This is a genomic window from Eubacterium sp. LMAG:50 (assembly GCF_008680265.1).
Lineage (GTDB): Bacteria > Bacillota > Clostridia > Lachnospirales > Lachnospiraceae > Eubacterium_U > Eubacterium_U album.
Genome location: NZ_NALP01000006.1, coordinates 403,701 through 461,371, shown reverse-complemented (window position 1 = coordinate 461,371; position 57,671 = coordinate 403,701). Strand labels below are relative to the sequence as shown.

Below are 57,671 nucleotides of genomic sequence, written 5' to 3'. Positions count from 1 at the left end.
AGCAGGTAAAGCGTTGAAAAATGTAATCGATGAAGACAATTTTATTATAATTGGAAGATGTGGCAATTATGTATATAGAGATGATGTTAAATGCATTTCAATTTTCCTGTCAGGTAGCAAAAAAGTAAGAGAAGAAAACATTGCTAAGAAACATAACATTTCAGTAAGAAAAGCTCATAATACCGTGCTGCAGACAGATGAAAGAAGAAGCAAATATCATGGATATTATACCGGTGAAGAATGGGGAATGGCCGGAAATTATGATTTGTGCATAAATGTTGATAATTTAGAAGTAAATGAATTAGTTGAAGTCATAGATAGTTATATTAATAGAACCATAGGTGAAAAATAAATAATATAAGTGGTTTATGAAAAATAAAGAAATATAACGACGCCAGTTTAAAAAGATTATAGTGATATAGCTAAAAAACTAGTATTGACACAGAAACGAAAGCCGTCTATAGTTGAAGAAAAGAATGAAATTGATAATTAGTTTAGTTACTGATTAAAGTAATAACAATTAAAAAGATTGTTATTTGTGAAAATAAAAGGGGAGCTTGCATAAGCTTGCTGAGAGTAGGTTGTATACCTTGACCCATAACCTGATTTGGATAATGCCAACGTAGGAACATAATTATAGCAGATTTTGTGAGACAACAATATTTGTGCGGATGTGTTTATAGGCATATCCGCATTATTTTTGTAAAAGGAGGGAATTGTGCATGTTAGGAAAATACATAGAAGAGGTCAGAAATAATACACCTTTGGTTCATAATATTACAAATTATGTAACAGTTAATGATGTGGCAAATGTTTTATTGGCATGTGGAGGAAGCCCGATTATGTCTGATGAACCGGAAGATGTTGAGGATATTACAAGTATTTGCCAGGGCTTAAATATTAATATTGGTACATTGAATAAGAGAACTATAGAAAGTATGTTTATTGCAGGAAAGAGAGCAAATAAATTAGGGCATATGGTATTACTTGACCCTGTTGGAGCAGGAGCTTCAACACTTAGAACAAATACTGCAGTGGAGTTAATGAAAAAAATTAAATTTAATGCAATTCGTGGAAATATATCAGAGATTAAGACCTTAGCTTATGGTAGCGGAACAACAAAAGGTGTAGATGCTGATGTAGCAGATGCAGTGACCGAAGAAAATTTGGAAAATTCAATTAAATTTATAAAAGAATTTGCAAAAAAGAGTGAAACAATAATAGCAATTACAGGAGCAATTGATTTAGTAAGCGATGGAAAAAGATGTTTTGTTATAAGAAATGGTCGTCCTGAAATGGGAAAAATAACAGGAACAGGATGTCAGCTTTCAGGAATGATGACAGCATTTTTAGTAGCAAATCCTAACGAACAGTTAGAGGCAGCTGCAGCAGCAGTTTGTACAATGGGTCTTGCAGGTGAAATCGGATGGAGTTATATGAAAGAGGGAGACGGTAATTCTACATATAGAAATAGAATTATTGATGCAATCTATAATATGGATAAGGAAACTCTCGATAAAGGAGCAAAATATGAAATTAGATAAAAAAGATTTGTTATTGTATGCAGTAACAGACAGATATTGGTTAAACGGAAGAACTTTATACGAAGTAGTAAAAGAAAGTCTTGACGGAGGAGTTACTTTTCTTCAGTTAAGAGAGAAAAAATTAGATGAGGAGCATTTCCTTGAAGAGGCAAAAGAATTACAGAAGTTATGCAAAGAATATAAAGTACCTTTCATTATAAATGATAATGTGGATATTGCTGTAGAAATAGGAGCAGACGGAGTCCATGTAGGACAAAGTGATATGGAAGCAGGTATGGTAAGAGAAAAATTAGGACCTGATAAAATCATAGGTGTATCCGCACAGACAGTAGAACAGGCACTTTTGGCAGAAAAAAGAGGTGCAGATTACCTTGGAGTAGGAGCAGTATTTCCGACAAATTCAAAAGATGATGCAAAAGAAGTAACGTATGAAACTTTGAAAGAAATATGTGAAGCAGTGTCAATTCCTGTTGTAGCAATAGGAGGAATAACTCATGACAACATTAAAGAATTGGCAGGAAGTAAAATAGACGGAATTGCAGTAATTAGTGCAATTTATGGAGCAAATAATATAAAAAATGCAGCTAGTGGCTTAAAAGAAGAAATAAGCAAAATTGTAGAATAATATTATCAGGTAAAGTAAGACTAGAGAACATATATAGAATTACTATATATGTGACAAAAAAGAAAATTAAATAATAAATAGTAGGAGAATTATATGAAGACAGCCCTTACAATTGCAGGAAGTGATTCAAGTGGTGGAGCAGGTATTCAGGCAGATATAAAGACGATGATGGCAAATGGAGTGTATGCTATGAGTGCCATTACAGCCTTAACTGCTCAAAATACTACAGGTGTGGCGGCAATACAGAATGCAACACCTGAATTTCTGGCACAGGAAATTGACAGTATATTTACGGATATTGAACCGGATGCAGTTAAAGTAGGAATGGTTTCAGAGAAAAAACTTATAAAAGTTATTTCTGATAAATTAAAACAATATAAAGCGAAAAATATTGTTATTGATCCGGTAATGGTGGCAACAAGTGGCGCAAGGCTTATTAATGAAGATGCTGTAGATACATTAAAAAAAGAATTGTTTCATTTGGCAACGATTCTTACTCCAAATATTCCGGAGGCAGAAGAACTGGCCCAAATAAAAATAAACAACTCAAAAGATATGATAAAGGCAGCAGAAAAAATTGCAAAAACATATAACTGTGCAGTCCTTTGCAAAGGAGGACATAACCAAAATGATGCCAGCGATTTATTATATAAAGATAATGAATTCAAATGGTTTCATGGGAAAAGAATAGATAATCCAAATACCCATGGAACAGGGTGTACATTATCATCAGCAATAGCATCAAATCTGGCAAAAGGATATGATTTGGAAGAATCAGTTTTTAGAGCCAAAGAGTATATTTCAGGAGCATTAGCAGCTATGCTTGATTTAGGAAAGGGAAGTGGACCTATGAATCATGGATTTGCTATTACAAATGAATATACTAAAGTAAAATAATAAAGGAGAATTACGATGGAAGAAAGATTATATGCAACACAGATGGAAGCTGCAAGAAAAGGAATTGTAACAAAGGAATTAGAAATTGTAGCAAAAAAAGAAAAAATGGAAGTAAAGGAGCTTTTACCTCTTGTAGCAAGTGGTAAAGTTGTAATTCCTGCTAATAAGAATCATAAGTGTCTCGATCCTGAAGGAATAGGTTCTATGTTAAAAACAAAGATTAACGTAAATCTTGGAATTTCTAAGGATTGCAAAGATTATGATGTTGAAATGGAAAAAGTTATGTCAGCCGTAAAGATGGGTGGCGAAGCAATCATGGATTTATCAAGTCATGGAAACACACAGCCATTTCGTAAAAAACTTACAAGTGAATGTCCTGCAATGATAGGAACAGTACCTGTATATGATAGTGTAATTCATTATCAGAGAGACTTGGATACTTTAACAGCAAAAGATTTTATAGATGTAGTACGTTTACATGCACAGGATGGTGTTGATTTTGTTACACTTCATTGTGGAATTACAAGAAAAACAATAGAGCAGATTCGCAAACATAAAAGAAAAATGAATATTGTATCAAGAGGAGGTTCACTTGTTTTTGCATGGATGTGCATGACAGGAGAAGAAAATCCGTTCTACGAATACTATGATGAAATTCTTGATATATGTAGAGAATATGATGTTACTGTTTCATTAGGAGATGCCTGCAGACCGGGTTGTCTTGCAGATGCAACAGATGTATGTCAGATTGAAGAACTTGTTCGTCTTGGAGAATTAACTAAGAGAGCATGGGAAAAAGATGTTCAGGTTATGGTTGAAGGACCGGGACATGTACCAATGGATCAGATAGCAGCTAACATGAAAGTTCAGCAGACAATTTGTATGGGAGCACCATTTTATGTTTTAGGACCTTTAGTTACAGATATAGCACCCGGATATGATCATATAACAGCAGCTATTGGTGGTGCAATTGCAGCAATGAGTGGAGCAGCTTTCCTTTGCTATGTTACACCTGCAGAACATTTGGCACTTCCAAATTTAGATGATGTAAAGCAGGGAATAATTGCAAGTAAAATCGCAGCTCATGCAGCTGATATCGCAAAAGGCGTAAGAGGCGCAAGAGATATAGATGATAAAATGGGAGATGCAAGACGAGTTTTAGATTGGGATGCTCAGTGGGAATGCGCACTTGATCCTGAAACTGCAAAAGCAATTAGAGCAGACAGAGCACCTGAACATGAAGATACATGTTCAATGTGCGGCAAATTCTGTGCAGTCCGTAGTATGAACAAAGCTTTAAATGGAGAACATATAGATATACTCTAAACTTTAATGAAATTAAGGCGGATAATAATACGTAAATACATAGTATATAAGATGTCAGGGTAAGCAAACCTATGATTTAATGACTACGGCTTGCTCTGTGCTACATAAAAGGAACTGTTGCGTTATTGATATGCAACAGTTCTTTTTATGAAAACAAAAGAAAAACTAAAAAAAAAAAAATAATTAGCACTCGCTCTTGACGAGTGCTAACAAAAGTGCTATAACGTATTTGTAGGAAAGGAAAATCCTAAGAAAGAGAGTGAAGAACTAATATTTAAAACAGAAGTTAAGGAGGTATAGAAGATGAACATTAGTAAATTTACACAGAAGTCAATTGAAGCAGTTCAGAACTGTGAAAAGGTTGCTGAGGAATTTGGTAATCAGGAAATTGATCAGGAACATTTAATATACAGCCTTGTTAATTTAGAAGACAGTCTGATTTTAAAATTAGTTGAAAAGATGGAAATCCAGACAACACATTTTAAAAACAGAATTGAAGATTATGTTAGTAAGAAACCTAAAGTACAAGGCGGACAGAGGTATATTAGTCAGAGTCTTAATTCAGCATTGCTAGCAGCAGAAGATGAAGCAAAGAGAATGGGAGATGAATATGTTTCAGTTGAACATTTATTCCTTGCTATGATTGCTAAGCCAAATAAAGAAGTTAAAGAATTTTTCAAAGAATATGGTATTACAAGGGAAAGATTCTTAAAGGTATTAGCTGAGATAAGAGGAAATCAGAGAGTAACAAATGATAATCCTGAGGCTACTTATGATGCACTTGGAAAATATGGACAGGATTTGGTTGAGAGAGCAAGAAATCAAAAGTTAGACCCTGTTATTGGAAGAGACAGTGAAATTAGAAATGTAATTCGTATATTGTCAAGAAAGACAAAAAATAACCCTGTTTTAATCGGTGAACCCGGTGTAGGTAAAACAGCAGCAGTAGAAGGTCTGGCTCAAAGAATTGTAAGTGGAGATGTTCCGGATGGATTGAAGGATAAAAAGATATTTTCACTTGATTTAGGAGCATTGGTAGCAGGTGCTAAATACAGAGGTGAATTTGAAGAGCGTTTAAAAGCTGTACTTGAAGATGTAAAGAACAGTAACGGAGAGATAATTTTATTTATTGATGAGTTACACACAATTGTCGGCGCAGGAAAAACAGATGGTGCAATGGATGCAGGTAATATGTTAAAACCTATGCTTGCAAGAGGTGAACTTCATTGTATAGGTGCAACGACGCTTGATGAATATAGACAATATATTGAAAAGGATAAGGCTTTGGAAAGACGTTTCCAACCTGTTATGGTCAATGAACCAACAGTGGAGGATACAATTTCAATTTTAAGAGGATTGAAAGAAAGATATGAAGTCTTCCACGGAGTTAAAATTACAGATAGTGCATTAGTTTCAGCAGCAACATTATCTGACCGTTATATAACTGACAGATTTTTGCCTGATAAGGCAATTGACCTTGTTGATGAAGCTTGCGCGATGATAAAAACAGAACTTGATTCAATGCCTACAGAACTTGATGAACTTAGAAGAAAAGTTATGCAGATGGAAATTGAAGAGGCAGCCTTAAAGAAGGAAACCGATAATTTGAGCAAAGAAAGATTAGAGGAACTTCAAAAAGAATTAGCTGAACTTAGAGATGCATTTAACAATAAGAAAGCTCAGTGGGAAAACGAAAAGAATTCTGTAAACAAATTACAGGAACTTCGTGAACAGGTTGAACAGGTCAAGAAAGAAATACAGATTGCCCAGAGCAAGTATGATCTTGAAAAGATGGCTGAGTTACAATATGGTAGATTACCTCAGTTACAGAAACAGTTAGAAAGTGAAGAGGCAAATGTAAAAAATAAAGATTTGTCTTTGGTACGTGAAAGTGTTACAGATGAAGAAATTGCAAAAATCATTTCACGTTGGACAGGAATACCTGTTGCTAAACTGACAGAAACAGAAAGAAATAAAACTCTTCATTTGGATGAACAGTTACACAAACGTGTAATTGGACAGGATGAAGCAGTTACAAAGATTACTGAATCAATAATCAGATCAAAGGCGGGAATAAAAGATCCTGGTAAACCAATAGGTTCGTTCCTGTTTTTAGGACCTACAGGTGTAGGTAAAACAGAACTTGCTAAAGCACTTGCGCAGAATTTATTTGACGATGAGACAAATATGGTTCGTATTGATATGAGTGAATATATGGAAAAATATTCAGTGTCAAGATTAATCGGAGCGCCTCCGGGATATGTTGGATATGATGAAGGCGGTCAGCTTACTGAAGCAGTTCGTAGAAAACCATATTCGGTAGTACTTTTTGATGAAATTGAAAAGGCTCATCCGGATGTATTTAATGTATTATTACAGGTATTAGACGATGGTAGAATTACAGATTCTCAGGGCAGAACAGTGGACTTTAAAAACACAATATTAATTATGACGTCAAATATTGGTTCTTCATATTTGCTTGAAGGAATCAATGACAATGGTGATATAAAGCCTGAGGCAGAAGAGATGGTTATGAATGATTTGAGAAATCATTTCAGACCTGAATTCTTAAACAGATTAGACGAAATTATTATGTTTAAACCACTTACCCGTGATAATATTGGCGGAATTGTAGATTTAATAGTTGCAAATTTGAATGAAAGACTTGCAGACAAAGATTTACATTTAGTGCTTACAGACGAGGCAAAGAAATTTGTCGCAGATAATGGATATGATCCGGTTTATGGTGCAAGACCGCTTAAGAGATATTTACAGAAGAATGTAGAAACCTTAGTAGCAAAGATTATTTTACAAGGAGATGTAAATATGGGAGATACTATTACGGTTGATGCAAAAGATGGAAAACTGATTATAAGATAAAGATATCAGACAAAGATATCAGACAAAGGTCTTTCGACCACTTATAAGCAAACTTATGTGGGCTTAGGTCTTTTTGACTCTGGTATTATATAAAAGCTGAATTATTAGCATAAAATATGGACTTGTGTAATAACAGGAATCGTATTAACATGTTGGTAATTCAGCTTTTTATTTTGTTTAAAACGTCCTATTAAACATATTCCACTTTACAAATATATATAATTTAAAGAAGATAAAAAAACATAAAAATAAGATTTAGAGGATTTAAATGAAGTTAAAAAAATGGTGGGTTATTGCATTAATTATGATATTGCCGCTTTTATTTATAATGGGAAATTTGAAGAAAAAAACTATAGAAACAGCAGAAAATAATTTGAAAACAATAAATAAATATAAAAACATAAAGAGGGTTGCGTTAACTTTTGATGACGGACCAAGCAGTGAATGTACCCCAAGACTGTTAGATATTTTGAAAAAAGAAAATGTAAAGGCGACGTTTTTTTTAGTTGGGAAAAATATAAAAGAAAACGAAGATATTGTTATAAGAATGAAAAATGAAGGACATCTGATTGGAAATCATACATTTAATCATAGTCAGTTAACGAAATTAGGATTTGATGAGGCGGTAGAGGAGATTAATACTACAAATGCATGGATTACAAATATTTCAGGATATACCCCGGAATACATACGTCCACCGTTTGGCAGTTTTACTGATGAACTTTTAAGCGAAACATCAATGTCTGTAGTTATGTGGAATGTTGACCCGTTAGATTGGAAATATAAAAATAAGGACATTGTAACTGATAAAATTTTAAAAAACGTAAAAAATGGAGATATTATTTTAATGCATGACATATTTGAAAGCTCTGTTGATGCAGCACAAACGGTTATAAAAGAATTAAAGAAACAGGATTATGTATTTGTTACAGTTGATAAAATGAATTCAAATAAGCAAATTATAAGAAGAGATAAATAGTAAATAAAAAAATAAGATTGCTTAATTTGGGGTCATTATTAACGTAGAGAAGCAACAAAGCAATCCACAAAAGGACTTGTGAAAAACAATAGGTAATGTTATACTTCAAAATGCTGGTATAGTATTAGAAAAATTATTTAAGGAGAGTTTTATGTTAAATTACATCATAATATTTTTGATTTCAATGGTTCCTCTTGTTGAACTTAGAGGAGCGTTAATTTATTCACAGGCAATTGGAATGCCTTTATTAGCTTCTTATATTATTTGTGTTATAGGAAATATGCTTCCGGTTCCAATCATTTATCTTTTTGCGAGAAAAGTATTGATTTGGGGAAAAGATAAAAAACATATTGGAAAATTCTTTACTTTTTGTATAGAAAAGGGCGAAAAAGGCGGAAAGAAACTACAGGAAACAGCAGGAAAAGGACTATTTGTAGCATTGTTTTTATTTGTGGGAATTCCACTTCCGGGAACAGGTGCATGGACAGGAACTTTAGCAGCAAGTTTTCTTGATATGGATTTTAAATCAAGTGTAATTGCTGTAATGGGTGGAGTTCTTTTGGCAGGAATTATAATGGGACTTGGAAGTGCAGGCGTATTTGGAGCGTTAACTGCATTATTTTAAGAGAATAGAGGCACTAAATGGATAAAAAATATGATTATTTAAAATATACACCAACATTGCCGGGAAAAATTGCTATAGGTATTGCAACACCATCAGCCATTATTGGAATTATTGCAGTATTTTTTGCTTTTAAATTTCCGGAGGCGTTTATTATAACTTTGATAGCAGAAGCGATAGCTGTTATAGGTGGAATTGTTCTTACAATAGACATTGTAAGATTTAATATTTCACAAAAGAAAAAACAGGACAAGATACAAAGTAAGTCAAAGAATAAAGAAAATACACCAAAAGAAATGGATATAATGAGAATTGTGCATATGATTATAGGAATAATTGCAGGAATCATTATAGGATATTTGATATGGGGTGTAAGATAAAAGGAGAATTATTATGACAGGTTTACCAAATGATCCGGTTATGTTACTTAGCGTAGTTAACACAGCACTTAGAGACACTCATCAGGACTTGGATGGATTTTGCAGAACAAGGGATGTTGAGAAAGACGAGATAATAAGCAAATTAAAAACAATTAATTATGAGTACAATGTAGAATTAAATAAATTTGTATAATATGTATAATAACAGTGTGAATTTCAGTAGCATATACGGAACTTGCATAGGAGAATCGGATGTGTCCGGTTCTTTTTTTATAACACAAGCCCGGCAAACTAATTGCATTTGCATAGAATATCATTTGTCGGATGTAAGAACTTCGAAAAGCTATGCACCATTATGATAGCCTGATATAATCGATGAGTCAGCCTATGCGATTGAAAATATACAAAAAAAATAACGAAAAATACAAACTGCAATACTGAATAAAACTATAAGAATATAAAAAAATGTAGTATAATCAAATAGTATGTATTTTATATGAGTTAACTGCGAATACATAAAGTAAAAATTTATAAAAATATCAACAAAGGATTAAGAATGAAAAGATTAAAAAATATAGTTAAAGCAATTTTTGCAATACTTATAATTATAATAGTTGTAGCTTTAGTGTATGTAGCATATGTCTTTATTTCATATGACAGAATAGATGACAAGCAGAAACTAAAAGTAAATGAACCTAAGGTTAAAAATGAAAATGTCAGTGATGAAGTTAATACAGGTGTAGAATATACAATAGGAACTTATAATGTTGGATTTGGAGCATATCTTCCTGATTACAGTTTTTTTATGGACGGAGGAAAATATTCCAGATGTTATAGTAAGGAAAGCAGTGCCAAAGCAATAAGAGGTGCAGCTACATTAAGCAGTGGTTATAATCCTGATTTTATGATGTTTGAGGAAGTGGATAGAAAATCAACAAGGAGTTATGGAGTAAATCAGGAAAATATTATAACTGACATTTTTGATGATTATTATAGTAGTTTTGCGGTAAATTATAATTCAGCATATTTATTTTATCCATTTTATAAACCTATAGGAAAATCATATTCGGGAATTGTCTTATATTCTAAATTCAAAATAACAGATTCATTGCGAAGAAGTCTTCCAATTTCAACAGGATTTTCTAAATTCCTTGATTTAGACAGATGCTATTCAATAAGCAGAATAAATGTTGAAAATGGGAAAGAATTAGTTTTATTTACGGTTCATTTATCAGCATATGGAAATAGCGATGAAATAAGAGAAGCTCAATTAAATATGCTTTTTAAAGATATGGAAAAGGAAGTAGAAGACGGAAATTATGTTATTTGCGGCGGAGATTTTAATCATGATTTGAAAGCAGATGAAGCAAAAAGTGACGAAACTGAAAGTTGGGCATATCCGTTCCCAAGAAGCGAAATGCCACAAGGGGTGACGTTTGCAATGGATAAACTGTCACAGGATGAGTTAGAACAAATGCCTGAATCGGCAAGAAATGCAGATATGGAATACATTCCGGGAAAAACATATGTAGTTACATTAGATGGGTTTATAATATCTGATAATGTAGAAATGACATCATATGAGGTGGTTGACACAGGATTTGCATATTCTGATCATCAGCCGGTTATAATGAAATTTATGCTTAAGTAATTGCAAATTTTTTACAGTAAAATTCGTAAGCAGAAAACAAGAAAATTTGAAAAAATTTGATATATATATGTATAAACATATTGTTGCTTACACTTGTAAAAATAGCTAACCATATGAGAGGAGGATTTCATGAATAAGAAAAAAGTCGTATTTGTATGCGTACATAATTCGTGTAGAAGCCAGATTGCGGAAGCATTGGGAAATCATCTTGCAGGAGATGTGTTAGAGTGTTATTCAGCAGGAACAGAGACAAAGCCGCAGATTAATCAGGATGCAGTAAGAATTATGAAGAAGTTATATAATATAGATATGGAAAAAAATCAGTATAGTAAGACCTATGATAAAGTTCCAACACCGGACATAGCCATTTCCATGGGGTGCGATGTTGGCTGCCCATATATTGGCAGGAACTTCGATTATAATTGGGGATTGCAGGATCCAACCGGCGGTAGTGACGATGCGTTTATGGAGGTAATATCTGAGATTGAAAAAAATATTTTAAATTTAAAAGAAAAGATGAGCAAATAAAGATAATTAATATTTTAGATTTGAGAGATATTTGATAATGAAATATTTTTTACGTTGAATTACAAGCTACATTTTTATATAATTAAACTAATTGATTGAGAGGGAGAAAATTATATTCCTAAATTCACGGTACAATTTTAGCACTAAATAAAACTGTTCAAGTGGAACCATCAATGCAAGTAGAGGCTAAAGCAGACAAACCTGCAATGGTTAAAAATGTTAAAGTTAAAATTGTAGGGAATAAGGCTTCTGTAAAATATAAAAAAGATACTGCGGATATATTAGAAAATCCGTAGTATCTTTTTATGCATTAATATCTAATTTTAAACTAATATCTAAATCAAATATATATTATACAATAGTTGTATGTCTGTCGTTAAGTGCAACGTACTTTGTCTTTTTCGCAACATTCATATATGCAGGTCTGATAATCTTTCCGGCATTAATGATTTCTTCTATACGATGTGCACACCAGCCTGAAATTCTGGCAGATGCAAACATAGGAGTAAACAATCCGTCAGGAAGTCCAAGTGAAGAATATATAAATCCACTGTAGAAATCAACATTTGCACTTACATTTTTCTGCATTGGCTTGCAACTTGCAATAACCTCAGGAGCAAGTCGGGCAACATTATTGTAAAGCTGATACTCATCCATAAGACCTTTTTCCTGTGCAAGCTTTTTAGCAAAGCCTTCAAGAATTTTTGCTCTAGGGTCAGAAATAGAGTAAACAGCATGACCGATTCCATAAATCAAACCTGATTTATCAAAGATTCTCTTATCAAGTATTGCATGCAAATAATTTGAAATTTCTTCATCGTCGTTCCAATTAGAAACTGTTTCTTTCATATGGTCAAACATCTGTTTAACTTTAATGTTAGCGCCACCATGTCTTGGACCTTTAAGTGAACCAAGAGAAGCTGCGATTGCAGAATAAGTGTCCGTTCCTGAAGAAGAAACAACATGAGTTGTAAATGTAGAGTTATTACCACCACCATGTTCAGCATGAAGAACAAGAGCTAAGTCAAGGATTTTTGCTTCAAGCGGAGTAAAACTTCCATCAGGTCTAAGTAATCTTAATATATTCTCAGCCGTGGACATGTTAGGGTCCGGTGTGTTTATATGAAGGCTTTGTCCATGATGATAGTGATTATGGGCATGGTATCCATAAACACTGATAAGTGGAACTCTTGCAATAAGACTTAAACTTTGACGTAAAACATTTGGAATTGATGTATCATCAGGATTATCGTCATAAGAGTAAAGTGTAAGTACACTACGTGCAAGCATGTTCATCATATCTCTACTTGGTGCTTTCATAATAATATCTCTTACAAAGCTAGGTGGAAGAGTTCTGTATTCAGATAATAAATTTGTGAAATTTTCTAATCTTTTTGCTGTTGGAAGTTCACCAAATAATAAAAGATATGTAACTTCTTCAAAACCAAAGCGGTTTTCATCTAAAAAACCTTTAACAATATCTTCAATATCTATTCCACGGTAAAAAAGTTTTCCTTCACAAGGAACAGCTTTTCCGTCAATCATATCGTAGGAATGAACATCACCGATTTCGGTAAGGCCTGTAAGAACACCTTTACCGTTTTTATCACGAAGACCTCTCTTAACATCGTATAAATTATAGAGAGATTCATCAATACATGAATTATTAATGCATCTGTCTGCATATTTTAATATCTGTGGTGTAATCTGATCAGGTATGTTTTCATTTATGTTGTTCATAGTGACCTCCTATTGTACATAGAAAAATCTATGTTTAGTAATTAGAGTCTATAGCTACATTAGTATAGACGTCATTAAGTAGAACTTTAACATAATTAAGAAAAGACAACAATAAAACTTAAGAAAAACAAAAAAAGAAAAGTAAAAACTTAATTAAATTAAGCAAAATGCGCGAAAAAAGCATAAATATACTTGATAAGCTTACTATCAGGGCATAATAATCTAAGCCTTAAAGTAAAATTGTGGAATGTGAATAAACATTTATTATGATGTTAGGGCAAACGCCCCAACTTTGATGCCATATTTAAGCAGTAATTGGTAATACTATTCTAATTCATAGATAATGTACAAAAAGAAGGTAAAATGTGATAAAATAAAAAACGGATATGCCTTAAAGTACTATTCTAAAGGTATATATTGTTAAAATAATTTTGATTATTGGGTCAGATAATTCACAAGTGAGTAATTAAAAGTAAAATAAGGAAGTGAAATCAATGGATTTATTTGATTTTATGAGAAATGAAAATATGGAGAAGGATTCTCCATTAGCAAGCAGGCTAAGACCAACAACATTAGACGAAGTAGTTGGACAGGAGCATATTATAGGTAAAGATAAACTTTTATATAGAGCAATTAAAGCAGATAAGTTAAGTTCAATTATTTTTTATGGACCGCCGGGGACTGGGAAAACAACATTGGCAAAAGTAATTGCGAATACAACAAGCGCAGAATTTACTCAGATAAATGCTACTGTTGCAGGCAAGAAAGATATGGAAGAAGTAGTGGAAAAGGCTAAACAGACAATGGGAATGTATGGAAGAAAGACTATATTGTTTGTAGATGAAATTCATCGCTTTAATAAGGGACAGCAGGATTACCTTTTACCATTTGTAGAAGATGGAACGTTAATTCTTATAGGGGCAACCACTGAAAATCCATACTTTGAAGTTAATGGGGCTTTAATTTCACGTTCTATTGTGTTTGAATTAAAGCCGCTTTCGACAGAGAATATAAAACAGCTAATTTTAAGAGCAGTTAATGATAAAGAAAAAGGAATGGGAGCGTTTAATGCGAGAATAGATGATGATGCGGCTGACTTTTTAGCCGAAATTTCAAATGGTGATGCAAGAACAGCATTAAATGCTATTGAATTAGGAATTTTAACTACTGATAAAAGTGAAGATGGAACAATCCACATAACAATGGAAGTTGCAGAACAATGTATTCAGAAAAGAGCCATCCGATATGATAAATCAGGAGACAACCATTATGATACAGTATCTGCATTTATAAAAAGTATGAGAGGCTCAGATCCTGATGCGGCACTTTACTATTTGGCAAAAATGCTTTATGCAGGTGAAAGTGTTGAATTTATAGCAAGACGAATTATGATATCAGCGGCGGAAGATGTGGGAATGGCAGATCCTAATGCATTAACAGTTGCCGTGTCTGCTGCAAATGCCGTCCACCAGATTGGAATGCCTGAAGCAAAGATAATATTGGCAGAGGCAGTGGTATATATGGCTACTGCACCGAAAAGCAACGCTTCTTATATGGGATTAGAGAAGGCGATGAGTGCAGTACAGAATACAAAGATATCAGGAATACCGGTTCACTTAATGGATGCACATTATAAAGGCGCAGCAAAGCTTGGACATGGTGATGGCTACAAATATGCACACGATTATGAAAATCATTATGTTAATCAGCAATATTTGCCGGATGAGCTTGTAAATGAAGTATTTTACAATCCGGGAGATTTAGGATACGAAGTTAAAGTAAAAGAACATTTTAAAAAGATAAAGGGATAGCACTAGAGTGATTAGAAAGGTGATAAATTGAAAGCATTAATAGAAAAATTAGCAATTGGAAATGTAGATTATGAAGTGCCTAAGGCACAGATTTCCCATAATAGCTTTGATATGGTGTTAGCAAAAGGGGAGATAGCCTACGGCTCATTTAACATCCGCTCTGAATCAAATATGAATATAAAAGGAGTGGTATATTCTTCAGATTATCATTTGAAACTAAAAAATGATCAGTTTTTAGGAAAAGACAATACAATCAGATTTGAGGCGAATACTGAACATCTTTATCCGGGAGACGATGTGTCAGGTAAAATAGACATAGTATCAAATGCCGGAGAGTTTTCTGTTAATTTTAATATTCATGTGAAGGAAGAAAATATAGAATCTTCAATGGGACCAATAAATAATCTTGAGGATTTTACAAAATTAGTTCAGTATTCTCATGAGGAAGCTATTAAATTGTTTATGTCAAGAGAATTTAAACACAACATTATCGGACAGGATGTTTATACAAGAGCCTTGTACAATGAATTGATGAAAAATTATAACAAAGAGATAGCAATGGAAGAATTCCTTGTTAAAAAAGGCCTTAAAGAACCTGTTACAATCAGTATTGTAGATAATGAAAAGACATACGAAGATATAAAGGAATCTTATGCAGACTCTCTTAAAATTACAAAGAGTGGTTGGGGATATGTAGACATAAAAGTTGAAATTAATGGTGAAATACTTCATAACTGCAAAAATGAAATAAATCTGGACAATTTTATTGGAAACACCTGCGAATATGAATATTTGATAAATCCATTCAAATTACACAGGGGCAGTAATTATGCAGAAATTGTGTTAAAGACAGTTAATCAGACCTTAACATATAAAATTCATGTTAACAATCCTACAGAAGATATATCTAAATATATCGAAAATAAAAAGGATATTATTGATGTGATGAGATTATATATGAATTTCCGTACCGGAAAGATAAACTCATTAGATTGGAAAAAGTCAACAGAGGACATTGCAGAGAAAAGATTACATTATAACAATGAAGATATAATGGCATTGTTGATAAAAACTCAACTTACAATATTAGATGGTGAAGAAGAACAGATTACTTCATATCTTATGCAATTGTCAAAATTAGTATCAGTAAGTAAGACAAATAACAAACTTAAGAGTGTTGAAGCATATTGCTATTATTTATATTTGAAAACGATATATAAGCAAAATGCTACTTACACAGAAGAAGTTCGAAAAGAAATAAAGAACTATTATGAAAATGGTTATGATTCATGGAAATTATTGTGGATGTTAATGTACATGGATGACAGATATGACCAAAATCCAAGTCTTAAATATACTTTGGTAAAAGATCAGTTTAATAAAGGATGTACAAGTCCTGTGATGTTGTATGAAGCGGCAAAAATAATTTCAAAGCAACCGGAACTATTAAGGGTTATAAATAAATTTGAATTATTACTTTTGAGATTCATAAATAAATATGATATGTACAATGACAATTTAAATAAGCAGATAGTTACTTTGTTTGAAAAAGAAAAACAATTTGACAAAATAAAATTTGAAATATTGGCTGATTTATATGAAAAGACAGAAGATGTGAAAGTACTGGAAGGAATTTGCCAGATGCTTGTAAGCGGAGACAAAAAGAAACAGTTCTATTTTAAATGGTATGATGCCGGAGTTAAACATGATGTCAAAGTAACAAAACTTTACGAGTATTATATGTACACAATTGATACAACAAAAATGTTTAAATTATATCCACAGATATACAAATACTTTGCGTTTACAACGGAAACGTTAGCCTATAATAAAGCATATTTATATCAGAATATAATTAAATATTTTGACCAGGCAAGTGAGATGTATAAAAAATACAAAGCCGGATTAGAAAAATATGTAGAAGAAGAGATTATTAATAAGCATATTGATAATAATCTTATTGAATTGTACAAAAAAATGCTCACACCACATTTTGTTAACAACAGAATGACAAAATCATTACCTAGTATATTAAATGCATGGAGAATAACTGTTGATAATCCAAATATTACAGAAGTTATAATATACCATAAAGAATTAGACGAACCTCAGCAGGTTCACCTTAATGGAGGAGAGGCTTTTGTTGAAATATATACAGACAACCCTGTAATAATATTTGTGGACAAAGATAGAAACAAATACGTAAATATAGAATATACATGCAGGAAAATTTTAAGAAATGTTAAGATTTCTGAGGTAGATAATGGAAGCATCTACTTAAAGTTAGCAAAGATAGAAAAAAACATAAAAAAATCAGCAAATGTTGATATTTTACAGATGTTAAAGGATATGCTTAATGTTGAAAATATAAGAGGAACATATAGAAAATATCTTTTAAATGAAATTGTTTCTTACTATTATAAGAATTCTTATTTAGATGAGTATGATGATTATGTAATGGAAATGAATATGAACGAGTTAGATAAAGACTCCAGAAATAAAATAATGTCAATACTTATTGCAAATAAGAAATATAAGAGTGTATATCCGTATATATTAGAATATGGTCCGGAAAGATTAAGCGATGAAAGTGTTGAAGAATTTTGTACAGGAATAATTAAAGAAACAGAGTTTGAAGAAGATGCTTTTATACTTGAAATGTGTGTGAAATTATTTAGGATGAATAAGGTTACAAGAGTAATTCTTGCTTATCTTGGAAGATTTTTCCTTGGAACAAACGAAGAAATGTTTATGTTATATGAGGAAATTAATAAAAAGAACATAATTGAAAACACATTGACGGAAAGACTACTTGTTCAGTGCATTTTTGAAGGGGATGTAAGTGAAAGAATTCATGGAATATTTAATAAATATGTACAGAATCCTTCATATGCAACAATTAGAAAAGCGTTTTACACATATGTTTCATATAATTATTTTGTTAAAAATATTCCTTGTCCGGATTCAACATGGGATATAATGCAGCAGGATATTAAGGATGGAACGGAAGTGACAGTTATTTCAAAAATCGGATATTTGTCACATGTGATTGAAAGTGAGCATGTAACACAGGAACAGATTGAAACATCAAAGAAACTGATGAGTCAGTTAGCTAAAAAGAATATTGTATTTGAATTTTATAAGAAGTTTAATAAATGGTTTGCAGTTCCATACAATATAGTGGATAAAACCATAATTGACTATCGTACAAATCCAAAGAATAAAGTATACATTACTTATAAGATAAAATCCATAACAGGCGAAACAAAGGAAAAAACTGAAGAAATGCGTAGTGTTTATTCAGGAATATTTACAAAAGATGTAATTATGTTCTTTGGAGAAGAAATAGAATATTATTTTGAAGAAATATCTGAAACTGATAGTATTGAGACAAAGAAATATACAATGAAAATAAATCAGAAAGATATTTTTAATGATGAAGGAAGATTTGGAATGCTTAACGGCATGATGATTTGCAAAGAACTTCACAGAGACAAGGATGCAAGAGAACTTATGGAAACATATGAACTTCATACGGATGCATCAGAACAGTTATTTAAGTTACTATAGGCAGGAGGAATAACAATGAATAATAAAGCACTTATTCTTGGAATAGATTTTTCAAGTGATTTTTCTCAGTTGGCATTTTTGAATGATGCAGGGGAGCCTGAATCAATTAGCGTTGGACAGGATAAGCATTTTCTTGTACCTACAGTTATGTTTTTTAATGATGAATTAAAAGAATGGTCAGTAGGCGAAGAGGCAATTAACAGAAGCCAGAGAGAAAGTGGAAAAGTTGTTACAAACCTACCGGAAGCATTGTTTTATGATGAGTTAAAAGACCAGAATAGAGCAATGATGAAAGCATATATAGCTTATTTTGTAAAATTAGCGGCAAATTACACAAACGGGCAGATAATTAAAAGCATTGTAATGACAGTAGATAATTTGACAGTGGAAATAATGGAATGCTTTTATGAAACTATAGAAGCTTTAGGATATAAGAAAGAAAATACAAAAATATTAAGCCATTCAGAAAGTTTTATCTACTATGTGTTAAACCAGCATAAAGATGTGTGGGTAAATAATGTTTTAATGTTGGATTTTTCACAGCAGGGGCTTGTTTATAGAAGACTTAGCATAAGACATACAAGAGAAGCACATATAGCAGATGTAGAAACGAAAAAATTAGATGATGTTTTAACATTTGATAATATTAAAACAGATATTGATGAGGCTGACAAAATTCTTGAAGATTTTATGGACGAAGAATTGAATGAACACGTTATTTCAGCAGTATATTTTTCAGGTGAAGGTTTTTATAGTGGAGACTGGAAAAATACACTTAAAAAAACATGCAACAACCGACGTGTATTTAAAGGAAATAACCTGATAGTAAAAGGTGCAGTTTATGGTGCTAAAGAATTGTTTTATATTTCAAATTTTAGTGATTATATCATATCCTGTAAGGGAAGAACTAAGGTAAATGTTTCTATGGAAGTAAACCATCAGGGAAGCGAGAAACAGCTTGTGCTTTCAAAAATAGGAACTAACTGGTACGAAGCAGGTGCTGTTGCAGAATGTATTTTGGATAAACCGACAATAGCAAAATTCACAATACAGTCACCTATTACAAAAGAATCAGAAAACTTTTACATTGATTTACAGGATTTCCCGGCAAGAAAAAATAAGACAGTAAGAATCCAGATAAAATTTGCATATGTAAATGAAAATAAGTTTGCAATAGAGATAAAAGATATCGGGTTTGGAGAATTCTATGAAAGCTCAGGAAAAGTAGTTAGAGAGGAAGTGACAGTATGAGTGACATCACAATGTGCACATTGCACTCAGAAAAACCTTATTATATAACTGAAATTAATAAAAATATATATTCGATAGAAGAATTAAATTATTATCTTTATAATTATCTTTATTTAGTGGATGAAGAATTTTTTAGTGAAAGTCTGATTGATTATATTGAAAATGAATTAAAGCAGACAACAATAGCAACAGGGCTAAGACAGGCATTAAATAAAAATGGTAATCTAGGCGAAATGATTGCATTTGTAATAAAAAATTCAGGATATTACACACAAAAGGAAGCAGATGATTTGGAAAGACATTTAGTAATGCTTAATTCAAAAACATCTGCCGAAAGAATAAAGGCTAAGGCAGACATATTACTTGATAATCATAAATATAATATGGCAATTTCTTTTTATCAGAGCATTATAAATAAGGGAACAAATAGTGAATTATCAGAAACTTTTTATGGAAGTGTTTATAATAATTTAGGAGTTGCCTATACAAGACTGTTTGAGTACGATGAGGCTTTAGTGGCATTTAGAAATGCATATAGATTAAATAGTGCTGCAGAATCATTAGAGTCAATAATATTGTGTGACCTTATGTCAGGTAATGCTACTAATTTGAAAAACGATGTTGAAAAATACAAAGTAAGTGATCAGGTAGTTAACAGACTTAGAACAGAAATCATACAGCTTAAGGCTCATATTCATGTAAATTGGAACGACACAATTGAGAAAGATTATATTAGCCGACGTAAGAGAGAATATATTGTAGAAATAAATAGTTAAGAAATTGTGAAGGTTTAGCTTAGGCAGTTGACAAATAACTTTTTAATTATTATGATAAAAAACAGAAAAAAATAAATGCTATGATGAAGAGGAGTATCTTGTAACTGCTTAACAGAGAGTAGGTTGTTGGTGGAAGACCTATAAGTAAGTGCGAGGGAAGGTAGCTTTGGAGCAGCATCAGTGAACAGTTAAAAACTATCAGTAGCTGATGACGATTCGTCCCCGTTAAGGATATGATAAGTAAAACAAAAGGTGGTACCGCGGATATTCGCCCTTTTAGGAAAATGTCTGTGGATTTAAACATACAAAAGAGACAGCATTTTAAAGCTGTCTTTTTCCGTTCATAAGGATGATAATTTGCAGACTGGATTACAAATTATTTTAAAGGAGTACACAATGAAGGAATTAGAAAAGAACTATAATCCTGCCGATATTGAAGACAGATTATATGAAAAATGGCAGGAAAAGAAATACTTTCATGCAGAAGTAGACAGAAGTAAGAAACCATTTACAATCGTTATGCCACCACCAAATATTACAGGGCAGCTTCATATGGGACATGCCCTTGATAACACAATGCAGGATATACTTACACGTTTTAAGAGAATGCAGGGATATGAAGCATTATGGCTTCCTGGAACTGACCATGCATCAATTGCAACAGAAGCTAAGATTGTTGAAAAGATGCGCGAAGAAGGAATTACAAAGGAAGATTTAGGAAGAGAAAAATTCTTAGACAGAGCATGGCAGTGGAAAGCACAGTATGGTGGACGTATTGTTTCACAGCTTAAAAAAATCGGTTCATCATGTGACTGGGACAGAGAAAGATTTACAATGGATGAAGGCTGTTCAAAGGCTGTAAAAGAAGTATTTGTAAATTTATATAATAAGGGACAGATTTACCGTGGTGAAAGAATCATTAACTGGTGTCCACATTGTCTTACTTCTATTTCAGATGCAGAAGTAGAATATGAAGATCAGGCAGGAAAATTCTGGCATTTAAGATATCCTTTAACAGATGGTTCAGGATATATTCAGCTTGCTACAACAAGACCTGAAACATTACTTGGTGATACAGCAGTAGCAGTTAATCCAAATGATGACAGATATAAGCATTTAGTAGGAAAGACTCTTACACTTCCTTTAGTTGGAAGAGAGATTCCTATTGTAGCAGATGATTATGTAGGTATTGACTTTGGTACAGGTGTTGTTAAGATTACACCGGCACATGATCCTAATGACTTTGAAGTAGGCCTTAGACACAATCTTCCTGTAATTAATGTCTTAACAGATGATGCTAAGATTGTTGATGATTATCCAAAATACGCAGGTATGGACAGATATGAAGCAAGAAAAGCAATTGTTGAAGATTTGGATAAAGAAGGATATCTTGTTAAGATTGAAGATCATGAACATAATGTAGGTACATGTTACAGATGCCATACTACAATTGAACCAAGAGTATCAAAACAGTGGTTTGTTAAGATGGAAGAAATTGCAAAACCAGCAATTGAAGCAGTTAAGAATGGAGATACAAAGTTTGTACCACCTCATTTTGACAAAACTTATTACCATTGGTTAGAAAATATTCGTGACTGGTGTATTTCACGTCAGTTATGGTGGGGTCATAGAATTCCTGCATTTTATTGCGATGACTGTGGAGAAATGGTTGTAACAAAGGATAACCATGCAGTATGTCCTAAGTGTGGTAAAGAAATGAGACAGGACCCTGATACACTTGATACATGGTTCTCATCAGCATTATGGCCTTTTTCAACACTCGGATGGCCTGATAATACAGAAGAGATGGATTATTTCTATCCTACAAATGTTCTTGTAACAGGATATGATATTATTTTCTTCTGGGTAATCAGAATGATGTTCTCAGGGCTTGAACATACAGGAAAAGTTCCATTTGATACAGTACTTATTCACGGCCTTGTAAGAGATTCACAGGGACGTAAGATGAGTAAGTCTCTTGGAAACGGAATTGACCCGCTTGAAGTAATTGATAAATATGGTGCAGATGCTCTTAGATTTACATTAATTACAGGTAATGCTCCCGGAAATGATATGCGTTTCTATTGGGAAAGAGTAGAGGCAAGCAGAAACTTTGCTAACAAAGTATGGAATGCTTCAAGATTTATTATGATGAACATGCCTGAAGAAGGTATTGATTTAAATAATAAACCTGAACAGCTTACAGATGCTGATAAGTGGATTTTATCTAAGTTAAATACATTAGTAAAAGACGTAACAGATAACATGGAAAAATACGAACTTGGTATTGCTGCAGATAAGATTTACGAATTTATCTGGGAAGAATTCTGTGACTGGTATATTGAAATGGTTAAACCTAGACTATACAGTGAAACAGATGACACAAGATATGCAGCACTTTGGACATTAAAGAAAGTGTTAATTGATGCATTAAAGATGCTTCATCCATATATGCCATTTGTAACAGAAGAAATATTCTGTACAATTCAGGATGAAGAAGAATCAATTATGATTTCATCATGGCCTGTATACACAGAAGAATATGCTTTCGCTAATGAAGAAAATGCAGTAGAATTAATTAAAGAAGCAGTTCGTGGTATTAGAAATACAAGAGCTGAAATGAATGTTAAACCAAGCAAGAAAGCAAAAGTATTTGTTGTATCAGATGATGAAGTTACAAGAAATATATTTGAAAATGGTAAAGTATTCTTTGCAACACTTGGTCATGCAAGTGAAGTAATTATTCAGGCTGATAAGACAGGCATTGATGATGATGCCGTATCAGTAGTTCTTCACAAAGCAATTGTATATATGCCATTTGCAGAATTAGTTGATATTGCAAAAGAAATAGAACGTCTTGAAAAAGAAGTAAAAAGATTAAATAAGGAATTAGCAAGAGTTAATGGAATGCTTGCAAATCCTAACTTCGTAAGTAAGGCACCTGAAAAGAAGATTAATGAAGAAAAAGAAAAACAGGCTAAATATCAGGAAATGATGAAGCAGGTTCAGTCACAGTTAGAAAACTTAAAGAAATAATTGTGGCAGGTTTGATTACAGTTTATGGTGGTATAAATTTATATTCACCAATAAACTGTATCAGGTTAAAAAGGAGGAATCAGAATGATTAATTTTGATGAAGAAATTAAGAAATTTCATCCAAGTCTTGAAATTGAAGAAGCTGAAGATGCCATATACAATAACGATGTGTCAGATATAACTGATATTATGATTGAAATGGTAAATGGATTAAAAGGAACTAATAACCAGTAAGTCGTTTTAGCCATATAACATATGTGTATGGCTTAGACTGAGGGCAACATAGATGGAGAAATAATATGATATGCTTTAACTGTGGTAATGTCCTTACAAATAGTGATTATTGCAGTCATTGTGGTATGGATGTCAGCATATATAAAAAGATTGTGAAGTTGTCAAACACTTATTACAACATGGGGCTTACAAAGGCACTTAACAGAGATTTGTCAGGTGCAGCAGATGCCTTAAGAAGAAGTGTAAAATTAAACAAAAGAAATACTGATGCAAGAAACCTTTTAGGCCTTGTTTATTTTGAAATGGGTGAAACAGTTCAGGCTTTTTCGGAATGGGTAATGAGCATGAACCTTCAGCCGGACAATAATGCAGCAGATAAATATATGGCGGCAATTCAGGCCGATAAGGGCAAAATTGATGAATTAAACCATACAATTAAGAAATTTAATATTGCATTAGAATATGCAAAAGATGGAACAGATGATATGGCTATTATTCAGCTGAAGAAGGTTTTGAATCAGAATCCAAACCTTATAAAAGGATATCAGTTGTTAGCCGTACTTTACATGAAACATGGTGAGTACGAAAGAGCCAGAAAAGCAACAAAGAAAGCTTTAAAGATTGATAAGTGTAATCCACTTTGTGTAAGATACTTAAGAGAAATTACAAATTATTTAGAAGATGAAAAGAAAAATAATCCTGAACGTAGAAGAAAACGTAGAATGGATCTTCGTGGAACTATGATAGACAGACCATATTTAAGTGGTGATGATGTTATAATTCCAAAGAATAATTTTAAAGAAGCAACTTCAAGTGCTCAGAGTATAATTCATATAGTTATGGGTGTTTTGTTAGGTGCAGCTTTGGTATTTTTCATTGTAACACCGGCAAGAGTATCAACTGTTAGTGATCAGATATCACAGGTAAAAGTTGATTACAATCAAAAAATTGCGATTAAGGATTCTTCTATTTCAGAGTTACAAAAGAGTGTAGATACTTTAACAGCTGAAAAGGAAGATTTGGCAGCAAGGCTTGGTGAATATACAGATACAGACAATACTTTAAGTAAGAATTATACTCAGTTATTATCAGCGGTTGCAAGTTACTTAAAGAGCGATTATGATGCCAGTGCTAAAAGTATTTTAAAGGTTGATACATCTTTGGAAATGAACTCATCAGCATTTACTGAAGTATATAATACTTTGAACAGTAAGATTGCATCAAGAGTAGCAGAAACAAGTTATGATGCCGGAATGGAAGCATTAAATAAAAAAGATTATTCTGCCGCCATTACTAATTTCCTTAAGGCAATAGAAGCTGATTCTAATAATGATGATGCTTATTACTATTTAGCATGGTCATATAAAAATAACGGTGATGAAAAGAATGCTAAAAAATATTTCAAGGAGATAGTGGACAAATTCCCTAACTCTAAGAATTACACAACAGCAAAGACTCAGGCAGGAGTTGATGATACTACAACATCAAGTGATGAAACTACAACTTCTGAAGAATAAGAGTACAATTAAATATAAGAATATAAGATACAAAAGAAAAAGCTATTGCGATAAATGCAATGGCTTTTTCTTTTGTTGTATAAAAATAATTTTCAAATGGAGGTTTTATGGAAGTTTTATATGAAATAAGAGGTGAAAATTTAATTGTATTTTTGCCGGAGGAATTAGACCATCACAATTCAAGAATGATAATGGAACAGTGCGATTGGTATATATTAGCTAATCAGTTAAAAAATGTAATATTTAATTTTAAAAGAACCACGTTTATGGATAGTTCAGGAATAGGGGTCATTTTAGGCAGATACAAACTTGTAAAGAAGGCATGTGGGGAAATTACCGTGTTAAATATAAATGATACAATAGATAGAATTTTTTCTATTTCAGGACTATATAAAATTTGCAAAAAATCAGAAGCTTCAAGTCTGACTGTAAATATTTAGGAGGAGACAAATGGTAAAGAAAATATTTGAAAATAATATGAAGTTAGAAATGGATAGCGTGTCTGAGAATGAGTCTTTAGCAAGAATGGGTGTAGCATCCTTTTTAACAAAAATTGACCCTACTTTAGAGGAGATAAATGATATAAAAACAGCTGTTTCTGAGGCAGTTACGAATTCAATAATACATGGATATAGAGATAAAAAAGGAATCGTAGAAATTAAATGCCATTTAAGAGAAACAATAATTGAAAAAGAAGATGAAATTTTACATATATCGTTAATAACAATCATTGTAAGAGATGATGGAACAGGAATAGATGATATAGAAAAAGCAATGGAGCCTATGTATACATCTAAACCGGAGAATGACCGTGCCGGAATGGGATTTGCATTTATGCAATTATTTATGGATACGGTAGACGTGTGGTCTAAGCCGTACATAGGAACAAGCGTGACAATGACAAAAGAACTAAAAAGAATTGAAAAGAAGGGAAATAATGGATGCAATAACGCTGATTAAACAGGCTCATGCAGGTGATAAGATGGCTAGGGATAAATTAATTCTTGAAAATACAGGACTTATATGGAGCATTGTAAAAAGATTTACAAATAGAGGATATGAGGCAGAGGATTTATTTCAGATAGGATGCATCGGGTTAATTAAATCAGTAGATAACTTTGATATGCAATACGATGTTAAGTTTTCTACATATGCAGTACCTATGATAGCCGGTGAAATAAAAAGGTTCTTAAGAGATGACGGACTTATAAAAGTAAGCAGGGCGTTAAAAGAACTGGCGTATAAAGCATATCAGGAAAATGAAAGAATTAAAAATGAGCTTGGAAGGGATGCAACTATAAGTGAACTTGCTAGTAAGTTGGAAGTGAGTGAGGAAGAAATATCGATGGCAATAGATTCGTCAATGGAAGTTGAATCACTGCATCAGACAATATACCAAAATGATGGAAATGAAATATATTTAATGGATAAATTAAAAAATGAGGAAGGCTGCGAAGAGGAAGCAATAAATAAAGTAATGATTTCACAAATATTAAATGAAATGACAGACAACGAGCGCCGATTAATAAAAATGCGATATTTTTCAAATATGTCACAAAAAGATGTAGGAGAGCAACTGGGAATATCACAAGTTCAGGTATCGAGGCTGGAGAAAAGAATTTTAACGAAAGCAAGGCTGGAGAGGCAAAGCTAGAAGCATTTACCAAGCTAACTAAAATTTTATTAGATAGTAAAAGGTATGAAGATTTAGATAGGGCTACTAAAGATATTGAATATCAGAAGAAATTAATGAAAGATTATAATATTACAGATTAATGAAAAAAGTATAATGTTGTAAAATGATGAAAGGCAGATGAAAGATATTCCTTAAGAATAAAAAGGAATAAGAATCCATCTGCTTTTTTTACTAATGAAGCAATAGGCTGGAAAGAAATTGGATAATCGAAGCTTTTGAGAAACTAATCTAGTTGAGGTTAAGTTAGGAGTGTACTAAAAAAAATTCGATTATCCTTATTTTTAAACCATAATTTTTTAGTATTAATTATTAAAAAATAATAAAATTACAAAAAATGTACATAATAAGTGTTAATCAAGTGAAAGGCAGAAAATGTAATGAGTGATACAGTTTATATAAAAATGGACAGAAGTGTGGAAGTAACTCATGAGAAGGTGACAATAGGGGATATAGCAAAAATAGAATCTAAAAATAAGAATATAGTTAATAATATAAAACCAATAAAAATATTAGCAGATAAGCCTGAATTAGGTAACAGATATGTTATTTCGATTATGAAAATAATAGAAATAATAGATGAAAAATTTCAGAATGTTGATATATCAAATATAGGAGAAACAGATTGTATTGTAGAATTTAAAAAATCAAATACTTCATGTAAACCATTAGAAATATTAAAGACAGGTATTATATGTATTTTATTATTTTTCGGAGCAGGATTTTCTATTATGTCATTCAATAATGACGTGTCTATAGACCAAATGTTTTTGCAGATAAGTGGACAGATTAGCGAAGATACAGTTGGTGGAGCAAAAATTTTAGAACTTACTTATGCCATAGGTTTGGCAGCGGGAATAACAGTATTTTACAATCATTTTGGACCAAAGAAAATTACTAAAGATCCAACTCCAATAGAAACAGAAATGAGAAAATATGAAAATGAAATAAATGATGCACTAGTTGATGGGCATAACAGAGAAGATGGAAAACTGGATTTAAAATAAAGTCCTGAAAATAAAATGTAGAATATGGAGAAATTCATGAGTATTGTACAAATAATAATTTTATCAATAATAGGACTTGCAGGTGGTGGAATAATAGCAGCGGGAGTTTTTGCACTTATAACGACTACAGGCGTAATGACAAGATTTGCTGAAAAGACACATACTGCAAAATATGTAAGACAATATGAAAATGCAGTTGCTTTTGGTGCAATTCTATTTAATATATTCTGGGTGTTTGAACTAAATTATGAGGGAATGAAACTAGGAAATCAATTATTAGCATTAATAGGTTTGTGTCATGGGATATTCGTAGGATGTTTGGCAATTTCTCTGGCCGAGGCGTTAAATGCGACAGCTATATTTGCAAGAAGAATGAAGTTAGCAGTAGGATTGAGCTTTATTGTGTTAAGTGTGGCTCTGGGAAAAGGAGTTGGAGCTTTAATTTATTTTTTTAGTATGAATTAAAGCTGATGGAACGTAAATTAGTCTGATATATTACAGTAGTAGAACGACGTAATTAAAATAAATTGTAGATGGAGAAGAAAAATGAGTGGAGACAAAACAGTAAATATAAATGATGAGAAAGAGTTTAAAAATAATAGCAGTGACAAATGTGTTGGGAATGAAAATATAACAAAAGAAGAGTATAATCAATATGTTGAAAATATAACACCTTCATTTCCATTATGGAAAAATATGCTAAAAGCGTTTATTACAGGTGGATTAATTTGTCTTATGGGGCAGGTTTGGATTGAATTATTTAAATACTTTGGAATGGACAAAGAACAGGCAGTCAATTGGACAACGGTTGTATTGATAGCGGAAAGTGTAATATTAACAGGTCTCAATATTTATCCTAAGATTGGAAAATTTGGTGGAGCAGGTGCGTTAGTGCCGATTACTGGATTTGCAAATGGTGTGGCATCATCGGCAACAGAATTCGGTGCAGAGGGTCAGGTCTTTGGTATTGGATGTAAAATATTTACTATAGCAGGACCGGTTATTCTATACGGAATTTTTAGCAGCTGGGTATTAGGAATCATATATTGGATTATTAATTTAGTATGGTGATAATAATAAAAGTAATTGAGTCAAAAATAGAGAACAGTTGAAATAAAGAAAATAAGCGTTTAGATTTTAACTGATAATAAAATAAAAATGATATATTATAGAATAAAAAGACATTTTACAAGACATTTTTTAGGTAAATTGTGTTACAATAAAACTAGTAATCAGAAGAAAAATAAAGATAGAAAATATAGAATGAGTTGAGAGTTAAATTCTTATTTTAATAGTATAAACAGAATAAGAAATTAACTTGAAAAATACAAAGTAATGACGATAAATGTGATTAATGAAATAAAAAAAATAATTAACAATATTTTTAAGGATATAAAAAAGTATTATCCGCTTATAAGTTGCGTGATAATTTACATTTTTATCACATCTTTGATATTTAATGATATATGTCCAAGTAAGATATTATTTAAAATATCATGTCCGGGATGTGGACTTACCAGAGGCAGTATTTCACTTCTTACAGGGCATTTTAAAGCTGCAATGCATTATAATGCAGCAGCTGTCATTTGGGATATTGGAATTGCAATGATGTTTGTGCAAAGATATATACTTGAAAAGAAATATAAATATATGGATTATTATTGGATTGTATGTTGCGGACTAACCATAGTGTATTACATCATTAGAATGATTTACTATACACCTGCAGGTTTTCCGATTTAATATTTAAATTTACAGGAGGTTACATAATGGAATTAAAAGGATCAAAGACAGAAGAAAATTTATTAGCAGCATTTGCAGGAGAATCAGAGGCAAGAAATAAGTATACTTATTATGCTTCAAAAGCAAGAAAAGAAGGATATGTTCAGATTGCCAATATTTTTGAAGAAACTGCAGCAAATGAAAAAGAGCATGCAAAAATATGGTTTAAATTATTAAAAGGTGGAATTGGAACTACTGCAGAAAATTTAGCAGATGCGGCAGCAGGTGAAAACTACGAATGGACCGATATGTATGCAACATTTGCAAAAGAAGCCAGAGAAGAAGGATTTGACGAAATAGCAACTTTATTTGAAGGCGTTGCAGCAATTGAAAAAGAACATGAAGAAAGATACAAGAAATTGTTGGAAAATGTTGAAAAAGGTTTAGTATTTTCAAAAGATGGTGATACAATCTGGCAGTGTAGCAATTGTGGACATATATGTATTGGAAAACAGGCTCCTGAAGTTTGTCCTGTATGTGCACACCCACAGTCATATTTCCAGGTAAAAGCTGAAAATTATTAAATAAAAATAATTAAAAGACTCTCCGAAAACAAAAATTTTAAAGTGAACATAAGAAAAGCATTTTGGAATTTTTATTTAGGAGAGTTTTATTTTCGCTCCGGAATATTTTTCTGTAATAAAAAAGAAAGTAAATCTTAAGAATTTACATAAAATTTACTTAATCTTATATTGATATAATATGATAGCAAAATCAAAAGGTATAATCCAACATGAGTTTGATTATAAGTGGGTGAAAAAACTCGGAACACCGACATCAGATATTAGAGTTATAAATAAATTGTAATAATTAGGAGCGACAACAATGTATAAAATGAGTAACGGAAACTTAAATATTAAAAATAAATTTCAAAGAGATAAAAAACAGTTAATAGCAGATGTAATATTATGGATTATAATGTGCATAATTTATATTGCCTTTTGGAAGCAGAATTTAATGTATCTTAGACATAGATTTATTCCATCAAGGATTGTTATTATTACATTTCTTTTTATTGTAGGAAGTATAGGAATATTAATCAAAGACAAAATCCCACAAAAATATAATACAATAGCCTCATTTCTATTTGTAATTTTATCGGTTCCTTATAATTTTGTTATGTTAGAATATACATCACATCATAGAATATTGGATTTCTCGATAAATAAGATAATGACTAATCTGATAATTATATCAATAATAGTATTAATAATATTTGCTATTACAAATAGCTTTAAAGCATCAATAATTGGAATAAACATAATATCAGTTGTATTTGGTCTGGTTTACTATTATGTAATAAAATTTAGAGGTACAGCGGTTTTAGCCGTTGATATTTTTTCAGCAACAACAGCAGCAAATGTGGCTGGAAATTATAATTACAGGATGAGCTACAGATGTTATTTATTTGTTATATTAACATATGTATTGAGCATTTATGTTTTGAAATTAGACAGGCATAATTTATTCAAGGAAAAGAAAAGACTTATTTCAGTAGGAATAGCAATCTTAGCAGTTGTTTGTGGTTTCTCTTTATTTATACAGAGTAGCAGATTTGATAATTCATTAAAAATTAAAATGTTTAAACCACAGGAAAGTTACAGAAAATATGGGGATTATCTGACCTTTACACATAGTATCAGATACATAAAGGGGCATAAACCGGAAGGATATTCTGAAGATAAGGTTGAACAGATTTCAGCACAATATCCCGGAATAAAAGGCAATGGTAAAAAGCCTAATATTATAATGATTATGAATGAAGCACTTGCAGATTTTTCATCAATATCAGATATCGAAACAAATGAAGATTATATGCCATTTATACATGGATTAACTGAAAATACAGTAAAAGGTGATTTGTTTGTTTCTATATTTGGAGGTGGAACATCAAAAACAGAGTATGAAGCGCTTACTTCAAATAGTATGGCATTTATGCCAAAAGGTTCAACTCCATATGTGACTTATATAAACAGAAAAACATCCTCTTTAGCTACAACTTTAAGAGCACAAGGCTATGGTGGAATGGTGGCCATGCATCCGTATAAGGGAAGTGGATATAAGCGAAACAAAGTATATCCTCTTTTGGGATTTGATAAATTTTATGATTTACCGGAATTTAATAACGCTAAAGTTATAAGAAATCATGTTTCTGATGAAGGAAATTTTGATAAAATAATTGAAGTATACGAGCAAAATAGAAAAAAGGATAAAAAACCATTTTTCTTATTTGATGTGACAATGCAAAATCACAGTAGTTATGATAGAAAATGGGACAATTTATCCGATGACATATCAACTATTAAAGATTATGGTGATGATGTAAATATTTATCTTAATCTGGTGAAAGCATCAGATGACGCTTTTAAAAAATTAGTTGAATATTTTTCAAATGTAGATGAACCTACAATGATTATAATGTTTGGTGACCATCAGCCAAAGCTAAATAATCATTTTTATGAAAATGTTGAAAAAGGATTTTCATTAGGTGATGAATATAAAATGTTTGAAAAGTATAATACTCCATTTGTAATATGGGCAAATTACGATATAGAGGAACAAACGGATGTAAAGATAAGTGCAAATTATATGGGAACAATGGTAGATGAACTTGCAGGAAATTCTATGAGCGGATATCAACAGATGGTAAACGAAATCAGAAAAGATATTCCAATAATTACTGCCGGAGGATATATAGGAGCTGACGGAAAATATTATCACACATTTGATAAATCTTCGCCATATTATGATAAAATAATGGACTATTGTTATTCTGAATACAATAATGTATTTGATAAGAAACATTTGGTAGATGAGTTTTTCAAAATAAATGATAATAAATAAAATGCATCGAAAAATATAAAAGTATATTGAATATTATTTATGTTAATACTTTGAAATCAAATATAGAATTTTTATAAAGTGGATTGTAATATGAAAGATACCTTCATGTATATTATTTTACTTTCAGGTAAAAAATAAACATGGAGGTGTTTTTTATGTATGATGTAGTAATTATTGGTGGAGGACCGGCAGGACTTTCGGCAGCTCTTTACTTGGCAAGAGCTAAGGTTAAGGCGGTATTATTGGAAAAATCAGGCTATGGAGGACAAATTGCCCTTACGCAAAAAGTAAAGAATTATCCCGGAATTTATGAAATATCAGGAAAAGATTTGGCAGACAGTATTCATGAACAGGGAGAAAGATATGGAGGAGAATTTTCTTTTGAAGTTGCCAAAGAAATAATTGATGAAAATGATAAGAAAATTGTTATTACTGATAAGAGAAAAATAGAATGTAGGGCAATAATTATAGCTACAGGCGCAGCACCCAAAAAGGCAGGTTTTGAGGGCGAAGAAGAGTTTATAGGAAAAGGAGTGTCTTATTGTGCAACATGCGATGGAAGATTTTTTGAGAAAAAAGAAGTATTTGTTGTAGGAGCAGGATATTCTGCATGTCAGGAAAGTATATTTTTAGCACAATTTGCATCAAAAGTTAATTTGATAGTAAGAAAAAATGAACTTTCCTGTAGTGGAGCAATTGTTAAAGAATTGAATGACAATTCTAAAATACAGGTATTCTATAATTCTAAAATAGAAAAAGTATCAGGAAATGATTTTGTACAGAGAGTTGGAATAATTAAAAGTGAAGCGGAATACAATGAAGAAACTATAGGAGATATAGAATACGAAAACAATAATAAAAATACAAAGGAATTTGAAGATAACGAAGGTTATGGTGTATTTGTTTTTGTGGGTTATGAACCTGAAAGTAAAATTGCTCCTAAAAGTGTTAAGCGTGATGAAAATAACTATATTTATGTCGATGATGATAAAAAAACGTCAGTTAATGGGATATACGCAGTAGGTGATGTTACACATAAAAAAATACGGCAGGTCATTACATCTGCAAGTGATGGAGTAGTAGCAGCAAAAATAATTGAAACCATTTTATTAAAATAATGAAAAATTTAGTAAAATAAGTTTACAAAATGAATTTTATGTACTAGAATACATAGAATGCAAAAGTACAAAGGCTAAAACTAATAGAATACAAGATATAAGAAAAATCAACTGTTTAGCAGAAATTGATGTATTAGGAGAGAAAACTTAATGGAAAGAAAAATGTTAGTGTTAGATATTGATGGAACACTTACAAACAGTAAGAAGGAAATTACATCTAAGACAAAGGAAGCAATAATTAAGTTGCAGAAAAATGGACACATAGTTGTTATAGCATCGGGAAGACCAACAGCAGGAATAATAGATATAGCAGATGAATTAGAACTTGATGTTTATGGTGGATTTGTATTATCTTACAATGGAGCTAAGATAACAAGCTGGAGAACAAATGAAGTTGTATACCAGCAGGTATTACCGGCAAAATATATTAGAATATTATATGATTTTGCAAAAGAAAATAATGTTGGATTAGTTACTTATGAAGATGAATGTGTAGTTACAGGAACACGTCATGATAAATATATGGAGCATGAAGCTAAGATTAATGGTATAAGAATTAAAGACGTAGCTCCATTCCCGGACTATGTAAACTTTAATGTAAATAAATGTCTTATGACAGCAGAACCTGAAAAAGCATTGGAAGTAGAAAATAAGCTTAATGAAATGTATGGAAATGAATTGAGTATATATCGTTCAGAACCGTTTTTCGTTGAGATAATGCCACAGAATGTAGATAAAGCAGCAACTTTAGATGTTCTTGTAAATATGTTAGGACTTAATAAAGAGAATACAATATGCTGTGGTGATGGATTCAATGATTTATCAATGATTAAGTATGCCGGAATTGGTGTTGCAATGGAAAATGCACAGGAAATTGTAAAAGAAAGTGCAGATTATGTTACAAAATCAAACGATGATGATGGAATTGTACATGTAATTGAAAAGTTTATCTTCAATGAAAAGAAGGCAGTATAATTATTAAATTTAGTTTATAAACAGAAAAAAACGACTTTATATTGAAGCTTATAAAGCTTACAAATAAAGTCGTTTTTTTATTAAATAGTAAATCGCATCTAATTAAAATTAGCCGATATTAATTTGTCATTCTCTTTACTTTGTCAAATTCATCGTAAATTTCCTGCTCAGGTTCAGGAGTAAGTAAACTTACAACAACAATGAATAGTGAGGCGATAATAAATGCAGGTAATAATTCGTAAATATTCCATGAACCACCGATAGGTCTAACAAGAAATTTCCATACAAATACCATAATTCCACCTGAAATCATTCCGGCAATAGCACCATATTTATTTGAACGCTTCCAGAATAATGAGAATAAAACAACAGGACCAAATGTTGCACCAAATCCCGCCCATGCAAATGAAACAATCTGAAATACAGAACTGTTAGGATTACTTGCAAGGAAAACTGCAATTATTGAGATTGCAATAACTGAAATACGGGCAACAATAATGTTTGCTTTTGCAGATAATTTAATATTAAATACACCACCAATAAGATTTTCAGTAACACTTGATGAAGCAGCAAGTAACTGTGAATCAGATGTTGACATTGTTGATGCAAGTATTCCGGCAAGAATCAATCCTGCAACTATTGCAAATAAAAGTCCGTTATTGCTTAAATGGTGAGCAATCTGTACGATAATTGTTTCAGCTTCTGAGGAAGAACCAAAACTTGGAACAATTCCATTTATAGACATGCTGTATCCTATTATACCAATTGATACTGCAATAGCCATTGAAATAACAACCCAGATTGTTGCAATTCTTCTTGATAAAGTAAGTTTTCTTGAATCTTCAATAGCCATAAATCTCAATAAGATATGAGGCATACCAAAATATCCTAATCCCCAGGCAAGAGTAGATGCAATTGACAAGAATCCATAATTTGTTGCTGAATTTGTTGTTGCATCATATAAATGAGTTAAACTTAAATATCCTGATAAATCTTTTACATTTGAATATACAACATCCATTCCGCCTACAGAATTAACTCCATAGAAAAGGACGATTGCAAGTGCTATGGACATAATAATACTCTGGATTAAGTCAGTTGTACTTGCAGCTAAGAAACCACCAAGTGAAGTGTAAGCTACAATAACGATAGCACTAAAAATCATGGCTGTCATATAATCAATTCCGAATAAACGGTTAAATAATTTTCCACAGGCAGCAAAACCTGAAGCTGTATATGGAACAAAGAAAATAATTATAATAGTTGCGGAAATAAATTTTAAAATATTTGAATTATCTCTGTATCTGTTTGCAAAGAAGTCAGGTAAAGTAATAGAATTCCTTGAAACATATGAGTAATGTCTGATTCTTTTAGCAACAATTAACCAGTTAACATATGTACCTATTGCAAGTCCGGCAGCTGTCCAAAAAGCATCAGCTACGCCTGTAAAGTAAGCAACTCCGGGCAATCCCATAAGTAACCAGCTGCTCATGTCAGAAGCTTCGGCACTCATTGCTGTAACAAAAGGACCAAGCTTTCTACCCCCAAGATAAAAGTCATGTGTTGTTCGGCTCTTTTTTGTATAGTAAAAACCTATACAAATCATTCCTATCATATAGCCAATAATGGCAATAAGAATGCCAATTTCAGATGTAGTCATTTTTCCTCCTTACTGTTCAAAATTAGAACCACACGAATTAGACTAATATTCGTGCAAAAATAAATTTACTATAATTTGGTTTATTTCATTTGTTATTCGCTAGAAAATCAGAAATCATAAGTAAAGTATAATCGTAAATTTTCATAAGCAATAAAAATGCCGTAAATAAACGCATATATTCTACTATTTTATGAAAAAAATAAGAAATTATCAACAAAAATCTACAAATAAGCAATTTTATAAACAAAATAAAGTGAATAATAAAATATTACAATGCAAATACTAATTATAGAAAAATTAATGAAATCGGGAGGAAATCAATATTATGGGAGAAATGATAGGAAAGCAAAGTGTTAAATTTGCGGAAGCCCCATATATTTTTGAGGGAGCATCTGTAGTTGGACCTAAAGAAGGAGAAGGCCCACTTGGAAAATTATTTGATGTGATTGAGCAGGATCCAATGCTTGGAAGTAAAAGCTGGGAAGAAGCAGAAAGTTTACTGCAAAAAGAAACCGTGCAAAAACTGTTGTTAAAATCAGGATTAAAAAAAGAGGATATAAGATATATTTTTGCAGGTGATTTGTTAGGACAGTTAATAGCAACCACATTTGGAATAATGGATTATGAAATCCCATTTATGGGACTATATGGTGCATGTTCAACTATGGGCGAAGGATTAAGTCTGGCAGCAATGATGGTTGCAGCAGGTTATGGAGAAAATGTAATAGCCATGGCGTCAAGTCATTTTGGAAGCGCAGAGAGACAATTTAGATTTCCATTAGAATATGGAAATCAAAGACCATTTTCGGCAACATGGACTGTTACAGGGTGTGGAGCGGCAATAGTTACAAAAAGAAAAGGATTTGCAAGAATTACAGGAGTAACAACGGGAAAGATAATTGACTATGGAGTGAAGGATGCCCAGAATATGGGGGCATGTATGGCTCCGGCGGCAGCAGATGTTATTTATAATCATTTAAATGATTTTGGAACCGCTCCTGATGATTATGACAAAATAATAACAGGTGATTTAGGATATGTAGGGCAGGCGATACTAATTGATTTGCTGAAACGAAAGGGAATAGATATTTCGAAAGTGCATATGGATTGTGGAATTGAAATGTTTGATAAAGAAAATCAGGATACTCATTCAGGAGGAAGTGGATGCGGATGTTCTGCGACAGTACTTACAAGTTATGTATTTAAACAACTGAAGAAAAAAGCGTGGAAGAAAATTTTATTTATCCCAACGGGTGCTTTGATGTCACCTATAAGCTTTAATCAGGGAAAGTCTGTTCCGGGAATTGCTCATCTTGTAGTGATTGAAAGTGTGTAATGATTTAGAAAATGAAATTGTAAAACGAAAATTAGGTTAGAAAGTGAGAAAAAATGATATTTTTAAAAAGTTTTTTAATAGGCGGAATAATTTGTGCATTAGTTCAGATTTTACTGGATAAAACAAAATTGTTACCGGGAAGGGTTATGGTTTTATTAGTAGTTTTAGGTACTATACTTGGTTTCTTTGGTTTATATCAGCCTTTAATTGATTGGGCAGGAGCAGGGGCAAGTGTACCTCTTATTGGATTTGGAAATAACTTATGGAAGGGAATGGCAGAACATATAGACAAGGATGGACTAATTGGAATATTTGAAGGAGGATTTACCGCAAGTGCCATTGGTATATCGGCAGCATTAATATTGAGCTATGTTGGTTCATGGTTCTTTAAATCAAAAATGCAATAGAAATAAATATATTTATGATTTATTTAATGTATAAAAAACATAAAATAAATGTTTATTTTATAAAGGAAAATGTTAATAAATTAACAAACAGACGGATAAAATGAGGTGCTGACTACATTAAAAAAAGTCAATACTTTTGATTATTAAGTTTAAACGTTGAAAATAAAGGATAGAACTTAATTTGTGCTTAAAATTATCAATCATTACTTAATTTATTAAATAAAGAACAGAAGAATAGTTGAAAAAATAAAGTCTATATAATATAATTGTAGTCATGTGAATGGCATCGGAAGATAAATTTTGACGCATTTACAAGGATTAAGTAAAAATATATTAAGGAGGACTACAAAATGTCATATGTAGACGAGGTATTAGCAAAGGTTAAAGAAAAGAATGCTAGTGAACCAGAATTTTTACAGGCAGTTGAAGAAGTATTAAATTCACTTAGACCTGTAATTGATGCAAACGAGGAAAAGTATAGAAGAGAAGCTTTACTTGAAAGAATTTGTGAACCGGAAAGACAGTTTAAGTTCAGAGTTCCTTGGGTTGATGATAAGGGACAGGTACAGGTTAACACAGGTTACAGAGTACAGTTTAACTCAGCTATTGGACCATACAAGGGTGGTTTAAGACTTCACCCATCAGTAAATATTGGTATTATTAAATTCTTAGGTTTCGAACAGATTTTCAAGAATTCACTTACAGGCCTTCCAATCGGTGGTGGTAAAGGTGGTTCTGATTTCGATCCTAAGGGAAAATCAGATAGAGAAGTTATGGCATTCTGCCAGAGCTTTATGACAGAACTTTGCAAGTATATCGGTGCTGACACTGACGTACCAGCAGGTGATATCGGAACAGGTGCAAGAGAAATCGGATACATGTTCGGTCAGTATAAGAGAATCCGTGGATTATACGAAGGTGTTCTTACAGGTAAGGGACTTACATACGGTGGTTCTTTAGCAAGAACAGAAGCTACAGGATACGGATTACTTTACTTAACACAGGAATTAATGAAAGACCATGGCGAAAGTATGGAAGGCAAGACAGTAGTTGTTTCAGGTGCTGGTAACGTTGCTATCTATGCTATTCAGAAAGCTCATCAGATGGGTGCTAAGGTTGTTACATGTTCAGATTCAACAGGTTGGATTTATGATCCTGAAGGAATCGATGTAGACCTTCTTAAAGAAGTTAAAGAAGTTAAGAGAGCAAGACTTACAGAATATGCTGCTGCAAGACCTTCAGCTGAATATCATGAAGGACGTGGAGTATGGCAGATTAAATGTGATATCGCTCTTCCATGCGCTACACAGAACGAATTACTTATCGATGATGCTAAACAGTTAGTAGCTAATGGATGTAAGGCAGTTTGTGAAGGCGCTAACATGCCTACAACAATTGATGCAACAGAATACTTACAGGAAAACGGAGTTTGGTTCGTTGGTGGTAAGGCTGCTAATGCAGGTGGTGTTGCTACATCAGCTCTTGAAATGTCACAGAACAGCGAAAGACTTTCATGGACATTTGAAGAAGTTGACGCTAAATTACAGACAATCATGGTTAACATTTACCATAACATCAGTAATGCAGCTAAGAGATACGGATTTGAAGGTAACTACGTAGTGGGTGCTAACATTGCCGGATTTGAAAAGGTTGCAGAAGCTATGGAAGCACAGGGTGTTTGCTAATTAGAAAACACATTATAATGCAATAATTGACGTTATAACGTCTTAACAGGGCTATCGTGTATGCGATAGCTCTTATTAAAATCAGTAAGAAAATTAATAAAATATATACAAAGATATTGTCCTAATGCGAATAAGATAATAAGACATTTTGATGTTAACGGAAAACATTGCCCGGCACCAATAATGGATGATAAAATATGGAAAAAGTTTAGAAAAGAAATATTAAAAAAATAAAAAAAACAAAGACTGTATTTTCGATAAATTTAATATTGTAGAGTAGATACGATAATATAATCGACATCTTTATTTACGGTATCGTAACAATATTAAGTGATAGCAAAAATGCAGTCTTTTAATATATTTTAATAATATCTGTTCATAGAAAAATGTAGTGTTTTTAATATATTAGATTTTACTGTTTTTTCTTCTTAATATGAATCTCCGGTATAGCTGTATCATAGTTTACAGAAGGCTGATCCTTAGTGGCTTTTAAAGTATCATCCTGCTTGTGTGTATGAATCTCAGGGATAGCTAAATTATCAATAGAAAGATTAAAGTCGTGTTTTTTATTAATTTTTTTTGATTTCTTAAACTCCATAATTACCTCCAAATACTTTATAAATAGATTTACAATTTTGTTATGAGAGTGAAACGTATCTTAATTCATTGATATTTAAATTTTTATAGTTAAATTTCAATACTTTGTAATCTACAACAGGTTGATGAAAAATGTAATAACAAGACTGTTAATAAAGTCTGCAAATAAACTACCAACAAGCGGAATTAACAAATAGGCTTTTATTGAAGGTGCATATCTGTCGCATAGAGCCTGCATGTTTGCCATTGCATTTGGTGTAGCACCCATACCGAATCCACATGTTCCCGCTGCAAGAACAGCAGCATCGTAATCCTTCCCCATAACATTGAATATAACAAAATATGTGAAAAGAAAAATTAAAATAACCTGTGCACCTAAAAGCATAACAAGTGGTAATGCCAAAGATGCTAATTGCCACAATTTAAGTGTAATCATGGCTATACCTAAGAATAATGAAAGACAAATACCACCAAGGTCATTTATTTCACCCATACATATATCAAATTTGCCTGAATATTCTCCAATATTTCTTATTAAAGCAGCTGCAATCATTGCTCCAATATAAATAGGAAATGTTAAGCCTGTTTTAGTTAACATCCATGAAAAAATAGTTCCTATACCAATAGCAAGAATCAACTGATATACTGCCATTGCATACATATTTGCATGTCTTTCATGCCTTTTTTCGTCTTCGATTAAAAGACTGTCATCTTCTGCAACAACTGTGTTCAAAAGATTTTTCTTCTCAATAAGACGACGACCAATAGGACCACCGATTAAACTTCCTGCAATTAAACCAAATGTTGCAGCAGCAGTACAAATGGTTGTAGCTCCGCTAATGTTAAAATCTTCAAGTACAGGACCAAATGCTCCGGCAGTTCCGTGTCCTCCAACCATTGGAATTGAACCGGTACACATTCCTATAAGTGGGTCTAAGCCAAGAAAATGTGACATCCCAACAGCAAGAAAATTCTGAAAAACAATAAGCGTTATAACTAGTAATAGGAAAATAAAAAGAGATTTACCACCACTTTTTAAAACCTTTAAATTGGCTTGAAAACCAACTGATGTAAAGAAAAATACCATACACACTTCACGAAGGGTATCATCAAACGAAAATTCGATTAATCCCGTTGAATGACATATACATGTAAATATGGCAAATAGCAAACCACCAATAACAGGGGCAGGAATGCAAAACTTTTCCAAAAAATAAATTTTATGCTTCAAAAACTGCCCGAGTATTAAAACGACTACTGCGATGGCAAGTGTCTGATACATATCTAATTGTATATCCATAAAACTCCTTTCCTTTGACAAATTTATTCAGATTTTACTTTTATGTTGTGCTTTTTATAATATTTTACTGCACCTGGATGAAACGGAATGGAAATACCTTTAACGGCAGAAGTTTCATCGAGCTGTAAATTCAAAGGAACGGAATATTGAAGATCCGCTGAATGTTCAAATAAAAATTCTGTTAAAGATTCTACAACGATGTCAGACAATTCGTTGCTAGCAAGTAAAACAGCCTGAACAGCTACTGTTTTTATTTCTTCAGTTTGTCCGGTATAAGTATTCGCCGGAATTGTATAGTCAACATAAGTATCGTAAGCAGATTCAAGTTTTTTAGAACATGAATCGCTAATGCTTAAAAATTTAATAGGACATTGTTGCGCTAATTCTTCTATTATTGTTGTGCGCAATCCTGCAGTACAGAAAAATGCATCAATTTCACCGGATTGTAATTTGCCGGCGGCAGTAGTATAGTCATAATTTAAAGTGTCTACTAGTTTGTCTGATAAGCCGTTAAGTTGTAAAATTAAATTAGCAGTCTGCTCAGTACCTGAATCACTTTCACCGATGCTGACTTTTTTACCTAGTAAATCATCGATTGAATTTATGCCTGAATCATTGTGAACAACAATCTGGCAAGCTTCAGGGTATAATGCCGCGATTGCCTTGTAACCAGAACACTGGGTACTGACAAATATTCCGGTTCCGTTATAGGCATCATTAATTAAATCAGCCTGAGCAATTCCCATTTCAATATAATTTTTAGATAATAATCGTATGTTTGCTGCTGAACCGGCAGTAGATTTTACTTCAAAGTTAAACTTATCGTTTTCTTTAGAAGCAAGTTCCGTGAATGCATTTCCAAAAGTATAATACATTCCACCAATACCGGCAGAGCCAAAGCGAATTTTTTCATTTTTAATGCCACAGCCGGATAACATAAGTGTTGTGAGGCTAAGTAAAATACATAAAAATTTTTTCAAATTAAAATTCTCCTTTACGTAAATTTAGGACATACCTAATTAATATTTTACAATAAAATAAAGTTAAATGGAATGAAAAAATAAGAAATAGGAAGAAAAAATAAAAAACAGGATAAAAAGAAAAGTACACATATGCGCTATTTTAATCAAATATCTTGACCAAAGTAGTAAAATGAAATATACTATATTAATACGCAAAATATGCCGTTGAAAAGAATAATTTTTGATTGATATATATATAACTTTAACGTAGAACAACAGGTACATATAATGTACCTGTTGTTCTACGTTTAGGAAAAGTTAGTTGTTGAAAACAAATATAATATGAGTCTAATTTTGATAAGTGTTAAATAATATTAAAAGAGTGCAGATATAGATGCTTAAGAAATAAATATTAGTTGTTGGTAAAAAGCATATCATTTTATAAAAGCAATATCATAATATTAGATGAAAAAATTTTTTTTAGAGGGAATAGAAAATGGTTACAGCATTGGCTAAAATTTTTTTGAAAGACGTAAAGATGAATGATTCTCAAGGAAGAAAAGCATATGGCACATTGTGTAGTGTAGTTGGAATTTTTTTAAACATATGTTTATTTGTTGGAAAATATTTTGCAGGAGTGTTAACGGGTGCAATTTCAATTACAGCAGATGCATTTAACAATTTGTCAGATGCAGGTTCATCAATAATAACATTAGTAGGCTTTTGGTTTGCAGGAAAGAAACCTGATACAGAGCATCCGTTTGGACATGGGAGATTTGAATATGTATCAGGAATGGCAGTTTCCTGCCTGATAATATTAATGGGACTTGAACTAGCAAAGAGTTCTGTTGATAAAATTATTCATCCACAGGAATTAGAATCTAGTATTTTGGCTATAACAATATTACTTATATCTATTTGTGTAAAATTGTATATGGCATTTTACAATACGGGTATAGGAAAGAAAATAGATTCAGTAACAATGAAAGCAACAGCAATTGACAGCTTAAGTGATTCCGTGGCTACAACAGTAGTATTAATATGTGTACTTGTTAATATGAAGTTTGGAATAAATATAGATGGTATATGCGGACTTTTAGTAGCAATTTTGATTATATATGCAGGAATTGGTGCGTTTAAGGATACGATATCTCCGCTTTTAGGTAAAATACCAGAGCCTGAACTTGTGGACAAAATTCGTGATATTGTAATGAAACATGAATTAGTATACGGAATTCATGATTTGGTTGTTCATGATTATGGCCCGGGTAGAATGATGATTTCACTGCACACAGAAGTTCCCGGAAATGAAAATGTATATAAATTACATGACATGATAGACAATATTGAATCTGAACTACAGGAAAAAATAGGATGTGAGGCAGTAATTCACATGGATCCGATTGAAGTTGATAATCAAGTGGTTACAGATACAAGAAGTAAAGTTGAAAACATAGTTAAAAGTATAGATGAACATATGTCCATACATGATTTTAGAATGATAACAGGAGATACACATACAAATCTTATATTTGATGTTGTTGTTCCATTTTGTGTAGAAAAGAAACATGATGAAATAAAAAATAATATTGAAGAGAAGATAAGTGAACTTGATGATAAATATAGAGTTGTGATGAAAATAGAAGAAGATTATATTGGAAATTAACAAATCTGCATCAAAAGTAAAGTAAAATAGTTTGAAATAAAAATGGGAAGATATTCTATATAGAAAATGTGTATTAATATAAAAAATAAGAGACTATGTAATAATATATATTAAAATATTAGAAACATATTTGCAAAACAGAATTAAATGTGTTACCATTTAAAGTCGACGTCAAAAAGTAAAAGTGTCTTTGTGATGTTTTTATTTTTTGACGTTTTTTGCTTTTTATAACAGAGAAAATTTATATTTATAAAAGTCTATTTTTTATAAAATTAATATTGAGAAAGGAAAAGTAAGGATGAAGTTTCAGGAATTAAATATATCAGATGAAATAAAGAAAGCAGTAAAAGATTTAGGATATGAAGAAGCAACTCCAATACAGGAAAAAAGCATTCCGGCAATTATGGAAGGAAAAGATGTAATAGGATTTAGCCAGACGGGAAGTGGAAAGACTGCTTCATTTGGAATACCGGCGATAGAACTTGTAGACATGACAATGAACAAAAAATTAAATCAGGTTCTTATACTATGCCCAACAAGAGAATTAGCATTGCAGGCAGCAGAAGAATTAAGAAAATTTGCAAAATACATAAAAGGATTAAATGTAGTATCTATATTCGGAGGGCAGAACATAGAAAGACAGTTTAAACATTTGCGTGAAGGAAGTCATATTGTAGTTGGAACACCGGGAAGAGTTATGGACCATATCCGTAGAAAAAGCCTTAAATTAGAACAGTTAAAGATGGTCGTGTTAGATGAAGCGGATGAAATGCTTAATATGGGATTTAGAGAAGATATTGAAACTATATTAAAGGCTACACCTGATGACAGACAGACAATTCTGTTTTCAGCTACAATGCCAAAGGAAATATTGGATATTACAAATAATTATCAGAAAAATCCTGAATTAATTAAAATAAAAAATAAGCAAATGACTGTAGACAGTATCGAACAAAGATTTTATCTTGTAGATAAAAATAAAAAGAAAAGTGCTACAGCATTGTTGCTTAGATATTACAGACCAAAACTTGCAATTATTTTTTGTAATACGAAGAGAATGGTTGATGAGTTGGTAGATTTCCTTGGAAAAAATAAATTTTTAGCACAGGGGTTACATGGTGATGTAAAACAGCAACAGCGAACAAATGTAATGAACCAGTTTAAGAAAGGTACATTTAATATTCTTGTTGCAACAGATGTGGCAGCAAGAGGAATTGATGTTAACAATCTTGATATTGTAATTAATTATGATTTACCTGAAGATAATGAATATTATGTTCATAGAATCGGAAGAACCGGAAGAGCAGGAAATGAAGGAAAATCATTTACATTAATAGATGGAAGAAAACAACTAGAAGATTTACGATACATTGAAAGATATGCTAAATGTGAAATTATTGAAAGTAAACTTCCGACAGTTGATGAAATAAAAACTCAGGATTATCAGCGAAACATTAACAGATTAAAGAAATTTATGGATAAGCACAATAGTTCAAATCAAAAAGAAATTGTTGAAATGTTAATTGAAGAAGGATATTCTTTGGAAAAAATTACTTTAGCATTAATGGATATGATGAATAGAAAAAATAATGATTATAGCGGCTTATCAGATGTTAAACCACTTGTAATTGTACGAAAAGAAAGAAAAAATAATGGTATAGGTAGAAAAAATAAAGCAGTAAAGAACAGACGTACAGAAAATGGGAAACAAACAGAGAAAGGAAGAAAGAACATATATAATAGAAAAAATAGTGAAGCAGAAAAGAAGAAATATAATGGTAAAAATAATGAATCAGATAAAAAAAGAAGAAAAAAGGGATTTGTAGAATCCGAAAATAGTAGCAGAAAATTTACAGAAAAAAAGAATAAAAAATCTGAAACAAACAAAAGAAAAAATAAACAAAAATAACGTAAAAATTTTGTAAAATAATTTATGGAAAATCTAAAACATAAAGGCTGCAAATGTTGACATAACAACCTAAAAGGAGTAACATTAATAAGTGATAATAGAATAAATGACCGAAGTAAAAATGCTGTTAGAATGAGAAATTTATGTTTCGCACTGATAGCATTTTATTTTATAAAAATTATGAATTAATACGAAAATTTCAGATTTGATTAGATATAAATTGCAACGTAAAAATAATTTGTAAGGAGGTAAATTTGCAAGCTAAACAATCCGGAATGTAATTAAAGGAGAAAAATTGAAATTAGAGAATAGTAAAAATAGTCATTTAGGACGAATGATGGGGAGTTTATCATTAGGGGTGATGATATTTGCTGTTGCTCTAGCAGTATTGATGAATATACAGACGACGAGAAAGAGAGTTTCGGAACAAACTGCACAGTATATAAAGATAAGTACCATGCAGAATGAACAGATAATAGACCGTCTGTTAGTTGATGCAAAGGAAAGTATTAAATCAATAGGTAAATTATTTGGACAAATTATTGATGAGAACGGAAATGTAACAGCACATGATATAGAATCGCTTAATCAGAATGTAAGTTTTGAAAGTCTGATTTATGTAAATAAACATGGAATAGGAATTGACCAGAATAATATCGAATATGCATTTGCAGATGCAACAGCGTATTATGATGCGTTAAAAGGTGATACAGTTATAGCACTAAATCCATTAGGTAATTCTGATATGCAAAACAGAATATGCTTCTTTGCCCCGGTAGAGAAGGACGGAGAGATAGCGGGAGTATTAGTAGGAAATTTTGATGATGCAACATTAAAGAAATTTATGAATACAAAACTGTTTGGTTATACTTCAACAGCGTTTATTTGTAGTGAATCAGGAGAAATAGTTGCAAATTCAGTAGGTATTTTACAAAGAACAACATTAACAAGTTACCTTAAAGAACACAATCTGATGGATGATAATGGTATAGCGGAATTAAGAAACAGCTTAAAGAACAAAAATCAATATGCATTTGAAATACATGGTAAAAATTATGAATCAAGTGCATATATGATGAGGCTTGAAAACAGTGGTCTTATTTTAGTTCAGGCATTCCCTGTTGAGGCTACGAATAAACTGAATGCAACTGCCAATAAGGATAGTTGGAGACTTGTAACTATTTTAGCGGTATTTTTCATTATTTATTTAATAGGAACGGTTGTGTTTAATGTAAAAAAACAACGTAATATAATGAATGAAAAAGAATCTGTTGAGAATATTGTAACTGCAATAACGCAGATGTTTGATAGATTTATTTTAGTAGATTTAGATGAAGATAAATACGAATATATAATAGAAGATGAAAATAAAAAGCTACCCGGAATCGGATTTGAAGGTAGTTATGGCGATATCCTTCAGAATATATTTAGCAAATGTTTTAAAAATGATGAAAAGCATACATCAGTAGATACGATGTTGCAAAGAGAAAAACTTATAGAACAATTAGATTTTGGAAAAGATAGTTTTAGCCTTGAATATTCAGAAGAATTTGATACAGATAATGAATTTAGATGGACAAATCTGGCTGTTCTTTGTGTAGAAAGAAGGAGAGGTGTACCTACAAAGGTATTAATGGCATCTCAGGACGAAACGGAACTAAAGAAAAAAGAAGTCCGTGATCAGGAAGCACTTAGAGAAGCGTATCAGGCAGCAGAAAATGCAAGTAATGCAAAAAGTGATTTCTTATCAAAAATGTCTCATGATATAAGAACTCCTATGAACGCCATTATTGGAATGACGGCTCTTGCAGGAAGTTATATAGATGATAAAGACAGAATGTTAGAATGCTTAAAGAAGATTACTTCTTCAAGCAAACTTTTGCTTGGATTAATCAATGAAGTTTTGGATATGTCCAGAATTGAATCAGGTAATATTAAACTTGTGGATGAAGATATTGAGTTATCAGTATTGCTTGAAGACGTCCTTGAATTGGTAAAGGGCGATGTGAAAAATAAGAATCTTGATTTGAATGTGTCGATAGAAAATATGAAGCATGAAAAGGTTATAGGCGACAGTATTCGAATACAGAAGATATTTACCAATATTATAAGCAATTCAATTAAATATACTCCAAATGGAGGAAAAATTAGTATTACGGTAAATGAAAAACCTACACATAGCAAGTCAACGTCCTGTTTTGAATTTATATTTGAAGACACAGGAATTGGTATGTCTAAAGAATTTGTCAAGAAAATATTTGTCCCATTCGAGAGGGCAGAGGACAGCCGAATTGATAAGATACAGGGTACCGGTTTAGGAATGGCTATTGTTAATAATATAATTCACATGATGGGAGGAGAAATTCAGGTTGAAAGTGAAATAAACAAAGGTTCCAGGTTTACCGTTACAATGGTTCTAAAGTTACAGGATGATAAAGAGGAAACAGATAAGGAATTAATAAACTTAAAGGTTTTAGTTGTTGACGATGAAAAAGTTGTATGTGATTCAACGTGCAAAGTTTTAAATTCTATTGGAATGAACAGCGAAGGTGTTACAACAGGAAAAGAAGCCGTTACAAGAGTTGTTGAAGAACATGAAAAGAATGATGATTTTTATGCAGCTATAATTGACTGGAATATGCCGGAAATGAACGGAATAGAAACAACAAAAGAGATAAGAAAAGCTGTTGGAAAAGATGTTCCGATAATAATTATGTCGGCATATGACTGGAGCGATATAGAAGAAGAAGCAAAAGCAGCCGGTGTTAATGCATTCATTTCTAAACCGTTGTTTAAGTCAAGGCTTACGACGACATTTAAGCAATTGCTTAATAATAATCAGGAAGAAGAGAATCCGCTATCTGTACTTAAGAATGAAGACTATAGTAATCGTAGAGCACTTGTAGTTGAAGACAATGAACTTAATGCAGAGATTATGAGAGAAATGCTTAATATGACTGGAATCAAAGTAGACCGTGCAGAAAATGGTAAAGTTGCAGTTGAAAAATTGGAAAGCGAACCTGAGAATTATTACGATATTGTGTTCATGGATATACAGATGCCGATTATGAATGGATATCAGGCTGCAGAAGCAATTCGACAAATGGATCAGAGAAAAGATGTTCATACAATTCCAATTATAGCAGTAACAGCGAATGCGTTTGTGGAAGATATTCTTACAGCAAAAGCAGCAGGAATGAATGAACATATAGCTAAACCTGTAGATATAAAAGAATTAGATGAGATACTACAAAAATGGCTGTAGATTAGCTTATAAGAAAAATTAAATACGGTTTATAGTATCATTTAATACATAAAAATGCGTAGTGTAAATTGAAACACTACGCATTTTTATTTGTATATTGTAAGACAAAGTTTATAAACTTAATTTTCAAATAAAACATTGTTTTATTTGTGGTTCTTTGTTTATTATTCTTTAGCACCATTAGAACCGGAAGAGCCATCATTTGAGCTACCTGAACCGTCTTTAGCATCATCAGAACCTGACGAATCAGAAGAACCACTTGAAACTGAAGTCTTTCTGTCAGCAGCATTGTCAGCAGCATTTGCCGAGCCAACTGTTACAGTCCCTGAGGTTGTTGCTTCTGTAGATGATTCGTTAGTAGTCTTTTTAGGAGTACCATAATGATAACTACATTTATTTGTTGGTGCAGTATCTTTTGAAAAATACTCTGTATAAGTATGAGGACATACGCCTTCGATTGCTAATGCACCTGATGATGAACAAAGAGTAACTTCTTCAACATCATCACTCATTTCAAAATCCTTAATTTTATAGCCCTTAACCTGATCAATTTGGCTCATAATTTTTGACCATAATCTTTCATGATATGCTTGATCGGAACCAAGCTCCTTGTTTTCATCATATCCTGTCCAAATTGATGCAGTAAGATATGGTGTATATCCGCAGAACCATAAGTCGTAAGCACTTGAAGTTGTACCTGTTTTACCTGAAACAGGCATTCCGTCTGTAAGCGCACATGCTTTACCTGTACCTTCAGTAATAACACTTGTCATTCCCTGAGTTAAAAGTGAAGCAGTAGATGACTTAAGAACTGTATGTGTAGTAGGAGTAGTATTGTCTAATAATATTCTTCCGTTACTATCAACTACTTTTGAATAAAATACAGGTCTTGTATAAGTTCCCTGATTTGCGATTGTTGCATATGCAGCAGTTATTTCCAAATTAGTAATACCATCAGTAATACCACCAAGTGCTAAAGGCTGTTGAATATCAGAAACAACTGAACCGTCTTTTTCAGTTCTGTTTTGAACTAATGTTGTAAAACCAAAATTTAATAAATAATCAAAGCCAAGTTGCGGTGTAATTTCTGTAAGTGTTTTTACGGCACATACATTCATGGAATCAGCTATAGCCTTTCTGACTGTAACAGTACCACGGTAACCGCTATACCAGTTTTTAACAGGACGTCCATTAGAATAATTAAAAGGTTCATCCTTTATTTTAGTAGTTAAAGTATATCCCATTGTATCAATTGCCGGTGCATAGGTTGATAAAACTTTAAATGTTGAACCCGGCTGTCTTGTTGATTGAGTAGCACGGTCAAGACCTAAACTAACCTTCTTAGAACCTCTTCCACCAACAATAGCTTTAACGTATCCTGTATATTGGTCCATAACTGTGAATGAAGCCTGAGGTTGAGGAGTGTAATATAAAGTTTCATATTCAACATCATCATCAGCTAATCCATCAGGATATAAATATTTTTTATATTGTTTTACACATTCTTTTGCAGCTTCTTTTGTTGAAAAAATTAATTTAAAAGAAGATTCGTTCAAAAGAACTTTGTGATAATAATTGATGTAACTTTCTGAATAGTTTTCAGTTGTTCCATCAGCGTGCTGAATTGTCCATGCCCAGTTAATGGAATAAGAAACTGTATTGGGATAGTTTTCAGCGTTTGATAATTCTTTATTGCAAATTTTTTGGATTTTTGAATCCTGAGTAGTGTAAATTTTTAAACCACCACTATATACGGCGTTATAAGCCTGAGTATAAGTATAACCTTTTTGTTCCTGTAAATCGCTCATAACCTGAGAAACCACTTCATCAACAAAGTAAGAGTAAACATTGTTGCTCTGAGTAATCTGATTATCTACAGACTGAATACGACTGTATACATCATCTTTCATAGCCTCATTATATTCATCTTTAGTTATATGACTGGCATCTAGCATATTTTTTAGAATTTTCTTCCTACGTTTAGCGTTAGCCTTCGGGTGATATATAGGGTTGTAAGCAGCCGGATTCTGTGTGATTCCGGCAATTACGGCACATTCTGATAAAGTTAAATCACTGACATCTTTATCAAAATATCTATGGGAAGCAGCCTGAACTCCTAATGTATTAGAACCAAGATTGATTGTATTCAAATATGTTTCAAGGATAGTTTCTTTTTTAGTAACTTTTTCAAGTTGAATTGCAAGATACTGTTCCTGAAGTTTACGTTTGACCTGATCACCTAAAGTTTCCTCTGAAGTCCAATCAGTAAAAACATTATTCTTTAAAACCTGTTGTGTAATAGTGCTTGCACCTTCGGAAGGGTTTAAAGTTGTAATTGCTACAACAACAGCTCGTCCGATACCCTGAATATCAATACCGTTATGTTCATAAAAACGGGCATCCTCAGTATCGATAAAAGCCCATTTTAAATTATCAGGTACCTGATCAATTGAAACCTTTATTCTGTTAGAACCGGAAGTGACAAGTTTTGCAATTTCCTTTTCTTTATTATTATAAACAGTTGTTGAATAAGAAGAAGGTACAATTGATACATCTTGAATATCAGGTGCAGCATCAATAATTCCACGAACAATACCAAAAACAAGGGCACATCCCGTTATACATATTAAAAGCAAAATGTATAATAAAATCTTGAAAAATACCACTAAACTCTTTTTTGAAAGACGTTGACCGGTTGAAACAAGATTCTTTTGTTTAGATATTGTTTCTCTATAACCATAGTTCATAAATAATCCTCCTATCCGCTACATTATAGCAAAAGTATATATTTTTATAAAGTAAAAAAGAAAAATATAAGACAAAATTCATAAATTTATCGAGAACAATGTTGAAATATAAAATATTACCTATTAAAATATACCTAAATAATTTAGAAAAACACCAAATCCTTTTTGAGACGGATGGCATATTTAATTAAAAAACGCTCGCGCTGCTTGACACTCGTAGCGGTTCTAAACCTCCATCTCATATTTTCCTTAGGACTTATGTTCCTAAGAAAAATATAGCTGTCGCTTTGAACCGACGGCGTCAAATGCATTTTATTTAAATATGCCATCCGTCTCAATTTAGATTTGGTGTATTTTTAAAAATTTTATGGGAGTATTTTAATGAGTGAATATAAAATAGTTGCAAAACCGGGAGTTGGTGAGTTTGTAGATAAAAAATCCAGGTTTATAGCGCATGTATATGCAATAGATTCGGAAGAGCAGGCTCAAGGATATATAGAAGAATTAAAGAAAAAATACTGGGATGCAAGACATAATTGTTACGGATATGTAATTGGTAAAAATAATGAAACACAGAGGTTCTCAGATGATGGGGAACCAAGTGGTACAGCTGGAAAACCAATACTGGAAGTTATAAAAGGAAATGATATTCATAATGTTTTAATTGTTGTAACAAGATATTTCGGAGGAACTCTACTTGGAACGGGTGGTTTAATAAGAGCTTATACAAAATCTTCTCAGGATGGAATTGAAAATGCTTCTATTGTATGCAAAATTCAGGGAATAAGAACAAAAATAGAAACTGATTACAATGGCATTGGAAAGATTCAATATATTGCTGCAAGCATGGGAATAAAAAACATGGATACAATTTACACTGAAAAAGTCATAATTGATATCACGGTTAAGAAGGAAGATTATGACGGATTTGAAAAGAAAGTTGTAGAAGCGACAAATGGAAAAGCAGTATTTGGAGAAAAAGAAGAAGCGGAATTTGTTGTGGAATAATAATAGACAGAATAATAATAGGCAGGTGTAAAAATTATTGAAAACGATGTTTCTATGTGGTAAAATGAACATTTGTGATACAATAAACAAAGATTTATTTAAGTAGGAAAGAGAAAAAATGATTAGAGAAGATGTAAGAAACATAGCTATTATAGCTCACGTTGACCACGGTAAAACAACTTTAGTAGATGAATTGTTAAAGCAGAGTGGTGTTTTTAGAGAAAATCAGGAAGTAGCAGAAAGAGTAATGGACTCAAATGATATTGAAAGAGAGAGAGGTATTACAATTCTTTCAAAAAATACTGCCGTAACATATAAGGATACAAAAATTAATATTATTGATACACCGGGACATGCTGACTTTGGTGGAGAAGTAGAACGTGTACTTAAGATGGTAAACGGTGTTGTTCTTGTTGTAGATGCATTTGAAGGTGCAATGCCACAGACAAGATTCGTTCTTCAGAAAGCATTAGAACTTCAGCTTCCTGTTATTGTATGTATAAATAAGATTGACAGACCGGAAGCAAGACCTTTAGAAGTAATAGATGAAGTATTAGAATTATTTATAGAATTAGATGCAAATGAAGAACAGTTAGACTGCCCATTTGTATTTGCTTCAGCAAAACAGGGATTTGCAACATTAGATTTAGATAAGCAGACAACAGATATGAAAGACTTATTTGATACTATCGTTGATTATATTCCTGCACCACAGGGCGATCCTGATGCAGATACACAGGTATTAATCAGCACAATTGATTACAATGAATATGTTGGTAGAATCGGTGTTGGTAAGATTGATAACGGTACTTTAAAGATTAATCAGGATGTAGCTTTAGTCAACCATCATGAACCGGACAAAATGGAAAAGGTTAAGATTACAAAGTTATATGAATTTGACGGATTAAATAAAGTAGAAGTTAAGGAAGCAACAGTAGGTTCAATTGTTGCTATAGCCGGAATTACAGACCTTCATATCGGAGATACACTTTGCTCTTTAGATAATCCTGTAGCAATTCCATTCCAGAAGATTTCAGAACCTACAATTTCTATGCATTTTATGGTAAATGATAGTCCGCTTGCAGGTCAGGAAGGTAAATTTATTACTTCAAGACATTTAAGAGACAGATTGTTTAGAGAATTGAATACAGACGTAAGTTTAAGAGTGGAAGAAACAGAATCAACAGACTCTTTCAAAGTATCAGGAAGAGGAGAACTTCATCTTTCAGTATTAATTGAAAATATGAGAAGAGAAGGATACGAATTTGCCGTAAGTAAAGCTGAAGTTATTTATAAAGAAGATGAAAGAGGCAAGAAATTAGAGCCTATGGAAATCTGCTATATTGATGTGCCTGAAGAATTTGCAGGAACAATCATTCAGAGATTAAGTGACCGTAAAGGCGAACTTCAGGGGATGGCTCCAACAAATGGTGGCTATACAAGATTGGAATTTTCAATTCCTTCAAGAGGATTAATTGGTTACAGAGGTCAGTTTATGACTGATACAAAAGGTAACGGAATTATGAATACAGTATTTGACGGATATGGTCCATACAAGGGAGATGTTCAGTATAGAAAACAAGGCTCATTAATTGCATTTGAAGCAGGTGAAGCTATTACTTATGGATTATTCAACGCTCAGGAAAGAGGAACATTATTTATCGGACCTGGTGAAAAAGTTTATGCAGGTATGATAGTTGGTCAGACAGGAAAAGCAGAAGATATCGAAGTTAACGTATGTAAGACAAAACATTTGTCAAATACAAGAACATCAAGTTCAGATGAAGCTTTAAGACTTGTACCAAAGAAAGTATTAAGCTTAGAGCAGTCACTTGAATATATTGATACTGATGAACTTTTAGAGATTACACCTGAAAGTCTTAGAATTAGAAAGAAAATTCTTGACCCAACAATGAGAAAGAGAGCGCAAAGAAATAAATAAAATTATAATTTGCAAATCAATAAGAAACGATTACCTATGATTTATGTCATGAGTAATCGTTTTATTATTTTTGTGAAAATAAAGTGAAAGGCATAGTTTGGCTTCAGTTTATTAATTTTGAAGAAATCACGCTATGAAACAGAAATGAAATTAAAAAAGTAGAAACAGAAATAAAATTAAAAAAGTAGTTGATTTTTATTTGGAAATATAATAAAATCAATTTGGCTATAAATGATTTGTAACATTACACGATATTAAGTGTAAAGGGGTACAAACCAATGAATTATGAGAATTTTGTTAAGAAAATTCACGGGGAATTTGAAATGCTTGCTGAAAGAAAAGGTCTTTCAGGCAGAGTTGTTATTAGGGACATAGTAAAGAATAACAATGTACATCTAAAATCTATAAGTGTTGTTAATGATGAAAATCGGGCAACGCCAACAATCTATTTGGAATCTTACTATGAAGAATTTTGTCAGGGAAAGGATATTTCGGATATAGCGAATGAGATATTTGAAATGTATATTATGAATTCCTGTGGACTAAATTTTAGTATGGAAGATTTTATGAACTATTCCTATATAAAGAATAAAATAGCATATAAAGTAATTAATTACGATATGAACAGAGAGATGCTTAAGACTGTTCCACATTTACATATTTTAGATTTGGCAATTGTGTTTAATATTGTGATAGAAGAAGATGCGTATAATTCAGCTACTGCGATGATTAAGAAAGAACATTTAGATATGTGGCAAGTCAGCAAAAAAGAAATTGAAGAAGTAGCGTTAACTAATACACCTGAATTAATGCCTCCGGTTATAATGAGAATGGAAGATTTACTTGCTGAGATGATTATTAATGATATTTCGATGCAATGGGATGATGAGGATGAACAGGAACAATGGGATTTTGTTAAAGAAGATTGTGCTTATGGTGGACATCCGAAAGAAAAAGTGTCAGAATATGTACGTGAAGAAATTGAAAAAATGAAATATGATGATAAGATTGATATGTATGTTCTGACAAATGAAAAAAGAATTAATGGTGCAGGAACGATGTTTTATGATGGATTACTTAAGAAGTTTGCGGATAAAATAGAAAAAGATTTAATAATAATTCCAAGTTCTGTTCATGAAGTAATATTGATACCAAAAGATAATGAAATTTCAGATGAAGAAATAAATGAGATGATTGGTGAAGTTAATGAAAATGAATTAGAAACAGTTGAAATTTTATCAAATCATATGTATTTATACTGCAGAAGAGACGACAGAATATACATGTAAAATAAAAAAGGACAACAGTTAATTTGACAACGGTTGTCCTTTTTTATGGTATAAAATAAATAAACTATCTATATTCTAAATTATCTAATTCACGCTGAAGTGCATACATATTATTTCTTACTTCGTCAATTTTAGCTGTATATTGATTGAAAAATTCAACCTCTTCTTCATCTGGATCGCGCTGCTCGAGAATAGCCTGTACTATCGCAGACTGTGAACGTGAACGTTTAGATTCAAGTAGAGTGATTTCATCTTTACATTTTTTAATACCTTTACGTAATTTTGATTTCTTAAACATAGTCCATTCTCCTTTATAAATAGTTTACATTGTAAACTAAAATATTAATTAAATCCTAGCAAAACCTCTTTTTAAATTGTATCAAATTAATAGGCATAATGCAATAAATATATGGCTCTTTGTCAAGAGTGGGGGTAAAAAGATTTTTGACACAGTTGTGAACTATTGTTCACAACTGTGTTTTCTCTTTTAAGCAGAAGTCATAAGGATTCTATTCCTAAAGTTCTCAAAATTTCTATATCCGTAAGCATTTCGCTTAATTACTTTAATCTTGTTGTTGGTTCCTTCTGTAAATCCGTTGGAATAAGGACAGTCAAAAGCATTCAGTATGTATTTGACCCAGTTTGATAACATTGTTAATGTAGCGTTGAATTCTTCCAGTTCGCTTGCCTGCACTGATAGTATAAATTTTCTAAGTTTCCTATAAGCTTCATCCCTGTTTTTAGATTCCATAAAGTCATAGAACTGTTCTTTTAAATAATAAGCTACAGCTAAGTCATTTGACTGCATAAGCATGACTTCCAATGCCTGCTTACTTTCGTCATTAAGTTTCCAATAATGAGATAACGATATTCGCCGGCTTCTCTTAAAATACTTACGCTTTGAAGGAGGCATATCCTTTTGAATACGTTTTCTTACATTTTCTAAAGCCCAGGTAATATATCTGACCACATGAAACCTGTCAATGACTATGTTTGCATTAGGAAAATAAGTTTCTGCAATGTCTCGATAAACATAGTTCATATCTATAATAAAATATCGTACATCTTTTCTGTTTTGAAATTCTAATAGATAATCCTTCAGTTTATATTGA

At 32.0% G+C, this 57,671-nt stretch carries 48 protein-coding genes, 1 riboswitch and 1 other annotated feature (2 of these 50 cut by a window edge); of the genes, 40 read left to right on the top strand and 8 right to left on the bottom strand.

The window, feature by feature from the left end; all coding sequences use genetic code 11:
* The 13 genes from CCC31_RS04855 to CCC31_RS04795 form a co-directional block, all read left to right on the top strand.
* On the top strand, window positions 1–352 hold the 3' portion of the coding sequence (locus tag CCC31_RS04855) for a cytidylate kinase-like family protein (protein ID WP_022088296.1). The gene continues 224 nt to the left of window position 1, outside the view; only the last 352 of its 576 coding nucleotides appear in the window; its start codon lies beyond the left edge, outside the window; its stop codon occupies window positions 350–352.
* A 187-nt stretch (window positions 353–539) separates the two neighbouring features.
* Window positions 540–646: riboswitch (TPP riboswitch) on the top strand.
* A 76-nt stretch (window positions 647–722) separates the two neighbouring features.
* A complete protein-coding gene (gene thiM, locus CCC31_RS04850) occupies window positions 723–1,544 on the top strand; it encodes a hydroxyethylthiazole kinase (protein WP_118565480.1) in 822 nt (273 codons plus the stop codon).
* Window positions 1,531–2,169, top strand: coding sequence for a thiamine phosphate synthase (gene thiE, locus CCC31_RS04845; protein ID WP_290849998.1), 639 nt, complete (start codon window positions 1,531–1,533; stop codon window positions 2,167–2,169). Before thiM ends, thiE begins: the two co-directional genes overlap by 14 nt.
* 93 nt (window positions 2,170–2,262) lie before the next feature.
* Entirely contained in the window at window positions 2,263–3,066 is an 804-nt protein-coding gene (gene thiD, locus CCC31_RS04840) for a bifunctional hydroxymethylpyrimidine kinase/phosphomethylpyrimidine kinase (RefSeq protein ID WP_022088299.1), read from the top strand.
* Between the two features lie 15 nt (window positions 3,067–3,081).
* A complete protein-coding gene (gene thiC, locus CCC31_RS04835) occupies window positions 3,082–4,392 on the top strand; it encodes a phosphomethylpyrimidine synthase ThiC (RefSeq protein ID WP_117910366.1) in 1,311 nt (436 codons plus the stop codon).
* A 303-nt stretch (window positions 4,393–4,695) separates the two neighbouring features.
* Window positions 4,696–7,272 (top strand): ATP-dependent chaperone ClpB, encoded by a 2,577-nt coding sequence (gene clpB / locus CCC31_RS04830; protein WP_022088301.1) that lies wholly within the window; start codon window positions 4,696–4,698, stop codon window positions 7,270–7,272.
* 268 nt (window positions 7,273–7,540) lie between these two features.
* On the top strand, window positions 7,541–8,251 hold the full coding sequence (locus tag CCC31_RS04825) for a polysaccharide deacetylase family protein (protein WP_117910368.1): 711 nt from the start codon (window positions 7,541–7,543) through the stop codon (window positions 8,249–8,251).
* A 151-nt stretch (window positions 8,252–8,402) separates the two neighbouring features.
* Window positions 8,403–8,876, top strand: coding sequence for a small multi-drug export protein (locus tag CCC31_RS04820; protein ID WP_022088303.1), 474 nt, complete (start codon window positions 8,403–8,405; stop codon window positions 8,874–8,876).
* A 17-nt stretch (window positions 8,877–8,893) separates the two neighbouring features.
* Window positions 8,894–9,253: a hypothetical protein gene (locus CCC31_RS04815; RefSeq protein WP_118565476.1), complete on the top strand. Its 360-nt coding sequence runs from the start codon at window positions 8,894–8,896 to the stop codon at window positions 9,251–9,253.
* 13 nt (window positions 9,254–9,266) lie between these two features.
* Window positions 9,267–9,446, top strand: coding sequence for a DUF4250 domain-containing protein (locus CCC31_RS04810; protein ID WP_118565475.1), 180 nt, complete (start codon window positions 9,267–9,269; stop codon window positions 9,444–9,446).
* Between the two features lie 363 nt (window positions 9,447–9,809).
* Window positions 9,810–10,904, top strand: a complete 1,095-nt coding sequence (locus CCC31_RS04805; RefSeq protein ID WP_260978701.1) for an endonuclease/exonuclease/phosphatase family protein — start codon at window positions 9,810–9,812, stop codon at window positions 10,902–10,904.
* A gap of 129 nt (window positions 10,905–11,033) precedes the next feature.
* A complete protein-coding gene (locus CCC31_RS04800; protein ID WP_022088307.1) occupies window positions 11,034–11,432 on the top strand; it encodes a low molecular weight phosphatase family protein in 399 nt (132 codons plus the stop codon).
* 173 nt (window positions 11,433–11,605) lie between these two features.
* The gene (locus CCC31_RS04795; protein WP_260978702.1) at window positions 11,606–11,728 is read left to right on the top strand and encodes a hypothetical protein; all 123 of its coding nucleotides are present in this window, start codon (window positions 11,606–11,608) and stop codon (window positions 11,726–11,728) included.
* A gap of 55 nt (window positions 11,729–11,783) precedes the next feature.
* On the opposite strand, the gene CCC31_RS04790 is transcribed toward CCC31_RS04795, so the two are convergent.
* A complete protein-coding gene (locus CCC31_RS04790) occupies window positions 11,784–13,172 on the bottom strand; it encodes a citrate/2-methylcitrate synthase (protein WP_022088309.1) in 1,389 nt (462 codons plus the stop codon).
* Between the two features lie 494 nt (window positions 13,173–13,666).
* On the opposite strand from CCC31_RS04790, the gene CCC31_RS04785 reads away from it, so the two are divergent.
* From CCC31_RS04785 to CCC31_RS04700, 18 genes are all read left to right on the top strand, one after another.
* Window positions 13,667–14,983, top strand: a complete 1,317-nt coding sequence (locus tag CCC31_RS04785) for a replication-associated recombination protein A (RefSeq protein ID WP_118565472.1) — start codon at window positions 13,667–13,669, stop codon at window positions 14,981–14,983.
* A gap of 27 nt (window positions 14,984–15,010) precedes the next feature.
* A complete protein-coding gene (locus CCC31_RS04780; RefSeq protein WP_117910372.1) occupies window positions 15,011–18,553 on the top strand; it encodes a DUF5717 family protein in 3,543 nt (1,180 codons plus the stop codon).
* Between the two features lie 15 nt (window positions 18,554–18,568).
* A complete protein-coding gene (locus CCC31_RS04775) occupies window positions 18,569–19,804 on the top strand; it encodes a DUF5716 family protein (protein WP_260978703.1) in 1,236 nt (411 codons plus the stop codon).
* Complete coding sequence (locus tag CCC31_RS04770; RefSeq protein WP_022088313.1) at window positions 19,801–20,580, top strand: tetratricopeptide repeat protein; 780 nt, start codon at window positions 19,801–19,803, stop codon at window positions 20,578–20,580. Before CCC31_RS04775 ends, CCC31_RS04770 begins: the two co-directional genes overlap by 4 nt.
* Window positions 20,581–20,651: 71 nt before the next feature.
* Window positions 20,652–20,859: a binding site (T-box leader), on the top strand.
* Window positions 20,860–20,976: 117 nt separating this feature from the next.
* The gene (locus tag CCC31_RS04765; RefSeq protein ID WP_118565470.1) at window positions 20,977–23,616 is read left to right on the top strand and encodes a valine--tRNA ligase; all 2,640 of its coding nucleotides are present in this window, start codon (window positions 20,977–20,979) and stop codon (window positions 23,614–23,616) included.
* 84 nt (window positions 23,617–23,700) lie between these two features.
* Window positions 23,701–23,850: a hypothetical protein gene (locus CCC31_RS04760; protein ID WP_022088315.1), complete on the top strand. Its 150-nt coding sequence runs from the start codon at window positions 23,701–23,703 to the stop codon at window positions 23,848–23,850.
* A gap of 65 nt (window positions 23,851–23,915) precedes the next feature.
* The gene (locus CCC31_RS04755) at window positions 23,916–25,367 is read left to right on the top strand and encodes a tetratricopeptide repeat protein (RefSeq protein ID WP_117909689.1); all 1,452 of its coding nucleotides are present in this window, start codon (window positions 23,916–23,918) and stop codon (window positions 25,365–25,367) included.
* A 107-nt stretch (window positions 25,368–25,474) separates the two neighbouring features.
* Entirely contained in the window at window positions 25,475–25,807 is a 333-nt protein-coding gene (locus CCC31_RS04750) for an anti-sigma factor antagonist (protein ID WP_022088317.1), read from the top strand.
* Window positions 25,808–25,817: 10 nt separating this feature from the next.
* On the top strand, window positions 25,818–26,327 hold the full coding sequence (spoIIAB, locus tag CCC31_RS04745) for an anti-sigma F factor (protein WP_022088318.1): 510 nt from the start codon (window positions 25,818–25,820) through the stop codon (window positions 26,325–26,327).
* Window positions 26,305–27,021, top strand: coding sequence for a SigF/SigG family RNA polymerase sporulation sigma factor (locus CCC31_RS04740; protein WP_117909688.1), 717 nt, complete (start codon window positions 26,305–26,307; stop codon window positions 27,019–27,021). Before spoIIAB ends, CCC31_RS04740 begins: the two co-directional genes overlap by 23 nt.
* A 419-nt stretch (window positions 27,022–27,440) precedes the next feature.
* A complete protein-coding gene (locus CCC31_RS04735) occupies window positions 27,441–28,067 on the top strand; it encodes a stage V sporulation protein AA (RefSeq protein WP_290849982.1) in 627 nt (208 codons plus the stop codon).
* 36 nt (window positions 28,068–28,103) lie between these two features.
* The gene (locus tag CCC31_RS04730) at window positions 28,104–28,532 is read left to right on the top strand and encodes a stage V sporulation protein AB (RefSeq protein ID WP_158562653.1); all 429 of its coding nucleotides are present in this window, start codon (window positions 28,104–28,106) and stop codon (window positions 28,530–28,532) included.
* A gap of 81 nt (window positions 28,533–28,613) precedes the next feature.
* Entirely contained in the window at window positions 28,614–29,138 is a 525-nt protein-coding gene (locus CCC31_RS04725; protein WP_290849979.1) for a SpoVA/SpoVAEb family sporulation membrane protein, read from the top strand.
* A gap of 276 nt (window positions 29,139–29,414) precedes the next feature.
* A complete protein-coding gene (locus CCC31_RS04720) occupies window positions 29,415–29,810 on the top strand; it encodes a DUF2752 domain-containing protein (protein WP_158574515.1) in 396 nt (131 codons plus the stop codon).
* A 26-nt stretch (window positions 29,811–29,836) separates the two neighbouring features.
* Window positions 29,837–30,373, top strand: coding sequence for a rubrerythrin (rbr, locus tag CCC31_RS04715; RefSeq protein ID WP_022088324.1), 537 nt, complete (start codon window positions 29,837–29,839; stop codon window positions 30,371–30,373).
* A 301-nt stretch (window positions 30,374–30,674) separates the two neighbouring features.
* Window positions 30,675–32,693 (top strand): LTA synthase family protein, encoded by a 2,019-nt coding sequence (locus tag CCC31_RS04710; RefSeq protein ID WP_290849977.1) that lies wholly within the window; start codon window positions 30,675–30,677, stop codon window positions 32,691–32,693.
* 155 nt (window positions 32,694–32,848) lie between these two features.
* A complete protein-coding gene (locus CCC31_RS04705) occupies window positions 32,849–33,811 on the top strand; it encodes an FAD-dependent oxidoreductase (RefSeq protein WP_260978707.1) in 963 nt (320 codons plus the stop codon).
* Between the two features lie 150 nt (window positions 33,812–33,961).
* The gene (locus CCC31_RS04700; protein ID WP_022088327.1) at window positions 33,962–34,786 is read left to right on the top strand and encodes a Cof-type HAD-IIB family hydrolase; all 825 of its coding nucleotides are present in this window, start codon (window positions 33,962–33,964) and stop codon (window positions 34,784–34,786) included.
* A gap of 118 nt (window positions 34,787–34,904) precedes the next feature.
* Here the strand turns inward: CCC31_RS04700 and putP are convergent, their stop codons facing one another.
* Window positions 34,905–36,446 carry a sodium/proline symporter PutP gene (putP, locus tag CCC31_RS04695; RefSeq protein WP_118565465.1) on the bottom strand — a complete coding sequence of 514 codons (1,542 nt, stop codon included), beginning with the start codon at window positions 36,444–36,446 and terminating at the stop codon, window positions 34,905–34,907.
* A gap of 325 nt (window positions 36,447–36,771) precedes the next feature.
* On the opposite strand from putP, the gene spoVAD reads away from it, so the two are divergent.
* From spoVAD to gdhA, 3 genes are all read left to right on the top strand, one after another.
* The gene (gene spoVAD / locus CCC31_RS04690) at window positions 36,772–37,782 is read left to right on the top strand and encodes a stage V sporulation protein AD (RefSeq protein ID WP_022088329.1); all 1,011 of its coding nucleotides are present in this window, start codon (window positions 36,772–36,774) and stop codon (window positions 37,780–37,782) included.
* 53 nt (window positions 37,783–37,835) lie between these two features.
* The gene (locus CCC31_RS04685; RefSeq protein ID WP_022088330.1) at window positions 37,836–38,189 is read left to right on the top strand and encodes a SpoVA/SpoVAEb family sporulation membrane protein; all 354 of its coding nucleotides are present in this window, start codon (window positions 37,836–37,838) and stop codon (window positions 38,187–38,189) included.
* 350 nt (window positions 38,190–38,539) lie between these two features.
* Window positions 38,540–39,874, top strand: coding sequence for an NADP-specific glutamate dehydrogenase (gdhA, locus tag CCC31_RS04680; protein WP_022088331.1), 1,335 nt, complete (start codon window positions 38,540–38,542; stop codon window positions 39,872–39,874).
* Window positions 39,875–40,286: 412 nt separating this feature from the next.
* On the opposite strand, the gene CCC31_RS04675 is transcribed toward gdhA, so the two are convergent.
* The 3 genes from CCC31_RS04675 to CCC31_RS04665 all read right to left on the bottom strand — a co-directional run bounded on the left by CCC31_RS04675 (window position 40,287) and on the right by CCC31_RS04665 (window position 42,751).
* Entirely contained in the window at window positions 40,287–40,472 is a 186-nt protein-coding gene (locus CCC31_RS04675; RefSeq protein WP_290849972.1) for a hypothetical protein, read from the bottom strand.
* 111 nt (window positions 40,473–40,583) lie between these two features.
* Window positions 40,584–41,771 (bottom strand): sodium/glutamate symporter, encoded by a 1,188-nt coding sequence (gene gltS / locus CCC31_RS04670; protein WP_290849970.1) that lies wholly within the window; start codon window positions 41,769–41,771, stop codon window positions 40,584–40,586.
* Between the two features lie 23 nt (window positions 41,772–41,794).
* The gene (locus CCC31_RS04665; RefSeq protein ID WP_290849968.1) at window positions 41,795–42,751 is read right to left on the bottom strand and encodes a TAXI family TRAP transporter solute-binding subunit; all 957 of its coding nucleotides are present in this window, start codon (window positions 42,749–42,751) and stop codon (window positions 41,795–41,797) included.
* Between the two features lie 478 nt (window positions 42,752–43,229).
* Here CCC31_RS04665 and CCC31_RS04660 point away from each other — a divergent pair, with 478 nt between their 5' ends.
* The 3 genes from CCC31_RS04660 to CCC31_RS04650 all read left to right on the top strand — a co-directional run bounded on the left by CCC31_RS04660 (window position 43,230) and on the right by CCC31_RS04650 (window position 49,573).
* The gene (locus CCC31_RS04660) at window positions 43,230–44,399 is read left to right on the top strand and encodes a cation diffusion facilitator family transporter (RefSeq protein WP_290849966.1); all 1,170 of its coding nucleotides are present in this window, start codon (window positions 43,230–43,232) and stop codon (window positions 44,397–44,399) included.
* Between the two features lie 298 nt (window positions 44,400–44,697).
* On the top strand, window positions 44,698–46,308 hold the full coding sequence (locus CCC31_RS04655; protein ID WP_022088336.1) for a DEAD/DEAH box helicase: 1,611 nt from the start codon (window positions 44,698–44,700) through the stop codon (window positions 46,306–46,308).
* Window positions 46,309–46,603: 295 nt separating this feature from the next.
* Window positions 46,604–49,573: a hybrid sensor histidine kinase/response regulator gene (locus tag CCC31_RS04650; RefSeq protein WP_022088337.1), complete on the top strand. Its 2,970-nt coding sequence runs from the start codon at window positions 46,604–46,606 to the stop codon at window positions 49,571–49,573.
* Window positions 49,574–49,737: 164 nt separating this feature from the next.
* On the opposite strand, the gene CCC31_RS04645 is transcribed toward CCC31_RS04650, so the two are convergent.
* Window positions 49,738–52,320, bottom strand: a complete 2,583-nt coding sequence (locus CCC31_RS04645; protein WP_022088338.1) for a transglycosylase domain-containing protein — start codon at window positions 52,318–52,320, stop codon at window positions 49,738–49,740.
* Between the two features lie 381 nt (window positions 52,321–52,701).
* Here CCC31_RS04645 and CCC31_RS04640 point away from each other — a divergent pair, with 381 nt between their 5' ends.
* The 3 genes from CCC31_RS04640 to CCC31_RS04630 all read left to right on the top strand — a co-directional run bounded on the left by CCC31_RS04640 (window position 52,702) and on the right by CCC31_RS04630 (window position 56,559).
* Complete coding sequence (locus tag CCC31_RS04640) at window positions 52,702–53,328, top strand: YigZ family protein (protein WP_243003024.1); 627 nt, start codon at window positions 52,702–52,704, stop codon at window positions 53,326–53,328.
* Window positions 53,329–53,446: 118 nt separating this feature from the next.
* A complete protein-coding gene (typA, locus tag CCC31_RS04635; protein WP_290849960.1) occupies window positions 53,447–55,270 on the top strand; it encodes a translational GTPase TypA in 1,824 nt (607 codons plus the stop codon).
* 278 nt (window positions 55,271–55,548) lie between these two features.
* The gene (locus CCC31_RS04630; RefSeq protein WP_117909657.1) at window positions 55,549–56,559 is read left to right on the top strand and encodes a DUF5688 family protein; all 1,011 of its coding nucleotides are present in this window, start codon (window positions 55,549–55,551) and stop codon (window positions 56,557–56,559) included.
* Window positions 56,560–56,623: 64 nt separating this feature from the next.
* On the opposite strand, the gene CCC31_RS04625 is transcribed toward CCC31_RS04630, so the two are convergent.
* On the bottom strand, window positions 56,624–56,857 hold the full coding sequence (locus CCC31_RS04625) for a hypothetical protein (RefSeq protein ID WP_022088342.1): 234 nt from the start codon (window positions 56,855–56,857) through the stop codon (window positions 56,624–56,626).
* Window positions 56,858–57,046: 189 nt separating this feature from the next.
* Window positions 57,047–57,671, bottom strand: the 3' portion of a protein-coding gene (locus tag CCC31_RS04620) for an ISL3 family transposase (RefSeq protein WP_290849957.1). The gene runs 560 nt beyond the window's last position; the window shows 625 of its 1,185 coding nt (coding positions 561–1,185); the start codon falls outside the window, past its right edge; it ends in the stop codon at window positions 57,047–57,049.

Coding starts and splice junctions, on each gene's coding strand:
- CCC31_RS04625 (WP_022088342.1), bottom strand. CDS start 56,857: ATGTTTAAGAAATCAAAATTACGTAAAGGTATTAAAAAATGTAAAGAT.
- spoIIAB (WP_022088318.1), top strand. CDS start 25,818: ATGGTAAAGAAAATATTTGAAAATAATATGAAGTTAGAAATGGATAGC.
- CCC31_RS04805 (WP_260978701.1), top strand. CDS start 9,810: ATGAAAAGATTAAAAAATATAGTTAAAGCAATTTTTGCAATACTTATA.
- CCC31_RS04815 (WP_118565476.1), top strand. CDS start 8,894: ATGGATAAAAAATATGATTATTTAAAATATACACCAACATTGCCGGGA.
- putP (WP_118565465.1), bottom strand. CDS start 36,446: ATGACTACATCTGAAATTGGCATTCTTATTGCCATTATTGGCTATATG.
- CCC31_RS04630 (WP_117909657.1), top strand. CDS start 55,549: ATGAATTATGAGAATTTTGTTAAGAAAATTCACGGGGAATTTGAAATG.
- CCC31_RS04775 (WP_260978703.1), top strand. CDS start 18,569: ATGAATAATAAAGCACTTATTCTTGGAATAGATTTTTCAAGTGATTTT.
- thiM (WP_118565480.1), top strand. CDS start 723: ATGTTAGGAAAATACATAGAAGAGGTCAGAAATAATACACCTTTGGTT.
- CCC31_RS04765 (WP_118565470.1), top strand. CDS start 20,977: ATGAAGGAATTAGAAAAGAACTATAATCCTGCCGATATTGAAGACAGA.
- typA (WP_290849960.1), top strand. CDS start 53,447: ATGATTAGAGAAGATGTAAGAAACATAGCTATTATAGCTCACGTTGAC.
- CCC31_RS04760 (WP_022088315.1), top strand. CDS start 23,701: ATGATTAATTTTGATGAAGAAATTAAGAAATTTCATCCAAGTCTTGAA.
- CCC31_RS04750 (WP_022088317.1), top strand. CDS start 25,475: ATGGAAGTTTTATATGAAATAAGAGGTGAAAATTTAATTGTATTTTTG.
- CCC31_RS04785 (WP_118565472.1), top strand. CDS start 13,667: ATGGATTTATTTGATTTTATGAGAAATGAAAATATGGAGAAGGATTCT.
- CCC31_RS04735 (WP_290849982.1), top strand. CDS start 27,441: ATGAGTGATACAGTTTATATAAAAATGGACAGAAGTGTGGAAGTAACT.
- CCC31_RS04710 (WP_290849977.1), top strand. CDS start 30,675: ATGTATAAAATGAGTAACGGAAACTTAAATATTAAAAATAAATTTCAA.
- CCC31_RS04770 (WP_022088313.1), top strand. CDS start 19,801: ATGAGTGACATCACAATGTGCACATTGCACTCAGAAAAACCTTATTAT.
- CCC31_RS04730 (WP_158562653.1), top strand. CDS start 28,104: ATGAGTATTGTACAAATAATAATTTTATCAATAATAGGACTTGCAGGT.
- CCC31_RS04655 (WP_022088336.1), top strand. CDS start 44,698: ATGAAGTTTCAGGAATTAAATATATCAGATGAAATAAAGAAAGCAGTA.
- CCC31_RS04810 (WP_118565475.1), top strand. CDS start 9,267: ATGACAGGTTTACCAAATGATCCGGTTATGTTACTTAGCGTAGTTAAC.
- CCC31_RS04685 (WP_022088330.1), top strand. CDS start 37,836: ATGATATTTTTAAAAAGTTTTTTAATAGGCGGAATAATTTGTGCATTA.
- clpB (WP_022088301.1), top strand. CDS start 4,696: ATGAACATTAGTAAATTTACACAGAAGTCAATTGAAGCAGTTCAGAAC.
- CCC31_RS04795 (WP_260978702.1), top strand. CDS start 11,606: ATGCAAGTAGAGGCTAAAGCAGACAAACCTGCAATGGTTAAAAATGTT.
- thiE (WP_290849998.1), top strand. CDS start 1,531: ATGAAATTAGATAAAAAAGATTTGTTATTGTATGCAGTAACAGACAGA.
- CCC31_RS04790 (WP_022088309.1), bottom strand. CDS start 13,172: ATGAACAACATAAATGAAAACATACCTGATCAGATTACACCACAGATA.
- CCC31_RS04825 (WP_117910368.1), top strand. CDS start 7,541: ATGAAGTTAAAAAAATGGTGGGTTATTGCATTAATTATGATATTGCCG.
- CCC31_RS04820 (WP_022088303.1), top strand. CDS start 8,403: ATGTTAAATTACATCATAATATTTTTGATTTCAATGGTTCCTCTTGTT.
- CCC31_RS04675 (WP_290849972.1), bottom strand. CDS start 40,472: ATGGAGTTTAAGAAATCAAAAAAAATTAATAAAAAACACGACTTTAAT.
- CCC31_RS04800 (WP_022088307.1), top strand. CDS start 11,034: ATGAATAAGAAAAAAGTCGTATTTGTATGCGTACATAATTCGTGTAGA.
- spoVAD (WP_022088329.1), top strand. CDS start 36,772: ATGGGAGAAATGATAGGAAAGCAAAGTGTTAAATTTGCGGAAGCCCCA.
- rbr (WP_022088324.1), top strand. CDS start 29,837: ATGGAATTAAAAGGATCAAAGACAGAAGAAAATTTATTAGCAGCATTT.
- CCC31_RS04725 (WP_290849979.1), top strand. CDS start 28,614: ATGAGTGGAGACAAAACAGTAAATATAAATGATGAGAAAGAGTTTAAA.
- CCC31_RS04740 (WP_117909688.1), top strand. CDS start 26,305: ATGGATGCAATAACGCTGATTAAACAGGCTCATGCAGGTGATAAGATG.
- CCC31_RS04705 (WP_260978707.1), top strand. CDS start 32,849: ATGTATGATGTAGTAATTATTGGTGGAGGACCGGCAGGACTTTCGGCA.
- CCC31_RS04645 (WP_022088338.1), bottom strand. CDS start 52,320: ATGAACTATGGTTATAGAGAAACAATATCTAAACAAAAGAATCTTGTT.
- thiC (WP_117910366.1), top strand. CDS start 3,082: ATGGAAGAAAGATTATATGCAACACAGATGGAAGCTGCAAGAAAAGGA.
- CCC31_RS04640 (WP_243003024.1), top strand. CDS start 52,702: ATGAGTGAATATAAAATAGTTGCAAAACCGGGAGTTGGTGAGTTTGTA.
- CCC31_RS04700 (WP_022088327.1), top strand. CDS start 33,962: ATGGAAAGAAAAATGTTAGTGTTAGATATTGATGGAACACTTACAAAC.
- gltS (WP_290849970.1), bottom strand. CDS start 41,771: ATGGATATACAATTAGATATGTATCAGACACTTGCCATCGCAGTAGTC.
- gdhA (WP_022088331.1), top strand. CDS start 38,540: ATGTCATATGTAGACGAGGTATTAGCAAAGGTTAAAGAAAAGAATGCT.
- CCC31_RS04660 (WP_290849966.1), top strand. CDS start 43,230: ATGGTTACAGCATTGGCTAAAATTTTTTTGAAAGACGTAAAGATGAAT.
- thiD (WP_022088299.1), top strand. CDS start 2,263: ATGAAGACAGCCCTTACAATTGCAGGAAGTGATTCAAGTGGTGGAGCA.
- CCC31_RS04755 (WP_117909689.1), top strand. CDS start 23,916: ATGATATGCTTTAACTGTGGTAATGTCCTTACAAATAGTGATTATTGC.